The sequence below is a fragment of the Candidatus Dadabacteria bacterium genome (assembly GCA_009837205.1).
In the GTDB taxonomy this organism is placed as follows: domain Bacteria; phylum Desulfobacterota_D; class UBA1144; order Nemesobacterales; family Nemesobacteraceae; genus Nemesobacter.
Genome location: VXTZ01000026.1, coordinates 1 through 54,678, shown reverse-complemented (window position 1 = coordinate 54,678; position 54,678 = coordinate 1). Strand labels below are relative to the sequence as shown.

General features: G+C 50.7%; 61 protein-coding genes, 3 tRNA genes and 1 other RNA gene (1 of these 65 only partly in view). 30 read left to right on the top strand and 35 right to left on the bottom strand.

What is annotated here, in order from left to right; genetic code table 11:
• Nucleotides 1–167, bottom strand: partial view of a hypothetical protein gene (locus F4Z13_06265; GenBank protein ID MXZ48832.1) — the 5' portion only. Its footprint begins 154 nt before the window's first position; the window shows 167 of its 321 coding nt (coding positions 1–167); the start codon lies at nucleotides 165–167; its stop codon lies off the left edge, out of view.
• 219 nt (nucleotides 168–386) lie between these two features.
• Between F4Z13_06265 and F4Z13_06260 the strand changes: the two genes are divergently transcribed.
• On the top strand, nucleotides 387–1,445 hold the full coding sequence (locus tag F4Z13_06260) for a hypothetical protein (protein ID MXZ48831.1): 1,059 nt from the start codon (nucleotides 387–389) through the stop codon (nucleotides 1,443–1,445).
• Nucleotides 1,446–1,462: 17 nt separating this feature from the next.
• Complete coding sequence (locus F4Z13_06255) at nucleotides 1,463–2,044, top strand: DNA-3-methyladenine glycosylase I (GenBank protein ID MXZ48830.1); 582 nt, start codon at nucleotides 1,463–1,465, stop codon at nucleotides 2,042–2,044.
• Here F4Z13_06255 and F4Z13_06250 read toward each other — a convergent pair.
• A complete protein-coding gene (locus F4Z13_06250; GenBank protein ID MXZ48829.1) occupies nucleotides 2,024–2,644 on the bottom strand; it encodes an iron-containing redox enzyme family protein in 621 nt (206 codons plus the stop codon). The genes F4Z13_06255 and F4Z13_06250 overlap by 21 nt on opposite strands.
• A 129-nt stretch (nucleotides 2,645–2,773) precedes the next feature.
• Here F4Z13_06250 and F4Z13_06245 point away from each other — a divergent pair.
• Nucleotides 2,774–2,850 (top strand) — tRNA-Arg (locus F4Z13_06245).
• Between the two features lie 226 nt (nucleotides 2,851–3,076).
• Here the strand turns inward: F4Z13_06245 and F4Z13_06240 are convergent.
• The 7 genes from F4Z13_06240 to F4Z13_06210 all read right to left on the bottom strand — a co-directional run bounded on the left by F4Z13_06240 (nucleotide 3,077) and on the right by F4Z13_06210 (nucleotide 8,624).
• Nucleotides 3,077–3,268 carry a hypothetical protein gene (locus tag F4Z13_06240; protein ID MXZ48828.1) on the bottom strand — a complete coding sequence of 64 codons (192 nt, stop codon included), beginning with the start codon at nucleotides 3,266–3,268 and terminating at the stop codon, nucleotides 3,077–3,079.
• Nucleotides 3,268–4,386, bottom strand: coding sequence for a SidA/IucD/PvdA family monooxygenase (locus F4Z13_06235; GenBank protein ID MXZ48827.1), 1,119 nt, complete (start codon nucleotides 4,384–4,386; stop codon nucleotides 3,268–3,270). Before F4Z13_06235 ends, F4Z13_06240 begins: the two co-directional genes overlap by 1 nt.
• A 90-nt stretch (nucleotides 4,387–4,476) precedes the next feature.
• Complete coding sequence (locus F4Z13_06230; protein MXZ48826.1) at nucleotides 4,477–5,238, bottom strand: metal ABC transporter permease; 762 nt, start codon at nucleotides 5,236–5,238, stop codon at nucleotides 4,477–4,479.
• 7 nt (nucleotides 5,239–5,245) lie between these two features.
• Nucleotides 5,246–6,157 carry a zinc ABC transporter substrate-binding protein gene (locus F4Z13_06225; protein ID MXZ48825.1) on the bottom strand — a complete coding sequence of 304 codons (912 nt, stop codon included), beginning with the start codon at nucleotides 6,155–6,157 and terminating at the stop codon, nucleotides 5,246–5,248.
• Nucleotides 6,158–6,234: 77 nt separating this feature from the next.
• Nucleotides 6,235–6,519, bottom strand: a complete 285-nt coding sequence (locus F4Z13_06220) for a hypothetical protein (protein MXZ48824.1) — start codon at nucleotides 6,517–6,519, stop codon at nucleotides 6,235–6,237.
• A 209-nt stretch (nucleotides 6,520–6,728) separates the two neighbouring features.
• Nucleotides 6,729–8,261 carry a DNA replication initiation control protein YabA gene (locus tag F4Z13_06215; protein ID MXZ48823.1) on the bottom strand — a complete coding sequence of 511 codons (1,533 nt, stop codon included), beginning with the start codon at nucleotides 8,259–8,261 and terminating at the stop codon, nucleotides 6,729–6,731.
• A gap of 78 nt (nucleotides 8,262–8,339) precedes the next feature.
• Nucleotides 8,340–8,624: a hypothetical protein gene (locus tag F4Z13_06210; protein ID MXZ48822.1), complete on the bottom strand. Its 285-nt coding sequence runs from the start codon at nucleotides 8,622–8,624 to the stop codon at nucleotides 8,340–8,342.
• Nucleotides 8,625–8,853: 229 nt separating this feature from the next.
• On the opposite strand from F4Z13_06210, the gene trpS reads away from it, so the two are divergent.
• From trpS to F4Z13_06110, 20 genes are all read left to right on the top strand, one after another.
• Complete coding sequence (trpS, locus tag F4Z13_06205) at nucleotides 8,854–9,855, top strand: tryptophan--tRNA ligase (GenBank protein MXZ48821.1); 1,002 nt, start codon at nucleotides 8,854–8,856, stop codon at nucleotides 9,853–9,855.
• Between the two features lie 103 nt (nucleotides 9,856–9,958).
• Nucleotides 9,959–11,158, top strand: a complete 1,200-nt coding sequence (gene ribB, locus F4Z13_06200; protein MXZ48820.1) for a 3,4-dihydroxy-2-butanone-4-phosphate synthase — start codon at nucleotides 9,959–9,961, stop codon at nucleotides 11,156–11,158.
• Nucleotides 11,159–11,169: 11 nt separating this feature from the next.
• Nucleotides 11,170–11,637 carry a 6,7-dimethyl-8-ribityllumazine synthase gene (locus F4Z13_06195; GenBank protein MXZ48819.1) on the top strand — a complete coding sequence of 156 codons (468 nt, stop codon included), beginning with the start codon at nucleotides 11,170–11,172 and terminating at the stop codon, nucleotides 11,635–11,637.
• 9 nt (nucleotides 11,638–11,646) lie between these two features.
• Nucleotides 11,647–12,102, top strand: coding sequence for a transcription antitermination factor NusB (nusB, locus tag F4Z13_06190; GenBank protein MXZ48818.1), 456 nt, complete (start codon nucleotides 11,647–11,649; stop codon nucleotides 12,100–12,102).
• The gene (trpD, locus tag F4Z13_06185; protein ID MXZ48817.1) at nucleotides 12,092–13,126 is read left to right on the top strand and encodes an anthranilate phosphoribosyltransferase; all 1,035 of its coding nucleotides are present in this window, start codon (nucleotides 12,092–12,094) and stop codon (nucleotides 13,124–13,126) included. The genes nusB and trpD overlap by 11 nt, the downstream gene beginning before the upstream one ends.
• Entirely contained in the window at nucleotides 13,116–13,889 is a 774-nt protein-coding gene (gene trpC, locus F4Z13_06180) for an indole-3-glycerol phosphate synthase TrpC (GenBank protein MXZ48816.1), read from the top strand. Before trpD ends, trpC begins: the two co-directional genes overlap by 11 nt.
• Before the next feature lie 17 nt (nucleotides 13,890–13,906).
• Nucleotides 13,907–14,233, top strand: coding sequence for a hypothetical protein (locus F4Z13_06175; GenBank protein MXZ48815.1), 327 nt, complete (start codon nucleotides 13,907–13,909; stop codon nucleotides 14,231–14,233).
• Nucleotides 14,234–14,248: 15 nt separating this feature from the next.
• Complete coding sequence (locus F4Z13_06170) at nucleotides 14,249–14,761, top strand: thiol peroxidase (GenBank protein MXZ48814.1); 513 nt, start codon at nucleotides 14,249–14,251, stop codon at nucleotides 14,759–14,761.
• A gap of 13 nt (nucleotides 14,762–14,774) precedes the next feature.
• A complete protein-coding gene (locus F4Z13_06165) occupies nucleotides 14,775–15,239 on the top strand; it encodes a peroxiredoxin (GenBank protein MXZ48813.1) in 465 nt (154 codons plus the stop codon).
• Nucleotides 15,240–15,284: 45 nt separating this feature from the next.
• Nucleotides 15,285–15,542, top strand: coding sequence for a hypothetical protein (locus tag F4Z13_06160; protein ID MXZ48812.1), 258 nt, complete (start codon nucleotides 15,285–15,287; stop codon nucleotides 15,540–15,542).
• A gap of 27 nt (nucleotides 15,543–15,569) precedes the next feature.
• The gene (locus F4Z13_06155; protein ID MXZ48811.1) at nucleotides 15,570–15,893 is read left to right on the top strand and encodes a DUF59 domain-containing protein; all 324 of its coding nucleotides are present in this window, start codon (nucleotides 15,570–15,572) and stop codon (nucleotides 15,891–15,893) included.
• Between the two features lie 38 nt (nucleotides 15,894–15,931).
• On the top strand, nucleotides 15,932–16,390 hold the full coding sequence (locus F4Z13_06150) for a peroxiredoxin (protein ID MXZ48810.1): 459 nt from the start codon (nucleotides 15,932–15,934) through the stop codon (nucleotides 16,388–16,390).
• A 19-nt stretch (nucleotides 16,391–16,409) separates the two neighbouring features.
• Nucleotides 16,410–17,165, top strand: a complete 756-nt coding sequence (gene bioD / locus F4Z13_06145) for a dethiobiotin synthase (GenBank protein ID MXZ48809.1) — start codon at nucleotides 16,410–16,412, stop codon at nucleotides 17,163–17,165.
• Between the two features lie 166 nt (nucleotides 17,166–17,331).
• Nucleotides 17,332–17,934, top strand: coding sequence for a cytochrome c3 family protein (locus F4Z13_06140; protein ID MXZ48808.1), 603 nt, complete (start codon nucleotides 17,332–17,334; stop codon nucleotides 17,932–17,934).
• Nucleotides 17,935–17,948: 14 nt separating this feature from the next.
• Complete coding sequence (locus tag F4Z13_06135) at nucleotides 17,949–20,888, top strand: molybdopterin-dependent oxidoreductase (protein ID MXZ48807.1); 2,940 nt, start codon at nucleotides 17,949–17,951, stop codon at nucleotides 20,886–20,888.
• Entirely contained in the window at nucleotides 20,888–22,219 is a 1,332-nt protein-coding gene (locus tag F4Z13_06130) for a hydrogenase (protein MXZ48806.1), read from the top strand. Before F4Z13_06135 ends, F4Z13_06130 begins: the two co-directional genes overlap by 1 nt.
• Before the next feature lie 6 nt (nucleotides 22,220–22,225).
• Entirely contained in the window at nucleotides 22,226–22,732 is a 507-nt protein-coding gene (locus F4Z13_06125; protein MXZ48805.1) for a DUF3341 domain-containing protein, read from the top strand.
• On the top strand, nucleotides 22,722–23,303 hold the full coding sequence (locus F4Z13_06120) for a cytochrome c (GenBank protein MXZ48804.1): 582 nt from the start codon (nucleotides 22,722–22,724) through the stop codon (nucleotides 23,301–23,303). The genes F4Z13_06125 and F4Z13_06120 overlap by 11 nt, the downstream gene beginning before the upstream one ends.
• Before the next feature lie 4 nt (nucleotides 23,304–23,307).
• A complete protein-coding gene (locus F4Z13_06115; protein MXZ48803.1) occupies nucleotides 23,308–24,486 on the top strand; it encodes a hypothetical protein in 1,179 nt (392 codons plus the stop codon).
• A 283-nt stretch (nucleotides 24,487–24,769) separates the two neighbouring features.
• Nucleotides 24,770–25,120: a gliding motility protein GldC gene (locus F4Z13_06110; protein ID MXZ48802.1), complete on the top strand. Its 351-nt coding sequence runs from the start codon at nucleotides 24,770–24,772 to the stop codon at nucleotides 25,118–25,120.
• An 80-nt stretch (nucleotides 25,121–25,200) separates the two neighbouring features.
• On the opposite strand, the gene F4Z13_06105 is transcribed toward F4Z13_06110, so the two are convergent.
• The 5 genes from F4Z13_06105 to F4Z13_06085 form a co-directional block, all read right to left on the bottom strand.
• Complete coding sequence (locus F4Z13_06105) at nucleotides 25,201–25,596, bottom strand: hypothetical protein (protein MXZ48801.1); 396 nt, start codon at nucleotides 25,594–25,596, stop codon at nucleotides 25,201–25,203.
• On the bottom strand, nucleotides 25,589–25,972 hold the full coding sequence (locus F4Z13_06100) for a heavy-metal-associated domain-containing protein (GenBank protein ID MXZ48800.1): 384 nt from the start codon (nucleotides 25,970–25,972) through the stop codon (nucleotides 25,589–25,591). Before F4Z13_06100 ends, F4Z13_06105 begins: the two co-directional genes overlap by 8 nt.
• A gap of 10 nt (nucleotides 25,973–25,982) precedes the next feature.
• On the bottom strand, nucleotides 25,983–26,630 hold the full coding sequence (locus tag F4Z13_06095) for a hypothetical protein (GenBank protein MXZ48799.1): 648 nt from the start codon (nucleotides 26,628–26,630) through the stop codon (nucleotides 25,983–25,985).
• A 78-nt stretch (nucleotides 26,631–26,708) separates the two neighbouring features.
• Entirely contained in the window at nucleotides 26,709–27,050 is a 342-nt protein-coding gene (locus F4Z13_06090) for a hypothetical protein (protein ID MXZ48798.1), read from the bottom strand.
• A 121-nt stretch (nucleotides 27,051–27,171) separates the two neighbouring features.
• Nucleotides 27,172–28,104 (bottom strand): TIGR03560 family F420-dependent LLM class oxidoreductase, encoded by a 933-nt coding sequence (locus F4Z13_06085; protein MXZ48797.1) that lies wholly within the window; start codon nucleotides 28,102–28,104, stop codon nucleotides 27,172–27,174.
• A 260-nt stretch (nucleotides 28,105–28,364) separates the two neighbouring features.
• Here F4Z13_06085 and F4Z13_06080 point away from each other — a divergent pair, with 260 nt between their 5' ends.
• Both F4Z13_06080 and F4Z13_06075 read left to right on the top strand, forming a co-directional pair.
• On the top strand, nucleotides 28,365–28,979 hold the full coding sequence (locus tag F4Z13_06080; GenBank protein ID MXZ48796.1) for a peptidylprolyl isomerase A: 615 nt from the start codon (nucleotides 28,365–28,367) through the stop codon (nucleotides 28,977–28,979).
• A gap of 18 nt (nucleotides 28,980–28,997) precedes the next feature.
• Nucleotides 28,998–30,041, top strand: coding sequence for a phosphoribosylformylglycinamidine cyclo-ligase (locus F4Z13_06075; GenBank protein ID MXZ48795.1), 1,044 nt, complete (start codon nucleotides 28,998–29,000; stop codon nucleotides 30,039–30,041).
• 10 nt (nucleotides 30,042–30,051) lie between these two features.
• On the opposite strand, the gene F4Z13_06070 is transcribed toward F4Z13_06075, so the two are convergent.
• The 12 genes from F4Z13_06070 to F4Z13_06015 all read right to left on the bottom strand — a co-directional run bounded on the left by F4Z13_06070 (nucleotide 30,052) and on the right by F4Z13_06015 (nucleotide 37,741).
• Nucleotides 30,052–30,948: an energy transducer TonB gene (locus F4Z13_06070; protein ID MXZ48794.1), complete on the bottom strand. Its 897-nt coding sequence runs from the start codon at nucleotides 30,946–30,948 to the stop codon at nucleotides 30,052–30,054.
• Nucleotides 30,949–30,990: 42 nt separating this feature from the next.
• Nucleotides 30,991–32,019, bottom strand: coding sequence for an NAD-dependent isocitrate dehydrogenase (locus F4Z13_06065; GenBank protein ID MXZ48793.1), 1,029 nt, complete (start codon nucleotides 32,017–32,019; stop codon nucleotides 30,991–30,993).
• 125 nt (nucleotides 32,020–32,144) lie between these two features.
• Nucleotides 32,145–32,726: a DedA family protein gene (locus F4Z13_06060; GenBank protein MXZ48792.1), complete on the bottom strand. Its 582-nt coding sequence runs from the start codon at nucleotides 32,724–32,726 to the stop codon at nucleotides 32,145–32,147.
• The gene (surE, locus tag F4Z13_06055) at nucleotides 32,719–33,477 is read right to left on the bottom strand and encodes a 5'/3'-nucleotidase SurE (protein ID MXZ48791.1); all 759 of its coding nucleotides are present in this window, start codon (nucleotides 33,475–33,477) and stop codon (nucleotides 32,719–32,721) included. Before surE ends, F4Z13_06060 begins: the two co-directional genes overlap by 8 nt.
• Before the next feature lie 9 nt (nucleotides 33,478–33,486).
• Nucleotides 33,487–33,563: transfer RNA gene (locus tag F4Z13_06050), tRNA-Pro, on the bottom strand.
• 122 nt (nucleotides 33,564–33,685) lie between these two features.
• A tRNA-Pro gene (locus tag F4Z13_06045) sits at nucleotides 33,686–33,761 on the bottom strand.
• 50 nt (nucleotides 33,762–33,811) lie between these two features.
• The gene (locus F4Z13_06040; GenBank protein MXZ48790.1) at nucleotides 33,812–34,153 is read right to left on the bottom strand and encodes a MerR family transcriptional regulator; all 342 of its coding nucleotides are present in this window, start codon (nucleotides 34,151–34,153) and stop codon (nucleotides 33,812–33,814) included.
• Between the two features lie 65 nt (nucleotides 34,154–34,218).
• Nucleotides 34,219–34,821: a ribonuclease HII gene (locus F4Z13_06035; protein MXZ48789.1), complete on the bottom strand. Its 603-nt coding sequence runs from the start codon at nucleotides 34,819–34,821 to the stop codon at nucleotides 34,219–34,221.
• An 8-nt stretch (nucleotides 34,822–34,829) separates the two neighbouring features.
• Entirely contained in the window at nucleotides 34,830–35,705 is an 876-nt protein-coding gene (locus F4Z13_06030; protein MXZ48788.1) for a 4-hydroxy-tetrahydrodipicolinate synthase, read from the bottom strand.
• Between the two features lie 24 nt (nucleotides 35,706–35,729).
• Nucleotides 35,730–36,257, bottom strand: coding sequence for a zinc ribbon domain-containing protein (locus tag F4Z13_06025; protein ID MXZ48787.1), 528 nt, complete (start codon nucleotides 36,255–36,257; stop codon nucleotides 35,730–35,732).
• The gene (locus F4Z13_06020; GenBank protein MXZ48786.1) at nucleotides 36,250–37,281 is read right to left on the bottom strand and encodes an aspartate-semialdehyde dehydrogenase; all 1,032 of its coding nucleotides are present in this window, start codon (nucleotides 37,279–37,281) and stop codon (nucleotides 36,250–36,252) included. Before F4Z13_06020 ends, F4Z13_06025 begins: the two co-directional genes overlap by 8 nt.
• Nucleotides 37,282–37,288: 7 nt before the next feature.
• Nucleotides 37,289–37,741: an RpiB/LacA/LacB family sugar-phosphate isomerase gene (locus F4Z13_06015; protein ID MXZ48785.1), complete on the bottom strand. Its 453-nt coding sequence runs from the start codon at nucleotides 37,739–37,741 to the stop codon at nucleotides 37,289–37,291.
• A 281-nt stretch (nucleotides 37,742–38,022) separates the two neighbouring features.
• On the opposite strand from F4Z13_06015, the gene F4Z13_06010 reads away from it, so the two are divergent.
• From F4Z13_06010 to F4Z13_06000, 3 genes are all read left to right on the top strand, one after another.
• Complete coding sequence (locus tag F4Z13_06010) at nucleotides 38,023–39,927, top strand: ABC transporter substrate-binding protein (GenBank protein ID MXZ48784.1); 1,905 nt, start codon at nucleotides 38,023–38,025, stop codon at nucleotides 39,925–39,927.
• A 230-nt stretch (nucleotides 39,928–40,157) separates the two neighbouring features.
• Nucleotides 40,158–41,000 (top strand): electron transfer flavoprotein subunit beta/FixA family protein, encoded by an 843-nt coding sequence (locus F4Z13_06005; protein ID MXZ48783.1) that lies wholly within the window; start codon nucleotides 40,158–40,160, stop codon nucleotides 40,998–41,000.
• 55 nt (nucleotides 41,001–41,055) lie between these two features.
• Nucleotides 41,056–42,039 (top strand): electron transfer flavoprotein subunit alpha/FixB family protein, encoded by a 984-nt coding sequence (locus tag F4Z13_06000; GenBank protein MXZ48782.1) that lies wholly within the window; start codon nucleotides 41,056–41,058, stop codon nucleotides 42,037–42,039.
• Between the two features lie 9 nt (nucleotides 42,040–42,048).
• On the opposite strand, the gene F4Z13_05995 is transcribed toward F4Z13_06000, so the two are convergent.
• The 5 genes from F4Z13_05995 to F4Z13_05975 form a co-directional block, all read right to left on the bottom strand.
• On the bottom strand, nucleotides 42,049–42,861 hold the full coding sequence (locus F4Z13_05995; protein ID MXZ48781.1) for a glutamate racemase: 813 nt from the start codon (nucleotides 42,859–42,861) through the stop codon (nucleotides 42,049–42,051).
• A gap of 75 nt (nucleotides 42,862–42,936) precedes the next feature.
• Nucleotides 42,937–43,959 (bottom strand): acyl-CoA thioesterase, encoded by a 1,023-nt coding sequence (locus F4Z13_05990; protein ID MXZ48780.1) that lies wholly within the window; start codon nucleotides 43,957–43,959, stop codon nucleotides 42,937–42,939.
• Nucleotides 43,960–44,005: 46 nt separating this feature from the next.
• A complete protein-coding gene (gene clpA / locus F4Z13_05985) occupies nucleotides 44,006–46,261 on the bottom strand; it encodes an ATP-dependent Clp protease ATP-binding subunit ClpA (protein MXZ48779.1) in 2,256 nt (751 codons plus the stop codon).
• A gap of 1 nt (nucleotide 46,262) precedes the next feature.
• Complete coding sequence (locus tag F4Z13_05980; protein ID MXZ48778.1) at nucleotides 46,263–46,598, bottom strand: ATP-dependent Clp protease adaptor ClpS; 336 nt, start codon at nucleotides 46,596–46,598, stop codon at nucleotides 46,263–46,265.
• A 10-nt stretch (nucleotides 46,599–46,608) separates the two neighbouring features.
• Complete coding sequence (locus tag F4Z13_05975; GenBank protein ID MXZ48777.1) at nucleotides 46,609–47,802, bottom strand: N-acetyltransferase; 1,194 nt, start codon at nucleotides 47,800–47,802, stop codon at nucleotides 46,609–46,611.
• Nucleotides 47,803–47,872: 70 nt separating this feature from the next.
• Between F4Z13_05975 and F4Z13_05970 the strand changes: the two genes are divergently transcribed.
• Entirely contained in the window at nucleotides 47,873–49,759 is a 1,887-nt protein-coding gene (locus F4Z13_05970) for an ABC-F family ATP-binding cassette domain-containing protein (protein MXZ48776.1), read from the top strand.
• 78 nt (nucleotides 49,760–49,837) lie between these two features.
• On the top strand, nucleotides 49,838–51,493 hold the full coding sequence (locus F4Z13_05965) for a carbon starvation protein A (GenBank protein ID MXZ48775.1): 1,656 nt from the start codon (nucleotides 49,838–49,840) through the stop codon (nucleotides 51,491–51,493).
• A gap of 9 nt (nucleotides 51,494–51,502) precedes the next feature.
• On the opposite strand, the gene recR is transcribed toward F4Z13_05965, so the two are convergent.
• From recR to ffs, 4 genes are all read right to left on the bottom strand, one after another.
• Complete coding sequence (gene recR / locus F4Z13_05960; protein MXZ48774.1) at nucleotides 51,503–52,108, bottom strand: recombination protein RecR; 606 nt, start codon at nucleotides 52,106–52,108, stop codon at nucleotides 51,503–51,505.
• A 1-nt stretch (nucleotide 52,109) separates the two neighbouring features.
• Nucleotides 52,110–52,433, bottom strand: a complete 324-nt coding sequence (locus F4Z13_05955) for a YbaB/EbfC family nucleoid-associated protein (GenBank protein MXZ48773.1) — start codon at nucleotides 52,431–52,433, stop codon at nucleotides 52,110–52,112.
• An 11-nt stretch (nucleotides 52,434–52,444) separates the two neighbouring features.
• Nucleotides 52,445–54,136, bottom strand: a complete 1,692-nt coding sequence (gene dnaX, locus F4Z13_05950) for a DNA polymerase III subunit gamma/tau (protein ID MXZ48772.1) — start codon at nucleotides 54,134–54,136, stop codon at nucleotides 52,445–52,447.
• An 11-nt stretch (nucleotides 54,137–54,147) separates the two neighbouring features.
• An RNA gene (gene ffs, locus F4Z13_05945) (signal recognition particle sRNA small type) lies at nucleotides 54,148–54,245 on the bottom strand.
• Nucleotides 54,246–54,678: the final 433 nt, after the last annotated feature.

Below are 54,678 nucleotides of genomic sequence, written 5' to 3'. Positions count from 1 at the left end.
TTTTCATAGCCGCAATCTAATGTATTTGCCTCAGTAATGCTGAGAAAAAATCCTCTCATCTCCATCGGTTCCGTCTTATCATCATCTCCACAAGATGAAAGCAGGAGCAGTCCCGCAATGCAAAACACCGATGACAAAAACAAAACACCGAAACTTCTTGATCGCATGATGAAAAACCTCCTTGGAATGTATGGGATTCTGGTTAATCCGAATCGCATTATTCAGGGTATACTATCACATCATAACAGCGCGAGAGCGGAGAATATTAATCAGCTGAGTTTTTTCGATTTTCGCGAAATAATGAGAGGAAAGTTCTCTGCGCGCGTGGGTTTCTCGGCAGATGCGTAGTAAGGATTAAATTTGCTTTAGTTTTTCGTTGAAGGCGGATAAAAAGTGAATTCGGGAATTGTCTAGTGGTCCATACGGTTTCTAACACGGATACTGATCAGGCCTCATGTTGCCATGTCCCCCCTCCCGGCGAACCGCTTCGAGTCAGCCGAAACCTTAAGATCTCTCTCGCGTTGCTTCTGTGCTTGGTTGCCGTTTCCTTCCTGTCGCCTCTTTCGGCCCTTAATGCTTCTCTGCTGGGCTATCTCCGACTGCTCGCCATTCCGCTTGCTTTAGGCTTTCTTTTGGGAGGGGCAATAGATTACTTCGTTCCCCAAGGGTTTATATACAGATACCTTGGCAAAACGGGCAAGCCATCGCTTTTCTACGCGCTCGCGGGAGGTTTTGTAATGTCTTCCTGTTCCCACGGAATACTTGCAATAGCGATCCAGATCTACAAAAAAGGGGCGAGCATCCCGGCTGTGATAACATTTCTGCTCGCTTCTCCATGGGCGAATTTCCCCGTAACCATTCTTCTCATAAGCTTTTTCGGGTGGAAAGGTGTTCTGTTCATAGTCACGGCGGGATTTATCGCCATTATTACCGGCCTTATCTTCGAGGCACTTGAGCGGGGCGGCTACGTGGAGAAAAACGACTTCACTGGCTTGGGAGAAGGATACGAGTGGGAAAAGATAAAGAATTTTTCCCTGAGGGAAACTGTTCCGGGAGTTCTCAGGGGAAGTCTCAGTCTTTCCAACATGGTTCTCTGGTGGCTTATAATCGGGCTTATCGCGGCGGTCCTGATAGACGTATACGTCCCCGGGGAATTTTTCATGCGTTATCTGGGTCCGGACGCCGGGGGTCTTTTGCTCACCCTTGTGGGAGCTACCGTGATTGAGGTCTGCAGCGAGGGAAGTTCGGTTATTGCGTTTGAGATCTATGACAAGGTCCAGGCGTTTGGAAATCCCTTCGTTTTCCTGATGGCGGGGGTTGTGACCGACTATACGGAGATCGGACTTCTCTGGACTAACATAGGCAGAAAGACAGCTTTGCTCCTTCCAGTGGTGGCCGTCCCTCAGGTGCTTTTCTTTGGGTTTCTCTACAACATTTTCCTTTGAACCTAGGAGTAAATAGAATGCGAAGATGCCCTTGGTGCGAGCACACCGATCTTGAGAGAGCTTATCACGACAAGGAGTGGGGAGTTCCCGTTTTTTCCGACGAAAAGCAGTTTGAATTTCTGGTCCTCGAGTCCGCCCAAGCCGGGCTGAGCTGGCTTACGGTTCTTCGCAAAAGGGAGAACTACAGGCGCCTTTACGACGGGTTCGATCCGGAAAAAGTTGTCTGCTACGGAGAGAAAAAGATACAGGAGCTCATGTCGGACAGCGGAATAATACGCAACCGGAAGAAAATAGAGGCTTCTATAAATAACGCTGCCCGGTTCTTGGAAATACGGGATGAGTTCGGGAGCTTCTCCGATTATTTGTGGGGATTTACCGGCGGAGTTCCGGTTACGAACACCTGGGAGGAACTATCGGAAATACCGGCCTCTACGGAACTTTCAGTGACGGTCAGTCGCGACCTTAAGAAACGAGGCTTCCGCTTCATGGGTCCCACTATCGTCTACGCCCATCTTCAGGCGACGGGGGTGGTGAACGATCATCTGGTCTCGTGTTTTCGCTATGAAGAGATCCTAGGTCTAGGCAAGGGAATCAAATAGCCGCATCAGGTAATCTCCGCTTTCCCTGCTGAACTGGACAATTTTTTCGATCTTTTCCTTGCCGAGATCTTTTTCGATTCTTCTTACCGTTTTTTTTATCGCTAAGGAGTGCGCGGGATCTTCCTTGGCGTGAACCTCTATGAAAGTTGAGGGGTCGGGAACTGTTTCTACCTCAGGAAAAAGAAGTCCCGATACGTTTTCAAACAGATAGGAGTGTCCGAGTATCGCGAGAGGAAACTGCTCGGCGGCATTCTGCAGGAACTCGTCGTATTCCCGTACGATCTCAAGGCAGAAAGGGTTGATCTCCTTTTCCCCGAGATCCTTTAGGTCACGAAGGGCAATCTCGGCATGTCCGAGTTCTCCCTGTGCGCAGGAATGGAACCTTTTGCTTAGGTAGGGATCGGAGTCTTTAGTGTTTATGCTTGCCATGTTAACCGCTCTCTGACTCAGAAATTCGATTATATAAAAAGTGAACAGGAATCTTGCGTAGGTTTTCCGGGTTAGGTTCCCGGAAACAAGATTCTTTATCTCCTCTTTGTCTTTCACCCTGCGAAGATAGGTTTCGACTTCGATGTCAAGAAGCGATTCAAGCTTTTCCATTAGTTTTTCCCGAAATAAAATTCAGAACGACTATTATAATACAGAAATCCGTATTGTTAATCGTCCCTGCCGTTTTCCGGGTTGACTGCGCCACTTGGCTCAGGAACCATTAGGAAACGTCGCTTTTCTGCGCCCGTAGCCCAACTGGACAGAGCGCTTGACTACGGATCAAGAGGTTGGGGGTTCGAATCCCTCCGGGCGCGCCATTCTTCAATATTAGACGCATTTACGAACCTATCACGGTTTTTTCAAGGGGCGAGGTATAAAAAAGGGTTAATCCCTTTAGCTCTAGGTTCGAAGATACAAAGTTCACCAACCGGCGTCTTTGTTCAAGAGTTCCAAACTTAAAGGCGTCGTATGCGCCAGAAGCCACTTCTGTTGACACTGGCCTCCTGCCTCCACCGCCACGTGCTTTGGCTTATGACATAATTTTTATTGGCTAAGATAGTTCATAATATTAGATACGGTCCATGCGGATGCAGCTGACAATTGCAGGCAATCACCCAGTTCAAATGATCCGTAAGCAAAAACGGAAGCGAACCAAGACAAACTGGCAATTAACTGGCATAACCATTGTACGTTTATATTGGCCTTAACTTTTTTCTGAACTAACTCTTCTTGCATCAGCAAACACACTCCTCTCCGCAGCAGCTCAAATCATCTAGGTAGAGACCTTCATTACGATATGGCTCAAGCAGCGTTGTATCCATACCCAATCGTTTTCCAATTGCATTAGCGACAACACCAAACCTCTGCCGATACTTATAAATAAAACAAAAAATAAGATCATCATGACGAACTTGTGGACCAACGAGAAACAATCCAGGAGTTCTGGTTGATTCATCCTGCTCATTCAGCAAACAGTAATCTTTCTCCTTTTCCCAATCAAACAACTCTTTAATGACGACCAAACTACTTTTAAATCCTGTTGCCAAAATGGGTGGTGTGGCACTTTGATAAGGTAATGATTTGCCTCTGACATAAATCAAATACTTGTCCTGCTCCAACCTTATCTCCCTAACCATGGATTTACCAACAAGCTCAATCCTGTTATAAATTATTTCTTGCTTCAATCTCTCCAACGTAAAAGGTGATAAGTTTTCACTTGGGTCAGTTGTTTTTCTACTCCAACGCGCATCGCGATCTAATACACGAACCTTCTTGCCTAATCGACTTAAATGGATGGCTGCATCAATGCCACTCTCATAACCGCCGATAATATAAATTTCATCGCCTTCAACCTGTTCCCAGCTTTTCACCCGGCTGTTATGCAAACACAGTTCAGCACCTGAAATGGAATTTGTATTCGGGTATTGAAATTCTCCGGCCGCCCAAATCAAAAAGCGAGACTCTATCGGCTTTCCTTCAGTGATGTGAACCTTAAAAGAGCCTTCAGAATAAAGTACCTCCTCTACATTTGTATGTTCCATAACCGGCAAATCAAAATATTCTGATACAGTTCTTAAATACAGCGCATACTCTTTGCCGGTAGGGTGTTCCTTTTGAAGCATATATGCTGGCGAGGTTCCGGATATAACCGCATTAAGGTCAAGATGACCATAAAAATTAGTGGTAAATGAGGGGGTTAAGAGTTGCATTTCCTTCGGCCATTTGTCGAAGGTCGCGCCGACTTCTTCTCTCTCAAGAACAATCATTCGCTTTATACCCAGATCTTTAAGCATAGCGGCAACCCCTATCCCTGCCGGACCGGCTCCAACAATGACAACATCAAATTGTCTCATCTCTCTGATCTCCTAATGTTTCATATCGAAAGGATGACTTAACGATAACTGTTTCATTAAACATTCCTGATATAGAGCATTAAACTCTTGTTAAGTTCTCTGATCCCGGTTTGCCATCCTGACCCCTCGTATAGTCAGGGCCGTCGCGGTGTATGACAGGATAATAATCGGTCCGGCGGGCATATCGAACGCTACGGCGAAGGCGATGCCTGACAGAAGCGCCACCACCCCGCAGAGCCATGCGACAAGATGAGGCTGTCTTACGCGTACGGCGGCCAGAGCCGGCAGTATGAGGCTCGCAAAGACTACATAGACGCCGACCAGCTGAACCGACGAAGTGATGGCAAGGGCGAAGAGCAGGTAAAATCCAATGTTGTTCCGCACCTCGGGCCTGAAGAACCAGACCAGCAGTATCAACGCGTAAATGGGCGAGTGTTTCGCCACGTCTGTCCATGTCACAAACAGCATCTGTCCCGAAAGCAGGTGCTTTACCTCTTCTCCGCCGTGGGGGTGGTCGGCCAGCAGCAGAAGCGCCAGCGATGCGGCAAGTACGAAAGTGCACCCTATGACCGCTTCCTGTCGCTCGGGCATCGCCGTTTCCACCTTGCGGAAAAACAGCCCTGCCGCGACCGCGCAGCTAAGAGCCATGAACTGGATCAGCAACGGAGAAGGATCATGGATAAACATGTTGCCGACCACAAGCCCGAGTCCCGCAATCTGCGCCACCGCAAGATCAATGAAGATGATGCCGCGGCGCAGCACCTCGATGCCCAAGGGAGCGTGGGTAAGCGCAATCATGAGGCCCGCAGCCACTGCCGGCCCGATGATTTCCAGAAGTTCACCGCTTAACATTATATGTCTATTTTAACAAAGCTATAATCCTGTCAAACAGCGCGAACAGGTCGCCGCTCTGGCTGTCACCGCCAATGGTGTAAGGAAGCACGACTGCCCTTGTCCCGGTTTTCTCCGAGAACCATTCACTCGCGCCAGCCGGATCGTAAGGGGTACGGATAATCACATCCGCCGGGCTGTTTCTTAACTGCTGCAGCAGATTCTTCAGGTGAGAAGCTGTGGGGGGAATTCCGGGTTTCGGTTCAAGCGCCCCCACTCCTTTCATTCCGAGCCAGTCAATCAGATAACTAAACGATTTGTGATGAACCACCACCGGCTTCCCTTTAAGCTCGGCGGCCTCGGATTCCCACCGGGAGATGGCCTTTTGCATGCGTGATGAAAAATCCTGGAATCGGTTTTTGTAAAAAGAGGCGGTCCCAGGGTCGATTTCCGAAAGGCGATCGGCAAGCACTTCGCCTACAATTATCAGGTTGTACGGATTCAGGTGCAAGTGGGGATTGCCTTCCGGATGTATATCTCCCATGCTGCGGTCGACCACAACCGGTACTTCGAGCATGGTGACCAGATTTGCAGCCATAAGGTAACCGGCGGAGCCGGGCTGGAGATCAGAACTTGCCTTCTTGAGCAGAACCGGAAGCCAGCCTACCTCAAGACTTGCGCCCGAGCAGATCAGCAGATCGGCTTTGCGCACTTTGGATATCAGGCTTGGGCGTGCCCTTATGTAGTGTGGATTCTGTGTGGCCGAGGTGGCTGAAAACGCTTCCACCTTGTCACCGCCGATTTCTTGGGCCAGTGCCGCCCATTCCGGTTCGCAGGCAAATACTTTTACCTTCTGATAAGAAGCGGCGAAAGCGGGGATATGAGAAAACGGCAAGACGGCAAAAAACGCAGTTATTACCGCGAAACGCAATATATTCATTTTTTCCTCCTTAAAGTTTGAAAAGAAAATTCCGCTGCCCGCACGTATGCGCGGGGAATAAAAAGTCTGTTTACAGCTCAGGAGGAGATGGGAGGTCCGCGGGTAATTCCCGCTTCGCAAGTGTCCCGAACGAAGATAACGTCAGCGAGCGGCTGCGGGACGTGCTGTGCGCGGTGAAGAACACGGACTTCACTCGTGGCGCCGGGACTTGAGAAGTCCTGATACTTGGCGTTCAGGCAGATTTCGCAGGAAACTCTCTCATGCTCGTGTTCCCGGGAACCGCACTCGGCCGCATGGGCAAAGAAAAGCATCTGCGCTCCCAGAAAGGCGATTGTAAGCGATAAGGAAAATGTTCTGCTCATCTGTATGGGTAAATGAGAAATATTATCATTTAGCCTACCACACGAAAAAGTGCGATGTCAATGATGTATGTACTTGTGTATGTACTTCGGGCCGTCAGTTCCACCGATTCCCTGGGCCAGCTGCCAAAAAATATGCCGGGGCCGCGAAAAGCAGCCCCGGCATGAGGGTAGAGAGAAAAACCAGGTAGCGTTTCACGCTACGGTTGCTCTTAGTATTTATGCGCGGCGTGTGCGCCTATGCTCATTATGTACTGGAGCAGGATCTGGTTGTCGCTCAGGTCCTCACCCAGTTTCTCGTAGTTGTACTGAAGGCGTATGCGCGAGAATTCACTGTTTGACCAGTCTCCCATGACTGCTACCGCGTAGGGGTCATGATCTATCCCTGAATCCTTAGGAGAGTAGATCTGGGAATAGCGGGTTCCGATTCTCCATTTCGGCGAGAACTTGAAAACCCCCTGTGCATACCAGCCGTGGCTTCCTCCGTCGAGGTGCTCTTCGTGGACCTCGCCTCCTTCCTCAAGAGTGTAGATGCCTTCTTCTTCACGCCAGAAATACTCACCCTGGAGAAGCACCTCTTTTTGGCGGATGTTTCCAGTGGGGGCCCAAACGTAGCGAAAATCAACCGAGTAAAGCCTCGTGTCGCCCGTAAACATGCCGGCGCTGAAGAACTCCTCATGTCCATGTTCATCCGCGTGGTCATCATCGTGGTCATCCATGTGTTCACCCGCGTGGTCATCCATGTGGTCATCATCGTGGTCATTCATGTGGTCATCATCGTGATCATCCATGTGGTCGTCATCGTGATCATCCATGTGGTCATCCATATGGGCATGCTCGTCTTCGTGTCCATGTCCGTGTCCGCCGGCGCGACCGCTTGCCTCTCCGTCAAGGAAATAACCCCCGATTCTCCAGGATGAATTATTTCCTATGTCACCGCCTACCCGCAGGAAGGCACTGAATGAGTTTATGTCGCTACCCTCAGCTCCCGCAAACGGGAAATCGTCTCCGCGGAAAATACCGCCTCCCGCCTCAACATAGAAATCTGTTGGAAGCACGTATGAAATCTGCGCTCCGGTATCATTAAAGCCCTTGTCAAGGTACACCCTGTAAGGCAGGGAACGATCGGCGAAATCGTCAGCGTGGGCGTGATGCTCGTTCAGGTATCCAAAAGTCCAGAACGCGCGTCCCATCCTTATCGTCGCTCCCGTTGGAAGCCCGAGACCTGGAAGGGTTTCCACGTATGCCTCCTCAAGCTCTATCTCAACCCCGTCTCCATGGTCTGCAAGGGCCGTGGTTATGTGGCCGTAGAATTTATCGTCAACACTTGTCGAAAGATTAAGTTCGGTTTCTCCGAGGGAAATTCCTTCCGCTCCGCGTTCTCCTTCGTGTCCTAGGACAAACCCTGGAATCTCGCCCTCGTCAGAAGAGAATGCGGCGAAGCGTCCGCCCAGTACCGCTCCGATTGAAGGATTAAGGGTGCTGTTGTAAATGGCTCTGCCGGGGTAGACGCTGTCCCTGCTCTTTGAGTAAGTCGTTTTCGTTTTATCCACGGTTGCCGCAGTCTTCATCTCGGCAAGTTTTTCCTCCATCTTTAAAATCCGGTTCTCATATTCTGACCTCATTTCCTGTATTTCCTTCTTCAAAGCTTCTATCTCCTGATCAGAAGCGGCGAAGGCGGGGATATGAGAAAACGGCAAGACGGCAAAAAACGCAGTTATTACCGCGAAACGCAATATATTCATTTTTTCCTCCTTAAAGTTTGAAAAGAAAATTCCGCTGCCCGCACGTATGCGCGGGGAATAAAAAGTCTGTTTACAGAGTCAGGATGGGATGGGAGGTCCGCGGGTAATTCCCTCATCGTAATTGTCCCGAACGATGGTAGCGCTAGCGGGTGACTGAGAGACGTATTCCGCGTGGCGAAGAACACTGGGCCCGCTCGCGGCGTCGGGACTTGAGAAGTCCTGATACTTGGCGCTCAGGCATATCTCGCAGGCAATTCCCTCATGCTCGTGTTCCCAGGAACCGTACTCGGCCGCATGGGCAAAGGAGAGCATCTGCGCTCCCAGAAAGGCGATTGTAAGCGATAAGGAAAATGTTCTGCTCATCTGCATGGGTAAATGAGAAATATTATCATTTACCCTACCACACAAGAAAGTACCGTGTCAATGATGTGATCGAGGCCGGTGAGGTCTTCGGTTTCGGCGTGGTGGGATTTTATTTCCTGCAGGAATCTAACAAGAGCCTGGGCCGACGGCCCTTAATCCCATACCTCGTGTTGAGTATCTTCGCTGTTTGAGTAACATTACCGCCACGCATCGATTTTCGGAGGTTAAAGTGAGCTCAAGACCCATTCTGGTTACCGGAGACAGACCGACGGGAAAACTTCATCTGGGACACCTTGTGGGTTCGCTTCAAAACCGCATCAGGTTTCAGAGCGAATACGACTGTTTTTTTCTGGTTGCCAACCTCCACATGCTGACCACGCATTACGACAGGGCTGTTGAGGTTGAGGAAAACACGATCGAGATGGTATGCGACTGGCTTTCGGTGGGAATGGACCCGGAGAGCTCGGTTTTTTATGTCCAGTCCCAAGTGCCTCAGATAACCGAACTCTTTACCATACTCTCGATGCTTTGCCCTGTGCCGAGGCTCCAGAGAATCCCCACCCTTAAGGAGAAAATTCAGGATATGGGAGTGGGGGACAACTACTCTGCCGGGCTTCTCGGATACCCCGTGCTGATGGCGGCCGACATACTGATGTTCCGGGCGACTAAGGTCCCCGTGGGCGAGGATCAACTGAGTCACGTGGAACTCACCAGGGAGCTTGCCAGGAGGTTCAATTTTCTCTACGGCGATTACTTCGGAGAGCCTGAACCGCTCATTAGCGAAGCGTCTCGCCTCGTAGGCACCGACGGGAACAGGAAGATGAGCAAGAGCCTTAACAACTGCATATACCTCAGCGACAGTAAAAAGGAAGTTGAGCGCAAGGTAAGGAGCATGTATACCGACCCGAAGAGGATAAGGGCCGACATACCGGGCACCGTGGAAGGCAATCCGGTTTTTATCTACCACGATCTTTTCAACGACGATACCGAGGAGATAGAGGACCTCAAGGACCGCTACAAGACAGGAAACGTCGGGGATGTAGAGGTGAAGAAGAAACTCGCCCGCGCCATAAACCTTCTCCTTGAGCCCGTTAGGGAAAAAAGAGTGCAGTATGAAAAAAGGACGGACGAGGTAAGGGACATACTCCGCGAGGGAACCCTCAAGGCGAAACGGATAGCCGAAGAGAACATGGAGGAGATAAAGGAGAAGGTTGGTCTTTTCCGCACGTAAAGCTCCGCGTGTTTGTTGACAGAGACGCTGTCTATTCTATATCCTGCTTAAAGAAATTGTTTGTGTTTATGACGTTTTTCGCGACGGAAGAGTATGTGAGAAAATGAACTCCATCGAAGAAATTATTGATGACGTAAAACAGGGCAAACTCGTAATACTGGTCGATGACGAAGACAGGGAGAACGAGGGAGATTTCGTCATACCCGCCGAAAATGCTACCGCGGAAATGATCAATTTCATGGCTACTCACGGCCGTGGTCTTATCTGTCTCTCCCTTACTCAGGAAGACGCGGACCGTCTGGCTCTTCAGCCCATAAAGCCCGAGTACAACGAAGCTCCCGAACACACGGCTTTCACCGTCCCCATAGACGCGAAAAAGGGGGTTACGACCGGCATATCGACCCATGACAGGGCCTCAACGATAAGACAGGCCATATCCGAAGGCTCAAGACCTGAGGATTTCGTGCGTCCCGGGCATATTTTTCCACTCATAGCGAAAAAGGGCGGGGTGCTTGTCCGCGCCGGCCACACAGAAGGCTCAGTCGACATATCAAGGCTGGCGGGTTTCCATCCGGCGTCGGTTATCTGTGAGATAATGAAGGAAAACGGCGACATGGCGCGTCTTGAGGATCTGATGGCTTTCTCGAAAAAGCACTGCATAAAGATCGCCACTATAGCGGATCTGATAAGGTACAGAATAGGCAAGGAGAGCTTCGTGCGCAGGGTGGCAGAGGCGGAGGTGCCTACCGAGTACGGGGTTTTTCGTGCCATCGCTTTTGAAAATGAAATAGACGGTCTTCAGCACATGGCCTTTGTGAAGGGGGAACCAAGCTCCGAGGAGGACACGCTCGTTAGGGTGCACTCCGACTGCGCCATAAGCGATATTTTCGGTTCGCTTTACTGCCACAGCAGGGCAAAGCTTACCCAGTCCCTAAAGATGATAGAGGCAAACGGCTCCGGGGTTCTCGTCTACATAAACCAGGAGTCAAGCAACGGGGGATTTGCGAAAAAGATAAAGCGCTATTCAAACGGAAAAATAAAGGAGATACCCGCCCTTGTTTCGGAGAGACAAGAACTCAAGGCTGAACTCAGGCATTACGGAGTGGGGGCCCAGATACTCAGGGATCTTGGAGTGCGCGACATAAGGCTTCTCACTAACAATCCGATAAAGGTAAAGGGGCTTGAGGGATTCGGGCTCAGGATGGTCGGGAGCGTTCCCATAGATATTTCGGATTACACGGAAAAGGAAATTGCAATGGGAAAAAGTGCTGATTACAGTAATATTGTCTCAATATCAAAGTAAGAGGGGAGTAGATGCCTGAAACGATAGAAGGAAAACTGAGCGCCGGGAAATTCCGCTTCGCCATAGTGTCAAGCAGGGTAAACAGCTTTGTCACGAACCCCATGACGGAGGGAGCGATCGATACCCTTGTTCGCCACGGTGCGGGCCAGAGGTCAATAGACGTGATAAAGGTGCCCGGCTCTTTCGAGGTGCCTTTGGCGGTGAAAAAGGCGGCGCTGTCAGGAAAATACGATGCTGTTGTGGCGATTGGAGCCATAATAAGGGGGCAGACTTCCCATTTTGATTTTCTCGCTTCGCAGGTGACAAAGGACCTCGCAGCGGTGGCTCTTGAGACCGGAGTGCCCGTCTGCTGCGGCATAATAACCACTGAGACCACCGAGCAGGCCATTGAAAGGGCAGGGGTCAAGGCGGGAAACAGGGGAAGCGAGGCCGCTCTCAGCGCGCTTGAGATGGTTAACCTCGTAAAAGCGCTTTCCTAGATTTACCAGATGGGGAAGAGAAGGTTATCAAGAGAAACCGCCCTTCAGTTTCTCTATCAGGTTGATTCAGCCTCAGGGGACGGTTCCCCACGTTTATCCAACCCGCGTTCCGATTTTGAGTCTTTCTGTTTACTTCATCACGAAGCGGCGGACGGCGAAACGCTTGAATTTGCGTTTCTGCTCTGCCAGGGCGTTTTGGAAAATATCGACGCCATAGACAGCATCTTAAACAGATCTTCTGAACACTGGAGGGTGTCGAGAATGTCCATGATAGACAGGAACATTCTGCGCCTCTCGGTTTACGAGATCGTTTTCTTGAGCGATATACCCCTGCCTGTTACTATAAACGAGGCGATCGAAGTGGCCAAGGAGTTCGGGTCGGAGACCTCCGCCGCGTTTATAAACGGCATTCTCGATAAAATCGGAAAAGGCATGGAAAAAGGCGAGTTAAGCAATGATAACTGAGGTAATCTCAAAGCTTGTGGAAGGCGGGGATCTCTCGGAAAAAGAGGTGGCCGCGGTCTTTGACCTTATGATGGAGGGGGAACTTCCCGAAAGCCAGATGGCTGCCTTTCTTACGGCGCTTCGCATGAAGGGGGAAACCGTTTCCGAGATAACCGGCGTTGCGAAGGCCCTTTTGGGTAAGGCCGAAAAGATAGACTGCGACAGGGAAACCGCAGTGGATCTCTGCGGGACCGGTGGTGACGGAAGCGGGACATTTAACATATCCACAACCGCTGCCTTCATAGTCTCAGGAGCGGGAGTCACGGTTGCAAAGCACGGCAACAGGTCGGTTTCAAGCCCGGTCGGAAGCGCGGACGTTCTGGAAGCACTTGGGGTGAAAATAGGTATTTCTCCGTCTCTTGCGCAGAAATGTCTTTCGGAAACGGGCATAGCTTTTCTTTTCGCTCCCGTATATCACCCCGCCATGAGAAATGTAGCAAAGTGCAGAAAGGAACTCGGAATAAGGACTGTTTTTAACCTGATAGGTCCCGTGGTAAATCCCGCGGGAGTAAAAAATCAGGTTATGGGAGTCTACTCACCGCAGCTTCTCGTTCCCGTCGCCGAAGTGCTTAAAAACCTGGGTTCGCAAAAGGTCATGGTGGTTCATGGAGAAGGGTGCATGGACGAGATAACCGTTACGGGAAGCACCAAAGTGGCCGAACTTCGAGACGGCGAAATCGCCGAGTACGATCTGCACCCCGAAGATTTTGGTGTAAAAACCGGCTCGCAGGAAGAACTCAGGGGCGGCGCGAGCGCGGCCGAAAACGCGGAGATAACCCTTTCTGTACTGAGAGGAGGGGAGAACGGTGCGAAGACAGACGCGAGCCTACTTAACGCGATGGCGGCCATATACGTTTCGGGTAAGGCGGCGAGCCTTGCGGAAGCACTAGCTCTGGCCAAAGATTCTCTTTTAAGCGGGGCCGCGCTTGGAAAGCTTGAGATGCTGATCGAAATTACCAACCGGAACCAGCCGAATGATTCTTGACGATATAGTTGCGTATAAAAGGCAGGAACTGGATGAGGCGAAAAAAAAGCTTCCTCTTGAAGAACTCGTGTCCGCCGCCGCGGACCGTTCCCCGGCAATTGATTTTGCCGCTCTTCACGCAGAGACCCGGGGGGTGAAGATAATATCGGAAATAAAACGGGCTTCTCCTTCCAAGGGAGTCATAAGGGATGATTTCGATCATTTCTCTATTGCCCGGGAGTATGAAGCCTCGGGGGCTTTTGCGCTTTCAGTTCTTACCGACCGCAAGTTTTTCGGAGGCGATATCTCCTATCTCTCCGATATAAGAACTCACTCGGCGCTTCCGATTCTGAGAAAGGATTTCACCATAGACCCCTACCAGGTCTACGAGGCAAGGTGCCACGGGGCTGACCTCGTGCTTCTTATAGTCGCCGTCTTGGACCGCGGGCAAATAGAGGAATATCTTTCTCTCTCAGGTTCCCTAGGAATGAACTGCATCGTGGAGGTGCACGGCGAGGAGGAACTCGAGACCGCCCTGCTGGCGGGAAGCGAAATAATCGGCATAAATAACAGAGACCTTCGGACATTCGACGTTTCACTTGACGTGTCAAAGAGGCTTTCCGGCATGGTGCCTGAAGGAAAAATCATAATAAGCGAAAGCGGCATATCGTCGGTCAACGATATGGAAGGACTTATGGCCTGCGGTATAGACACTTTTCTTATAGGAGAAACATTTATGAAAGCCAAAAGCCCCGGGGAGGCTCTTCGCGGTTTTCTTTGCTGATGGAGTGCTTGTGGAGCATGCGTGGAGAAGGAAGAAAAAGACCTTGGCTGGCAGTTTTGCTTTCCCTTTTTTTCCCGGGACTGGGACAGCTCTATAACGGGCAGTTTGCTAAGGGCATCTCGATATTCGCCCTTATAATAATAGTGAATATCCTCTCGCGCGAACCGCTTGAGGTTTTCCTTGAGTTTGCGGATACTCAGACACTCGAAGATATTCCCCGTTCTACGCTTACTCTCGTTGCGGGGTACTCTCTTGCGACGCTTTTCATTGCGGGGATATCGATTTACGACGCGAACGTGACGGCCAAGAAAATAAATCTTGATATTGAAGAAAAACAGCTTTGAGGAGGAAAAAGCCAGATGGAAAGAGATGATGCGGTAAAGATGAAAGGCAATCCGATTACCCTTATCGGTCCTGAACTGAAAAAAGGCGATCAGGCTCCCGATTTCAGGTGCGTGGAAACCTTGGGAAGCGAGGTAAGCCTTGAGAATTTCGGCGATGACGTGAAGGTGTTCAACGTGGTGGTTTCGGTGGATACGCCGGTCTGCGATGTCCAGATCAGAAGGTTCAACGAGGAAGCGGCGGCGCTTTCTGATTCGGTCCAGATAATAACGGTGAGCATGGATCTTCCTTTCGCGCAGAGCCGCTACTGCGCGGCCGCCGGAGTGGAGAGGGTAAGGACGGCGTCAGATTACCAGTACGCCTCTTTCGGAGAGGCCTACGGGGTGCTCATAAAGGAGAACAGGCTTCTTGCCCGCGCGATTTTCGTTGTGGGTCGTGATAATGTTATTGAGCACGTTGAGTACGTTGGAGACATAGTGAACGAGCCAGATTACAATGCGGCGCTTGAGGTGATAAAATCAACAGGATAGAGGGGGAATTATTATGGGAAGAAATCTTGAGGTAGGGAGCCAGGCCCCTGATTTTGAAACCGAAACCTACGGAGCGGAGAAGGTAAGGTTGAGCGACTTTTATTCTAAAGGTACCGTGGTGCTTTACTTTTATCCTAGGGACAACAGTACGGGCTGTATTTGGGAGGCTTGTTCGCTTCGCAATGCGGAGCGGGAACTTGCATCTCTTGGAGTACAGGTCTTGGGGGTAAGCACAGACGGGGTAAAGTCCCATGAGAAGTTCAGAGACAAGTTTTCACTCAATTTCCCGTTGTTGAGCGACAAAAGAAGGAAGATAGTGGATCTGTACGGGGCAAGGTGGAGGCTCATCCCCTTCGTTGCTCGCAGGACCACCTTCCTTATAGAAAAAGGTGGCAGGATAGCGTATATTTGGCACAAAGTTAAACCCTCGTCCCATGCCGAAGAGATACTCATCAAGGTAAAAGAACTAGGTCTTTAAACGGTGAACAAAGCATATAATTTTCTATAGGAAATAGGGATTACCATGCAATTTCTTGGACTGGCGATCGCGTTTATAGCCGCTTTCTGGGTTTATACGGATGCGAAAAACAGGGGTAAGAGCACTGGGAAGGCGTTTTTATGGTTCCTCGGCGTGTTTTTCGTCCTCATATTGTTTCTGCCGCTGTGGCTTATCACGAGACCCAAGGTAAAGCTTTGTTCTTACTGTGGCGAATACTACGAATACCGAGAGTCTGATGGTTTCTGTCCCAGATGCGGTGTTGAGTTGCAGGCTGGGGAATGATATTTTTTAAGTAAAGGTCTTTTTTCGATGAGCGAGACGACTGAAAAATTCGAAGTGACCAAAGATGACGTGATGGAGGTCCTCGGCGACATATACGATCCCGAGATACCGATAGATATAGTCAATCTGGGGCTTGTTTACCGGGTTGCCATAGAAGATTCCCGGGTGAATATCGATATGACTATGACGTCTCCCGGATGTCCCGCCGCAACGCAGATAGTTGCCGAGGCCAAGTACCTTGTCGAGGAGCTTGACGGGGTCTCCGAGGTAAACATCGAGATCGTGTGGGATCCTCCCTGGGATCCAGGAAAGATGAGCGAAGCGGCAAAGGAAAGCTTGGGGATGTTCTGATTCCCCGTGCTTTTCCGCCGTGACCAAGGAGGTTGGAGATGGGAGAAAATCTTGAGGTAGGGAGCCAGGCCCCTGATTTTGAAGCCGAAACCTATGGGGCGGAGAAGGTAAGACTGAGCGACTTTTACTCTAAAGGGACCGTAGCTCTTTACTTCTATCCCAGAGACAACACTTCTGGCTGTACCAAGGAGGCCTGCTCGCTTCGCGATGCGGAGGAGGAACTTATGTCTCTTGGAGTGCAGGTCCTGGGGGTAAGCACAGACGGGGTTAAGTCCCATGAGAACTTCAGAAACAAGTTTTCACTCAATTTCCCGCTGCTGAGCGATAAAAGCAGGGAGATAGTGGATCTGTACGGGATAAAAAGCAAGTTCGATACCGCCCGCAGGGTTACTTTCCTTATAGAAAAAGGTGGCAGGATAGCCCATATCTGGAAAAAGGTAAAGACCTCGTCTCACGCTGAAGAGGTAACCGAGAAGGTAAGAGAACTGGGTTTGTAGTTTTCCTGCCGCGAATTTGATGAAGGATCTTCCCAAAGCCGTTTTCATAACCGGTACCGACACGGGAGTGGGGAAAACCGCGGTCACTGCGGCGCTTGCGGCTCTTCTCCGGGAAAAAGGTCTTGTGACCGGAGTAATAAAGCCGTTTCAGACTGGAACGGATCTCGAAGGCCTGAGCGACGCCGAGTTCATCTACGCATTTCTGGGAAAAGACTGCGTGCTCTCGGAGGTTTCTCCCTGCCGCCTGAAAGTTCCCCTTTCTCCCTATCGAGCTGCCTCGATTGAAGGGGCTGATATTCCTCTTGAGGACATAATAGAACATACGCGGGATTATATATCCCGAAACGACGTAACCCTCGTTGAAGGCGCAGGAGGTCTCTGCGTGCCCGTTACCGAGAGCTACATGATGGCCGACCTTGCCGTTGATCTTGGTGCCCCGATGGTTATAGTCGTGCGTCCGGGGCTCGGCACCCTTAACCATACCGCCCTTTCTCTTGAGTACGCGAGGCAAAGGGGCGCACGTGTGCTTGGGGTAGTGATAAACGGGTTTCCAGAACCTGCGGACGTGGCTTCAGCGACCAACCCAGCCGTCTTGAGGGATGTTTTCTCGGTGAACATACTCGGGGTCCTGCCCCATTTGCCGGGGCTTGACGTAGAAGGCGGCTCCTTTTCGGGACTCAAGGGTATTGGGGAGAACTGTTTTTCCCCGCTTTTCGGTGGAAAATTCTCAGCGGATGCCTTTTTGAGCGAGCTTTCGGAGAAAACACGGCGGTGATTTTCCCCGGGCTGTAACCAGTCTCCGCCGGCTTTTTTCTTTAGAGTTTCGCGGTTTTTCCAGAGCGGTTTCTGAGTTCTTGACAGATTTGAAGAACTTGCTAATAATACTACCCCATTATTAATCTGCTTCCTGATTAATAAACCCGTTTTTCAGCAAATTTAGGATGAAGAGAGATACACACAGATTCTTGCGTATCGCTATGACCGTTTTACTTGTGACGGCGGGTCTTTACCTTTATGCGGAAACTGCCGAGAGTAGCGACAAGGGCCCCGCGCAGCCGGTTCTTTTCAGCCACAAGATACACGCTGATGACAACCAGATACAGTGTCAGACCTGCCACAGCTACACGGAAGTTTCCCCCCATCCCGGTATCCCCTCGGTGCAGAAGTGCATGGGATGTCATTCTTATGTTGCCGGAAGGGACGTTGAGTACACAACGCAAGGGGGGCAGACGATCAACATAAGAGAGGAAATAAACAAGGTAAAGGGTTATTGGCGCAGGCAGGAACCGATACCGTGGGTAAAGGTTACCGGAATGTACGGCACGACCTCCGCGGGAATGCCGGAGTTTGTACGTTTTAACCATAAAAGGCATATAAAGCGCGGATTTGAGTGCAGCACCTGTCACGGGGAAGTTGAGAAGATGGACGTGGTGCACAAGGCAGAGGACCTGACGATGGGATTCTGCATATCGTGTCACGAAGAAAACGCCGACAACGAGGAACATAAGACCGAACTTAAGGATTGTCTGACCTGCCATTACTAGGCCGGAGGGGATATATGTCTCGGAAAGAAAATAAAGGAAAAAACGGCATGAAGAGAAGGGATTTCCTGAAAGTGATCGGGGTAGCCGGCGGTACGGCAGCTGTTGCCGGAAGTTGTTCGGAGCCGGTGGAGCAGATAATCCCTTACGTTATTCCTCCTGAAAATATTATTCCCGGAGTACCCAAGTTCTACGCGACGACCTGCAGGGAGTGCTCGTCGGGCTGCGGTCTCGTGGTGAAAAACCGCGAGGGACGGGCCATCAAGGTTGAAGGCAATCCCGAGAGCCCTATAAACAGGGGAAAGACGTGCGCCATGGGCCAGGCTTCCCTACAGGGTCTCTACAACCCCGACAGGGTCCGCTCCCCGCTTGTACGCAACACTGAAACCCAGAGACTCGAGGCCATAGGCTGGGAGAGGGGTGAAGGGATACTCACAGAAAAATTAAATTCTCTCGGCTCGGGGAAGATCGTCTATCTGAGCAACAACGTGTCGGGAACTTACTCGAAGTTCGTGGCGGAGTTCCTGAGGCCTCTTGGAGGAAAGCATTACGTTTACGAGACTTTCTCCCATGAACCCATCAGAAAGGCGAATTCAATTGTTTTCGGAAGAGACGAAATCCCCTCTTACAGGATAGACAAAGCGGACTACCTTCTCTCATTCGGGGCTGATTACCTTGAAACGTGGCTTTCTGCGGTTTCAAACTCCATAGGATATTCAAAGCTAAGAGATATAGATCACGGGAAAACCGGTCAGGTCGTTCATATAGAGCCGCGCTCCGGAATGACCGCTTCAAACGCCGATACGTGGGTTGCGGCGAAACCGGGCACGGAGCAGTACCTTGCTCTCGGGATTGCCAACGTTATGATCTCAAAGGGTCTTAACAAGTTTGCCCCGGGGCCGATAGCCAGAATGGTTTCGGGCTACACGCCCAAAAAAGTTGCAGCGCTCACCGACGTGTCCACGGACACCATAGAGAAAATCGCCCGGGACTTCGCGTCTTCAAAAAGCCTGGCAATAGGGGGCGGAGCAGCCAACACGGGATCAAACGCGACCGAAACCATGGTTGCCGTGAACATACTTAACTACCTTGCCGGAAACATCGGCAAGACGGTTGATTTCTCCGATTCTCTTTCAATCTCGGATGCAAACAGCTTCAGTGACATGAAGAAGCTGGTGGAGGAAATGAGGTCGGGCAAGGTGGAAGTTCTTATCGTTCATAACGTGAACCCGGTTTTCACGCTTCCGGGAGAACTGAAAGTTGCCGAGGCTCTTGAAAAAGTGCCGTTTGTCGTAAGCCTCTCTTCATTCCTTGACGAGACTTCCGAGAAGGCGCATCTCGTACTTCCCGAAAGTACTTCCTTTGAGAGCTGGGGAGACTACAGCCCGAAAAAGAGCGTGACCGGCATCACTCAGCCCGTCATGAGACCAGTTTTCAATACCAAATCCGCGGGCGATACGCTGATATCTGTTTCAAAGAATGTCGAGGCGCTTAAAAACACGTTCGCAGAGAAAAAATACTATGACTATCTAAGAAGCGCCTGGAAGAAAAGGGCCGAGGCTCTCTCTCCCGGAACAAGCTTCGAGAAATTCTGGAAAAAACTTCTTGTAAAAGGTTCGGTGACGACCACCCCCGCTCCTGTCAATGTCGCTCTTTCATCCGGGGTAAGTTCCGTTTCTTTCAGCGATCCGCAGTTCCGGGGAGAAGGAGATTTCCACTTGATTGCTTATCCGTCCCACAGGTTTCTTGACGGAAGAGGGGCGAACAAGCCTTGGCTTCAGGAACTTCCCGATGCCCTTACCACTTCGGTGTGGGATTCGTGGCTTGAGATAAATCCCGCCGTCGCGGCCAAAATGGGCCTTGAGGATGGCTCTTACGTGAAGGTTGATACCCCCGGGGGAAGTTTCGAGGTACAGGTTTTCGTCTATGAGGGAATAAGGCCGGATACAATTGCCATTCCAATTGGGCAGGGACACACTTCCTACGGAAGGTACGCGAAGGGAAGAGGGGTGAATCCCTTTGCTCTGCTGCCGGCGGCTACCGATGCGCTTTCAGGTGGACCCTCGCTGCTTTCAACCAAGGCGAACGTTTCATCCCTTAGGAAAAGAGACCTGCTTGTAAGGACACAGTACACAAAGAGCCAGGGAGACAGGCACGTCGCCAAGACCATCGCTCTTGACCAGATTGGCCATCATAACGGCGCCCATGGAGCGCACCACTCGGAGCACCCTGACTTCTACCCGGAAATAGAATACTCGAAATACAGATGGGGAATGGCCATAGACCTTAACAAGTGCACCGGCTGCGGGGCCTGCGTGACCGCGTGTTCCGCAGAGAACAACATTCCCTTTGTCGGGAAGAAGCAGATGGCGAAACGCCGCGAGATGAACTGGATTCGCATAGAGAGATTCTTTGAGAAAAACAGCGACGGAAGCCTTGACGTGAGATTTCTGCCCATGCTCTGCCAGCAGTGCGGAAACGCCCCTTGCGAGCCCGTGTGTCCGGTTTTCGCGACTTACCACAACCACGAGGGCCTAAACGGCATGATATACAACCGCTGCGTGGGCACCAGGTACTGCGCGAACAACTGCACCTACAAGGTAAGAAGGTTCAACTGGTATACCTACAAGTTCCCCGAGCCTCTTAACTGGCAGCTTAATCCCGACGTGACGGTAAGGTCGAAGGGAATCATGGAAAAATGCACTTTCTGCGTTCAGAGAATAAGTTACGGGAAGGACCTCGCCAAGGATGAAGGAAGGCTTCTTCGCGACAGAGAGGTTCTCACGGCCTGCGAGCAGGCTTGCCCGAGCGATGCGATAGTGTTCGGCAACCTGCTTGACGACAAGAGCAGGGCGTCGGTGCTGTCCGAGGACGATAGGGGCTACAAGGTTCTCGAAGTGGTAAACACCAAGCCCGCGATTACCTATCTTAAGAAAGTCAAACAGGAAAGAGTGTAATGAGCCAGACGCAGCAGACACCTTTAACTTACGCGAGAATAACTGAAGATGTAGTCAGGATGGTCGACAAGCCGTCTGCGAAATGGTGGGCGCTTTTTCTTCCCACGGTGGCGCTCGTGGGACTCGGCGTCACGTGCTTTTTCTATCAGGTGGCTACGGGACTTGGAGTTGCCGGCTATCGTCACCCGGTTTTCTGGGGAGTCTACATAACCGATTTTGTTTTCTGGGTTGGAATAGCGCACTCGGGAACCCTTATCTCGGCCATACTTTATCTGTTCCGCGCAAGGTTCAGGATGTCCATATACAGAATCGCCGAGGCCATGACGGTCTTCGCGGTTCTCACGGCGGGACTTTTCCCCATAATCCACCTCGGAAGACCATGGAACTTCCTGTGGCTCATACCATATCCGAATTCAAGGGAGCTGTGGATAAACTTCAAGTCCCCGCTTGTGTGGGACGTGTTCGCGGTGGGTACTTATCTTACGGTGAGTTCGGTGTTTTTCGTGGTCGGAATGATTCCCGATATAGCGGCGATAAGGGACAAGGTGAAGGAAGTTCCGAGAAAGATCATATACTCGATTCTCTCCTTCGGATGGAAGGGTTCAAACAAGGAGTGGCTTCACTACACGAGGGCGTATCTTTATTTCGCGGCTCTCGCCACGCCGCTTGTTCTCTCAGTTCACAGCGTCGTGTCCTGGGACTTCGCGATGGGTAACGTTCCCGGATGGCACACAACCATATTCCCCCCGTACTTCGTTGCGGGAGCCATTTTCTCGGGACTGGCGATGGTTATCACGCTTACCATCCCTATAAGGAAGATTTTCCACCTCGAGGACTACATAACGCTTGATAACTACGACGGCATGGCGAAGCTCATAATTCTGACCTCCTGCATAGTCACCTACGCGTACGCGGCGGAACTTTTCATGGCGTGGTACAGTGGAAGTCCTTATGAATGGGGACAGTTTGTGTACAGGATGACTGGAGAGTACGCGTTTTTCTACTGGACGATGGTGGTGTGCAACTGCGTTGTTCCGATAGCGTTTTGGTGGGAGAAGGTTAGAAAAAACATAAAGGCGCTTTTCGCCATTTCCATACTGATAAACGTAGGGATGTGGTTCGAGCGGTTCAATATCATCGTGATATCGCTTTCAAGAGATTTTGAGCCCGGCGCGTGGGGCATATACAAGATATCGTTTGTCGAGGCCGGCATAACGATCGGAAGTTTCGCGTGGTTCTTCATGTTCTTCTTACTGTTTGTGAAAACTCTTCCGGCAGTTTCCATAGCGGAGATGAAGGAGATACTTCCGGTGCCGAAGAAGGGAGGTTAGCAGGAAATGGATCAGGGCGTAATCGGAATTTACTCGTATCAGGATTCGGTTCTTGAAGCCATTGGCAAGCTCAAGGAAGCGGGTTACCGCAACATGAGGGTGTTCTCCCCGTTTCCGGACCATGAAATTGAGGCGGCGGTTGATCTGCCTGAGAGCCCCGTGCGGTTTTTTACCCTCTTCGGAGGTCTGCTGGGGGCGACCTGCGGAATCGGTTTTACGGTTCTTACTTCAAGCTCCTGGCCGATAGCGGTGAGCGCCAAGCCCATAGTTTCGATAATTCCCTACATGGTCATCGTTTTTGAGCTTACGGTGCTTTTCGGCGCGCTTTCAACCTTTTTGGGGCTGATAGTGAATTCCCTTATAAGACAGAGAACCCCGGTGAGGCTTTATGACGAGCGTTTTTCGGATGACAAGTTCGGGGTCGCCGTTATATGTGAGAAGGAAAATATAGGTGCGGTTGAAGCGATATTAAATTCTACGGGAGCTGAAGAAATCAAGTTTGATGAGGCATAAAAAGTTTTTTCGGACAGTTCTAGGGGGAGTTTGGGATATTAACTTCCTCGGGGGATTAAAAGTATGTACCGCCGTTGCTTTTGCGGTCGCGCTTTCCATTTCCTCTGCCCACTCGCTTCCGTGGTCGTGGGACATGTGGTCTCAGGACTCGATTCAGCCCTACGAAGAGCCCGTGCTTTTTCCGCGCAATTCGATTTCCACCGACGGGAAGCAAACAAAGCTTGAAGACAGGGGCAAGGTCGAGCAGATAAAAAAGGGACCGGTTCCCGGAAGCGGTGAGTCGGTAGCCAGGGGAGCGAAAGTTTACAAAGAGCAATGCGCCGTGTGTCACGGCCCCGGGGGATTGGGAGACGGAATCATAATAAAGAAAGGGCTCGGTTTTTACCCGGTTAACCTTACCACGCCGACCGTGGCGCAGAGAACCGACGGTTACATCTATGCCTATATACGTTACGGGGGCAAGGTGATGATGCCTTCTTACAGCGAGAACATATCGGAGCAGGACGCATGGCACGTGGTCAATTACTTGAGGAAGCTTCAGAACCCGGGCTCTGTCAAGGAGAGTCAGTAGAACGATGGATCAGTCCATAAGCCAAGAGATACTCGCTAAAAGAAACCAGATACCCGGCTGGGTATTCAAGGTTTTCCTCGCTCTGGCGGCTGTGGGTGTAGTGGCTTTTGTAATTAACGCCAGGGGGGAGAGGGCCGAGGAGGTCTGGCAGCTTTTCCTGGTGAATTTCCTTTTCTGGACGGGGGTTGCCCAGGGCGGGCTTGTGTTCTCCTGCATACTGAGGATAACCAACGCCAGGTGGGGCAGGGGGCTTCTTCGCATAAGCGAGGGTTTTGCGAGCTTCACTTTAGTCTCCTTAGTGCTCCTGCTGGTTCTTTTCATCGGACAGGAATTTGTCCTTCCTTATGCGCATCATCACTACCACAGTCCCAAGGACATATGGCTTAATATGAACTTCGTAATGGCGAGAAACGTGATAGGTTTCTCGATCCTTCTCGTTCTGAACTACTTCTACCTCAAAACCTCAATTGAACAGGACCTAAACGGCAAGGAGAGGATCGTCAGGTTAAAGAAGTTGGCTCCTGCCGTAATCGGGGTCTACGCTCTTGTTTTTTCCCTTTTCGCCTGGGATTTCATGATGTCGCTTGATCCTCACTGGTTCAGCACGCTTTTCGGACCCTACTATTTTATTGGGAGCCTCATAGCGGCCATAGGAGCGACGATAATACTTTCGGTCCCCCTCAAGCGTTACCTGGGACTTGACGACTACCTTTCCGTTAATCATTACTGGGACATGGGAAAGATACTCCAAGGCTTTTCTCTTTTCTGGGTTTACCTCATGTTCTCCCAGCTTCTTACGATCTGGTACGCGAACATGCCCGAAGAGACCGGGTTTGTGATAAAAAGGGTGGTGGATGAGCCTTTCCGCTCGCTTGCGTGGGCTATCCTCACCTGCTGCTTCATATTTCCTTTTGTTTCCCTGTTGCCCCGCACGCACAAGATAGTTACGCCCATAGTCGTCTTTATCGCTACGGTTTCTTTCTCGGGTCTCTGGATGGACAAATTCCTGCTGGTTATCCCTTCGCTTACCAACGAGTTGGTTTTCAGTATCAATCACTTCCTGATCACTCTCGGTTTTCTTGCGGGATTTGTGGCGACTTTTCTTCTGTTTATAAACAGGTTCCCGGTAATACCTTTCGGTGACCCGTACTTTGACGGCAAGTCAAAAGGAGGAGGACATTAAGATGAGACTTACTCCTGAGCAGCTTGACAAAATAGTTCTGCTTTTCACTGTGAAAGTGGCTATTGGTATCGCGGCTTTTATAGGTATAGTGGCCACCGTAGCACTTTTCGGCACCAAGATAGCCCCATTGATGGGCAAACTTCCCTGGTAATTCCTTCTTTCCTTTCATTGCGCGTTAAATGGGCGATGCAGAATATGCCTTAAGACGCTTTGCTTGAAACCGGATATAATTTCCGTGCGGGATTTCCCCGTTTTTCATAAAAAATCTTCTAAGGAGTTTTCCATGTCCAAAGACGCCGAAATCAAGCTTAAGGTAGTGTTAGGGGACGACAATGTTCCCGAGGGGCTTTTCTGGGAGGCTTCCCAATCTGAGGAACCGGGAGAGAAGCGCTGCGAGGCGGCTTTTCTCTCCATGTGGGATGCCGAGAAGAAGGAATCTCTTGTAATAGATCTTTGGACAAAGAAAATGGAAGTGGGGGAGATGAACTATCATTTTTACTATACGATGATGAAAATGGCCGACACATATGAAAGGGCTACCTCCGAGAAGCAGATATCGAACAGAATGAGAGAATTCGCGGGCGAGTTTGCCGAGATGGTCCTTGAGTCTTTCGGAGGTCAGAAAGATTCCTGACCAACACCCTTTGGTACCCTGCAGGCTAGGGGAACGCCGGGTTTCCCCGGCATTTCCCTAATCTGACTATCCGAAAGAAATCAGTAAAAGACTCTCACGGCGAGAAAAGCGAAGAAAAAGCCCACGCACCATAGAAGCACGGATAACAGGTATATCCAGTTGCTTGTCTTTCGTAATCTGGCACATGCCATTGCCTTCGCCGGGTCAATCGGGCAGGGAGCGTTTCTGGAATTCCAGAGCGCGAATCCGGCGATTAGAAGCATTGCGCCTGAGATTCCGAACGTCCAGACTTTGTATTCTGACAACGCAATCAGCCAGGGTGCGGTTCCTACGATTCCCGCCAGAACGGCGCCGGCGCCGATCGTCACTAATAATGCGGGAAGGGCGCAGCACACCAGTGTTCCAGCGGACGTAAGCAGACTGAGCGAGGGGAGAAGCGTTTGCTTCACTCCATACCCGGAATTTGTGTTATCCATGTTCGCACCCCCTCTGAATGGCACTCACGTTGTACCCGGAGTCCGTGATAAGCTTCGTAAGCGTTGCATCGTCAACGGTCAATCCGGGTTTCATGGCAACCACTACGGAGCCTTTGCCAAGATCAACCTTGATCCCGGCAACATCGCCGCGTTTTAGGAAGACTTTTTCCAGGGAACGGGCGCAGAAATCGCATACAAGTCCGCTGACCTTGATATTGACGGTGTCTTCACAGGCGGCGTTTCCCATGTCGTTTGAAACGGCAGAGGGCTCCACCACCTGACCTTCATGGTTATGTTCGTGTTCTCCATGTTGCGCAAGGCTTGGGAACGCGAAAAAAAGTGTCATAAGAAAAATCGCTGTGATTGATATTTTCATAGTTTTCTCCTTAAAATCTTATTATTAAATTGAACAAAATCCCACCTTTGTCGCTGATTCCGACTTCAGCGAGATACTCGTTCTTAAAAAACCGTACAAAAGGTGTAAACGAGATGTTATCTCTCTCTCCCGTGATGTGGTCAACTTGTAGCATGAGCCAAGTGTGGATATCGCCGTAGTCCCCGAGATAAGGAGCGATTCCCACCCGCGCTTTCTGCCTGAAGAACTTCGCTATGTCTTCGGCGTAGTAGACGCGGTTCTCATAACTCGTAAAGTACCGTCGAGTTTCCCAGTCAAGGGCGATATCGGCAAAGACGGCAGGCTGGGGTTCGCCGTCGGGCACTCCAAGATCACCGTAGGCCATGCCAAGACCGCTTTTAAGATAAAAGTTTGCCTGTGAGTCCGACGCATTATGGCGCTTTACCAGATAGTTAAACTGTGCACCGTGGAACTGCCACTCCTCCTCGCGCCAGTATTCGGTCCTGTATCCTATTGAATACTTAGCCGTCGGCGAATAATGAACGTGAAGAGAATGCGCGTTCTTGTCGTTTTTCTGCATAACCGTCCAGCCGCCCGGATATGAGACCGGACGAGACAGTGACTGAGGGGCGTATCCCATCAGGATCACGCAACATAAAGTGAAAACTGTTAATTTCATGTTTCCTCCTGAGTATCAATTATGGCTTGGCGACGCCGAAGCGAAGCCGCTTATAGCGCGCAGGTGTGCGCAATTTTCTCAGGAGATGTGTTTTGGAGGTCGGAAAAGGGTTTCGATCTGGCGGGAGGACAGGAGCTGACCGGCAAGAATTCCAACGGCAGTTTCCCCATGATGATTCTTTAACTCTTCAACCGGCAGCGCGTTTATCTGGACGCAGTGCTGGCAATCACAGCCATCGCACTGGTCGGAGCTTCGATCTTCCGAATCTTTTGTTTCATGGCAAGGCATGTCCATGTCGGCGTCCATCTGCATTTCGGCGGAAGCCTCGTCCATGTTCATTGGACATGTGGAGAGGGCGTTCGCAATGCCGCCGGTAAGAAACAATGCGATGCATGTTGCCAGTAGAAATGCTGTCTTCATAGTGCTCACGTCCTAATTATAAACTATTCACTTTTCTTTCAAACTTCAATGGCAGAAGTTCGAAAGAAACAGATTACGCAGGAGTGTTTGCAAATTAATGAAGAACTGCAATAAATTGTCTTTATCTGAATTCGGGTATTACTTCCTTTGCGAAAAGCTCTATGGTCTTGGGATTCATCACGTCAGAGAAGAAAATCGTGTATTTGGATATTCCCTTCTCCAGATCCGCGTTGATCTTCCCTACACAGTCTTCGGGAGTTCCCACGATCCCGAGTTTTTCTATGTCTCCGAAGAACCCGTAGCGTCTCTGGGCCTTTTCGAGTTTTTCGGGGAGATCTTTTCTGTCCTCAACCAGAACGCAGACGGTCTGCTGAGATATCGTTATATCTTCTATCTCTCTCCCGATTTCCTCGCAGTGCCTGCGGAGTATTGAGTACTTGCGGTCGAATTCAATTGCGCTTGTCGCGGGACAGTTCCATTCATCGGCGAGTTCTGCCACTGCTCTTAAGAGAAATCTTTCTCCGGAACCTCCGATGCATACTGGAATGCTGGGACGCTGAACGGGCTTGGGGTTGCAAAACGCGTTTTCCACTTTGTAATGTTTGCCGACAAAAGAGGCGGTTTCATCCGCCCACATCAGTTTGAGTATCGTGACCGCTTCTCTCAGCATCTCTATCCTTTCTTTCGTTGAGGGGAAGGGATATCCGTAAGCGCGAAATTCCTCTTCAAACCACCCGGCTCCTATTGCGAATTCCAAGCGTCCGTTGCTTATCACGTCAAGCGTTGAAGCCATCTTGGCGAGCAGGGGAGGGTACCTGAATGGGTTGCAGAGCACCATCGTTCCGAGCTTAACGTTCTCCGTTACTGTCGAGAGTGCGGACATTAGAGTCCAGGGTTCATAGATGTCGATACCGATTATTCCCTGACCTAGAACGTGATCGTAGAACCAAACGGAATCATATCCGGTCGAGTCGCATAACTGCGCCGCAGCCTTTATGTCTTCAAAATCTATTTTTTGCTGTCTCAGCATTACTCCGAATTCGGGTCTGCCCATTGTCTGTCTCCGTTTTTTGGTGTTCGCGCAGGGTTGTAAAGCGCACGGGTAATTATCCCTTTAGCTGAGGATGCTGTAAACATGGTAGCGCCCCTTCGCTTGCTTGGGCAGGGAAATAAAAGTTCACTGTTTCACTTCTTTGTGCTATCATTACGGGCGACGGGAAGAAGAAAGCCCACAGTGTCTGAGGAACTTTTTACCGCCTGTTTTAAATAGAACGAATTCCATTTCTTCTTAAATCTACGATCCAGAGGTTTCCAATGAAAAACGCAGTTGTTTTCGCTCTATGCTTTATTTTCGCTTTGATTGCTTTTCCCGGAGATGGGTACTCTAATTCTGATTCTAGTAAGAACAAAAAAACGTCCGCTGAATCGAGCGGCAAGAAAGAAAGGAGAAAACCAATGGTTCTTATTTCGACTTCACTAGGTGACATAAAACTTGAGCTTTATGAAGAAGAGGCGCCGATTACCGTGGCGAATTTTCTTTCCTATGTGGAAGAGGGTTTTTACGACAACACCATATTTCACAGGGTGATAAATAATTTCATGGTACAGGGTGGCGGTATCACCGCGGACATGAAACAGAAGCCGACTAAAGCCCCGATAAAAAACGAGGCTGAAAACGGCCTTAAAAATGAACGCGGCACCATAGCAATGGCCAGGACCGCCGATGTTAATTCCGCTACGTCGCAGTTTTTTATAAATCACAGGGACAATCCTTTCCTTGATCATGGTGTCCGTGATTTCGGTTATGCGGTGTTTGGAAAAGTGGCTGAGGGAATCGAAGTTGTTGATAAAATAGCCGTTGTTCAGACCAGACCGGGAGATGTTCCCGTCGAGACGGTGTCTATTTTGTCCATGAAGGTCGTCAATTAACAGACGGTCTCTTTTTTCGTGTCGGAAGAGATTACTTACAAAAGCGCCGGAGTTGACGTGGAGGAAGGCGAGAGGTTCGTGCGGCTTATAAAACCTCTGGTCGAGTCGACCTACGGCGAAAGCAAAGTAAGCCCGCTCGGGGGTTTTGCAGGTGCTTTTCCGCTTGATGCGGATGCTTTCCGCGAGCCCCTGCTTGTATCGGCCACAGACGGCGTCGGCACGAAGCTCAAAACGGCCTTTTCCGCACGCAGATTTGATACGATAGGCATAGATCTGGTTGCCATGAGCGTTAACGACGTGATTACGTACGGCGCGAAACCTCTGTTCTTCCTTGACTACTTGGCTACCTCGAAGCTCGATTCAGAGCAGGCGGCCGAGGTGGTAAAAGGTATCTGCGAGGGATGTATCCAAGCTGGATGCGTGCTTATCGGGGGCGAGACGGCTGAGATGCCTGGATTTTACGCCGAAGGGGAGTTTGATCTTGCGGGTTTCTGTGTCGGAGTGGTGGAAAAAGATCTTTATATTGACGGTGCCGGGGTAGGGCCGGGCGACGCGGTCATCGGTCTTGCTTCAAGCGGTCTTCATTCAAACGGCTACTCACTTGCGAGAAAATTGCTTTTCGATATCGGAGACTACTCGATTGATTCGAAACCCCCAAGCCTCTCAAAAACCATTGGAGAGGAACTTCTCACACCCACGGTCATATACTCAAGGACTGTTCTCGGACTCTGCGGAGAATTCGACGTAAGGGCTCTTGCCCACGTGACGGGCGGCGGGATTCCTGGAAACCTCTCAAGAGTCATTCCTGACGGACTTTTTGCAGCAATTGAAGGCCAAAACTGGCCTGAACCTCCTGTTTTTGACCTGATAATGAAAACCGGGAACATAACCCGCGACGAGATGTACTCGACGTTTAACTGCGGAGTAGGAATGATAGCGGTACTGCCGCGGGAGCAGGCTGAAGAAGCCTTGTCCTTCGCACGGGATCTACCGGAAACGGCTTATCTTGTCGGCGAGATAAAAGAAGCTGACTCCCCTGGTCCCAGAGTCCGCATTCTCTGAGAGTGCGGGTTCAGTTGTAGTACCTTCTTACCCAGGTGGGAAGCTTGTAATCGAAGGTGGCGGGTATTTTGAGTCTTTCTTCCTCCCAGCTCTCGGGGAAGGGGTTGTAGGGGGAAGCCACCCTTATTGTGCGCAACACTTCCCTGTCCAAATTCTCGAAACCGGAGGGCTGGATTATCCTCACGTTTTCAAGATATCCGTCTTTTCTGAGAGTGAAAACGATCCGTACGTTTCCCTGCTCCCTTCTTACCTGCGATTCCTTGGGGTATTTCCAGACTTGGTAAATTCTCTCTTTCAGTTTCGTGAAATAGGAGATGTACTTGTATTCCGTCGTGTTTAGATCAACGGTGATTTCCTTCTCGACGTCTTTGGTGCCAAGAAGTTGCTCCTCTGTATTGTAGTCGAACGGAACGTCCACTATGCTGGGATTTACCATCTGGGAAGCGGAAGCGCTCGGGTCGCTTCTGGGCAGTTGATTGGGACTGGCCTTTCTTTTTTCTGGTTTGTCTTTTTCCCCTTCGGGTATGATGGCGACCCGGTCTTTTTCGGGAGAGAACCTCTCCGTGCTCTTTTTCTGTTCTCCGGGTTGAATCGCTCCCGCGGGTTTTCTTTGCGCCGTGCTTTTCTTTGTCGGCTGCGGGGCGGACCTTGAGAGTTTTGTCGTGTCATCTATCGTAGTTTCTTTTTCCGCCCTGTGAGACTTATCGGCGAGCCTTGACGGTTTGTCGGGAGGTTCAGTCTCTTTAACTGGTATCTCGATAAGTTCTATGTACGTTCTCTCAAGCGAGTCCTTAAGACTTTCGGGGTCTGGAAGTATCTCTGAGAAAAGAAACTGAATCAGTATGAAATTCAGCACGGTTGAGATCAGAAGAAAAACCGGAAAAGGGACTTTTCTGTTTCTGTTCATCGGGGTTTACCAGCATTTTGCCGCGCGGGAGGCGGGGACTGTTTATATCTTCAGTATATTCTGTATAAGAACCCTGGCAAAGTCGGCCGTCTTGAGGTTGCCTCCCAGATCCCGGGTCTTGTCGCCGTTTGAAAGGGCTATGTTGTAAGCCGTCTTTATCTTGTCGGCCGCTTCTCTCATGTCCTCTCTTCCTTCTGAATCGGCCAGATACCTGAGCATCATTACCGCTGACATTATTAGAGCGAGCGGATTTGCTATTTCGAGTCCTGCTATATCCGGTGCAGACCCGTGTACCGCTTCAAAGACCGAGTATTCATCTCCTATGTTGGCACCGGGAACAACGCCGAGTCCTCCGACAAGGCCGGCGCAGAGGTCGCTCATCACGTCGCCGTAGAGGTTTTCAAGCAACAGGGTGTCAAACATGCCCGGATCCTGAACCAGTCTCATGCACCCCGCATCTATGATGTACTCTTCATACCCTATGTCCGGGTACTGCTCGCTTACCTCCCTTGCCTTGCTGATAAAGAGACCGTCTGTGATCTTCATTATATTGGCCTTGTGAAACACGGTCACCTTTTTTCTGTCTCTTTTTCTCGCATATTCGAAACCCCATCTGGCGATTCGCTCGCACGCTCTCTCGGTCGCGACCTTCATGCTCATCACGACTCCAGGGGAAACCGTGTTTTCAACGCCGCTGTAAAGACCTTCGGTGTTCTCGCGCACGATGACTATGTTAACGTCAGAGAATCTGGTCTTCACGCCCTCAATGCTTCGTACCGGCCTTACGGCCGCGTACAGGTCAAGTTTTTTTCTCAGTTCCACGTTTACCGATGAGAACCCCTCTCCTATCGGGGTCGTGCATGGGCCCTTGAGCGCGACTTTATGTTCCCTTATGGCGTCCAGAGTGACTCCCGGCAGAGCTTCCCGGTATTTTTCTATAGCCGATACGCCGGCCCCTCTTATGACCCATTCGATCTTGGCTCCGGAAGCGGCGATTACGTCCTTTGTCGCTTCGGCGATTTCCGGACCGATACCGTCTCCCGGGATTAAAACGACTTTTCTAGCGCTCATAATCTGTACGTGTGATACGGTTTGAAACCAGGTTTCTATGGAACATATATGTTCTTATGCGGCAAGTTACGTGCCAACAAATCACTTTCCGTGTCCGCATGTCCGCGAAGCTTTTGCCAGGCACTTCAGCCCAGTTTCTTTAGAAGCAATACCCCAACCAGAAGCAGTATGAAAAATATAACCGTAAATATGTTGAAATATTTATCGATAAGCAATTTTACTTTTTCTCCGAAAACCGAAAGAAGGAAGGCGATTATTGCGAATCTGGCTGTTCTTCCCACGGCACAGGCGGCTATGAAGGCGAGGAAGTCGACCTTGAAGACTCCCGCCGTCACGGTGAACGCCTTAAAGGGTATGGGGGTGAAGGCTGCGGCCAGAACGGCTTCAAATACATTTTCCGAGTATTTGTTACTTACCGCAGCTAGCGTCTCTGCAGTTATGATGTGCGATGTGAAAAAGTCCCCGACAAGCTCCCATACCCAGTATCCTATGAGATACCCGGCCGCCGCTCCCAGTATGGAGAAAACGGAGCAGTAAAGAGCGAAGCGGTATGACTTTCTGGGATTTCCGAGACAAAGAGCCATGAGAAGTGGATCTGGGGGTATGGGGAAAAAAGACGCTTCCGCGAAGGAAACCAGAGAAAGGGCAAAGGGACCATGCTTTCTGTCCGCCCAGCCCAGAACCCAGTCGTAGAGGCTTTTAAGCATGGTTCTCTAGTTTTTCCCTGAGCTCTTCGAGGTACTCGTAATCCGTCATATCAAGCTTTATCGGGGTTATCGAGACGTAGCCTTCAAGGATGGATACTATGTCTGAGTTTTCAATTCTAAGGGAATCAAGCTCGTTTCCGCCTATCCAGTAATACTTCTTCCCCCGGGGATCGGTTTTTTCCACTATTGGCGCCTGATAAACCCTTTTGCCCTGGCGCGTAACCCGTATTCCCTTTACTTCTTCGAGGGGAAGGTTAGGCACGTTTACGTTTAGCAGGGTGTTTTCGGGGAGACCTGCTTTAAGGACGAATTCCGCGGCCACTCTTGAATAGTGGGCTGCGGTTCGGAACAGAAAGTCTTTTTTCGCCGCGAGCGATACCGCTATTGCGGGGATTTTCATAAGAGTTGCCTCTATCGCGGCGCTTACGGTTCCCGAATAGGTTATGTCATCTCCCATATTGGCGGCCATGTTTATTCCAGAGACTAAGAGATCAGGTTTCTTCTCGCCCAGAATTCCGTTCACGGCGAGATTCACGCAGTCCGTTGGAGTTCCGTCCACGGAGAATACCCTCTCTGAAATTTCCTCGATTCTAAGAGGTCTCATGAGGTTAAGCGAATGACTCGAGGCGCTCTGATCGCGGTCAGGAGCCACGGTGTAGACTTCTCCCAAGTGAGAGAGGGCCTCTCCCAGAGCTTTCAGGCCTTCTGAATTTACCCCGTCATCGTTTGAGAGCAGTATTTTAGGTTTCATGTCTGGGAATGGTCGGGGTGACCGGATTCGAACCGGTGACCCCCGGCTCCCGAAGCCGGTGCGCTACCAAGCTGCGCTACACCCCGAACAAAAAGTTCCGGCTAGATTTTAACCCATCAGGGATTTCTCGCAACAGCCAATCCCGGCACACTGAGAAAGTCATATGGACAACTGAATTTGGCTTGAAAACTGACTTGCGGGTTTGATTTGGTCGGGGTGACCGGACTTGAACCGGTGACCCCCGGTCCCCCAGACCGGTGCGCTACCAACTGCGCCACACCCCGTATTTAACAAGAAACCGGATCAGAGGCGAACAGGACGCGAAGTGGCCCGTTCAGAGATCCCGCCTCAGGGATTTTAACTCATTTAGAATTTCGCGCAACAGTACTTTGTCCGAATAGATGGGGGATATATTTCCGCTTCCGCTTTTCTCATCCCTGAGTCTTTTCTGAACCCCCGCTATGGTGAATTTCTGATCGTGGAGCAGGTGCTTTATCTTGTGGAAGAGATAAATCGTGTCCTTGTCGTAAAGTCTCTGGGACTTCCTCCTGATAGGCCTTACTTCTTTGAACTCGGTTTCCCAGTATCTGAGAACATAGGGTTTCACTCCTATGATCTCGCTTACTTCTCCTATCTTGAAATAAAGCTTGTCCGGCAGAGACAGATCTGAAAGCATCCCAGACATACTTATATTATCATTTCAATAGCGGGAAAAAGTCAAGATATAATTATGTCAATCAGTTATAAGACACCTTTAAAGGATTTTCTATGTATCGGGCAGGGCCCCAGATTTCGCAGAGCGCCGAGGTGTTCTTTTGTGGGATAACCCTTATGACGGGAAAAGCCGTATCCGGGGTATTCTGTTTCAATCTCGGTCATGATGCGGTCTCTTGTCACTTTTGCGACAATTGAAGCGGCCGCTATTGAGGCGCACTTTGAGTCACCCTTTATTATCGCCTTTTGCCGGATGGGAAGAGAAGTCTTCGAGTTGCCGTCTATGAGAAGACAGTCCGGTTTTCTCCCTAGGGCCAGAACAGCTTTTTCCATTGCCAGAAGCGCCGCCCGCAGGATGTTTATGCGATCGATCTCCTCGGCCGCGGTCATGCCGACCGAGTAGGCGAGAGCCTTTTCCCGGATTTGCTCAAAAAGCTCATTGCGCCTTTTTTCAGAAAGTGCCTTGGAATCCCTGAGTCCGTGAATAGGCCGGTTCTCATCAAGTATTACGGCGCCTGCCACGACCGGCCCCGCCAGACATCCTCTTCCGGCTTCGTCGACGCCGGCCACGATTCTCCCGGATCCCGAGACTCTATCTTCAGTGTGTAAAAGGCAGTCGGATTCAGACAATTTCCGTTTTACGTGAGCCCGTAGCTCTCAAGTTCTCTTTTCAGTCTCTCGAGGTTTTCTCCCGAAAGCTCATAAAGCGGGGCTCTTATCCCGGGGCTTATTTTCCCCATCACGGCAAGAGCGGCCTTTACGGGTATCGGGTTTGATTCCACGAAGAGAACTCTGCTAAGCGGGAGAAGGCGGTAGTGAATCTCTTTGGCCCTCTCAGGTTCCCCCCTTGCAAAGGAGTTGTACATTTCCGATACGTCCGCGGGAGCTATGTTCGCTGTCACGCTTATGAAGCCCTTCCCCCCGACCGTTAGAAGGGGATAGTTAACCACATCGTCTCCCGAGAGGAGAATCAGATCCTCTCCGCAGAGAAAAATGATTCTGCTTGCCTGCTCAAGCGAGCCCGAGGCTTCTTTGATGCCGATTATGCTCTCGCAGTCGCAAAAAAGTCTCTCCACGGTTTCCGGCTCTATGTTTACGACCGTGCGCCCCGGCACGTTGTAGAGTATCAGGGGAATCGAAGTCTTGTCTGCAATTGTGCGGAAATGCCTATAGATTCCTTCCTGAGTCGGCTTGTTGTAGTAAGGAGTTACCACCAGAGCCGCGTCCGCACCGGCCTTCTCCGCGAATTTCGTGAGTCGCAGGGCTTCCTCGGTGCTGTTTGACCCGGTGCCCGCGACCACGGGAATCCTCTCCTTTACCGTATCCACGGTGAATTTTATTACTTCTTCATGCTCAGCGTGAGAGAGGGTTGGGGATTCTCCTGTGGTTCCGACCGGAACTATGCCGTGGGTTCCGCTCTCTATATGGAACTCTATTAACTCTTCTAGATTTCCGTAGTCAACGGCGCCGTCTTCAAACGGCGTCACTATCGCTACTATAGAACCGTGTATCAATTTTCTCTCCGTCCCAAGAGGCTGCTATACCCTAACTTTTTTGCCGCAGGAAGAACAGAAGACGCTCGCGGCGGGAATTCTCGCTCCGCAGTGCATGCAGAAGAAAGTCTCTCCGGTTCCCGCGGAGAGTTCAATGGCTTGGGCCATCACCTCTTCGAATTTCCCCGAAAGCTCTTCAAACTCTTTTCTGTACTGCTGGTGAAACATAATCGAGTCTTCCGCGTCGACTGTCTTTATTTCAAGCTTGAGCCCCTTGCTTCTGGTGGAACCGAACTTGTGATGCGTTATGGTGTCAAGCTCTATGTCCCTTAGAACGTTCACTTTGGAGCTGTTTTTAAGTAACAGGATCCTTTTTTTCGTAAGTATCAGTATGCTTCTGAAAAAAGTGTTTCTGTCTACCCATGCCCTCGGTTTGTAAGTGCAGCTGAGGGTCTGAACCGTGAGCAGCACGGAATCGTCTTCCCCGAGCAGCTCCTTCAGTTCATCGGAGTCGATCCTTGGCGGCGCAAGGAAAAAATCCGAAAGCTTTTTCAAAACACCTCTCTCAGACATGGTTTCTAACCAGAAGCTCAGCTATCTGCACTGCGTTAAGAGCCGCGCCTTTCCTTAACTGGTCTCCGCTCACCCACAGGGAAAGACCGTTCTTGACCGTGTAGTCCTCCCTGATTCTTCCGACAAAGCAGTCATCTTTCCCGGAACTTTCAACCGGCATCGGGTAGTCGGAATTCTCCGGGTCGTCAACGAGCGAAACCCCGGGGAAATCCCTGATCGCCTCCCTTGCCTCCTCGACAGTCACTTTTCTTTCCGTTTCCAGATTAAGTGAAACCGAGTGGGACCGAAAAACCGGAACCCTCACGGTCGTCGCCGTGAGGACTATGGAATCATCCCCCAGTATCTTGCGCGTTTCGTTGTGAAGCTTCATTTCTTCCTTCGTGTAGCCGCTCTCTGTAAAGGAATCTACGTGAGGAATCACGTTAAAGGCTATCTGATGGGGAAACGTGTTTATTTCGCGCGGGGGCTCTTCGCTCTCAGACCAGCTTCGCACTTGGCTTTCAAGCTCAGCTATCCCACCGGCTCCCGCTCCCGAGACCGCCTGAAAGCTCGTCGCAACCACCCTTTTTATTCTTGATACTTCATGAATGGGCTTGAGCGCCATAATAGCTACCGCAGTCGTGCAGTTTGGGTTGGCAACTATCCCTTTTTTTTCGTGAAGTGCGGCCGCTTGGGCGTTTATCTCGGGTACTACCAAGGGAATTTCGGGGTCCATCCGAAACGCCGAACTGTTGTCAATAACCACCGCTCCGCTTGCAACGGCGCGGTCCGCGTATTTTTTGCTTCTTTCGGAGCCGGCGGAGAAAAGAGCTATGTCTATGCCACGAAAGGAGTCCTCACCCAGCACCGAGACGATTATCTCCCTTCCGCAGAAACTATATTTTCTCCCGCTGGAGCGCTCGGAAGCGAGAAGGCGCAGTTCTCCCACGGGGAAATTCCTTTCCTCGAGTATCTGCATCATCTCCTGTCCCACGGCGCCCGTGGCTCCCGCTATCGCCACGTTGTATTTTTCTTTTCTTTCCATTTTCCTGTCAGTCTGTCCGGCTGCGATACTTTGATTCGATTCCGGCTACTTTTTCTATGTTTTCCTTCTCAGAGGGGTCCGGTTCGCTCTGGAACCACGCGTCGAGGATTTCCTTCGCTACGTCGGGGGATATCAGACGCAGGCTCATGGCAAGTATGTTCGCGTCGTTCCACATGCGCGCGCCCGCGGCCGTCTTTGAATCCGTGCACAGGGCTGCCCGTATTCCGGGAACCTTGTTCGCGGCAATGCTTACCCCCGTTCCCGTCGAGCAGAACAGTATTCCCTGGTCGCACTCTTTTTCAGAGACCTTCTCGGCCACCTGCTCTGCGACTTCCGCCCATTCCACGTTTTCATCCGCAAGCGGTCCGAAGAGCTCAACGTCCATGTCTCTTTTGCGAAGCTCTTCTATTACCTCGTCGGTAAGAGCGTTTTTTTCATCACTTCCAACAGCGATCTTCATCTTCGGGATCTCCTTTCTCAGATCGAAAACCATGCCGATTCATTTTTATATAAGTCTATACCATAATATGGCGGCGACATCACGGGTCAAACGACCTGCTGGGGTTATCGCCTTAAAGAAGTGTCTTCCGTCTGCAGAATGTTTGATAGGATTAATATAACGCTTAGCTTCTGGTTGGTACTGACAGTGAAGCTCAATTTCGAAATACTCTAGAATGTGTGATATTGTAAAATGATCTGTCGTTAAGACAAGATAAGCAACTTGAAAATGGAGTGAAAGATATGTCTCAACAACGAAAGTTAAAAACTTACATTTTTCCCGGCAGTTCTTGGCGTAGCAAGCTTGTTGGAGGCCGTGTACTCCACAGAGGAAGACAATTACTGCGGTCATGCGCTCAGACCGGTGTTCTTTTTGCCGCTTTAGCCGTTTTCGCAACGCTGGCCTTGCTTGCCTGCTTGCACGACAGCGACCGCCCGGGCAGCATTGCCGACCAGCTCAGAAGAAATGCCGAGGCGTTTGAGTACACGATTGGCAAGACCGGTGGGGTGCTGACGGTCGCGACCACCTCCAAGCCGCTTACCCTGAACTTGGCTATTGCGAACGATACCGGGTCGACAGGAGTTCTGGGGTATCTCTTCGAGGGCCTGACCGAGACCTCGTGGCTCACTGACGAAGTCAAACCGTTGCTGGCCGAGTCTTGGACCCATTCGGATGACGGTCTGACCTGGACTTTTTCCCTGCGCAAGGACGTGACTTGGCACGACGGAACACCTTTTACGGCGCATGACGTGGAGTTCACCTTCAACCGCATCGTATACAACGAGGACATAAAATCCAGCGCCGGGGCAACGTTCAACTTCCGGTTTCTGGACGAGGCTACAGGAACTTGGACGCAGGAGAGGATGACCGTTACGGCGCTTGACGACTATACGGTACAGTGCGTCTTGCCGGTGCCGTTTGCACCGTTCCTGCGCTCCATGGGTACCGCTATCTATCCCAAGCATATTCTGGAGCCGTACGTGGACGACGGCACTTTCAACGAGGTATGGGGTATAGACACGGAGCCGGCCGAAGTCATCGGCACCGGTCCCTTTACCATCGAACGCTATGTCCCCGGGGAACGCTTGGTCCTGAGCCGCAACCCGAACTACTGGTTAAAGGATGAAACGGGCAACAGTCTGCCGTACCTGGACAAAATCGTTCACCTTATCGTCCCGTCCCTAGAGACCGAACTCGCTAGGTTCAAGGAAGGGGACTCAGACATTCATGGTGTGCTGGGCGAGGAATTCGCGGAACTCGAACCGCTGCAGGCGGAGGGGAATTTCACTATCCACAGGAGAGGTCCCAACTTCGGGTCGACATTTCTGGCTTTTAACATGAACCCCGACCAAAACCCGGATACAATGGAACCCTATGTAGCGGCCACCAAGCTTAAGTGGTTCCGGAATACGCAGTTCCGCCAGGCTGTCGCACACATCGTTGACAAAGACGCGATCATACGCGACGTACAGCATGGACTCGGCTACCCGAAGTGGTCCTCCATCAGTCCGGCCGCAGGTGACTTTCACAATCCCAACGTGCGACGGTACGAGTACGACATCGCCGAAGCCAACCGCATCCTAGATAATCTCGGCTGGGTTGATACCGACGGGGACGGGATTCGTGAAGACGAAGCAGGTAATACGATTGCGTTTTCTCTGGTAACCCAAACCCAGGCCAACGTACGTGAAAGGATTGGAAAGATCATCCAACAGAATCTTGAGGAGGTCGGTATCAAGGCGGATTTCAGACTGATCGAGTTCGGCGAACTCGTTTCCCAGTTGACACGCTCTTATGACTGGGAAGCTATAGTCATTGGCTTAAGCGGGGGGCCGGACCCTCATGGCGGCATTAATGTCTGGCATAGCAGTGAGAATCTGCACCTTTGGTATCCGAATCAGATGCAGCCGGCAACGGACTGGGAAGCCGAAATAGATAGTCTTTACATAAGGGCGAGCCAGGAACTGAATCGTAACGAACGCATAGCGCTATACCACCGTGCTCAGGAAATCGTTGCCGAGAACGTGCCGCTCATCTACACAACGCATTCGGAACGGCTGACCGCAGTCCGAAACATCTTCGGCAACACGACGCCCACGTTGTACGGGCTTTGGGATATCCGCTACCTCTATCGAACTGATCTATAGCAGTGCTCCTGAGCCTCGGAACAACGATTGATGATTCCGGGCGCCTGCGGTGCGGGTGGGGAAATGGGGTTTTTCTCCGAGGATAACTCTCTGCAGGGGGCTTTCTGTTCTTGACAGCAATTCCCTAGTATTTATAATGATACGCTTAACAAGGAGTGGGTTCTTTAGCTGCTTTTTCTTTATAAGATTTACATCTCGATTAAATCAGTCCAGCATGGAGGTAGTATCAGGTGAAGATAGTGGTTTTTATAACACAGACGCAGGACACCGAAGCAAGGATAAAGGTCGGTTCCTCCGGCGATTCCATAGACACAGAAGGCATGAAGTGGATCATGAATCCATACGATGAGTTCGCCGTTGAGGAGGCCATCAGGACCAAGGAAGCATACGGGGGAGAAGTTGTTCTGATCACAGCGGGCCCGCAACGCGCTTCACAGGCGTTGCTTCAGGGGCTTGCGATGGGCGCCGATTCCGCGGTCCATATCTCGGATGAAGCTCTCGGGGAGACCGTTGACTCCCTTGTCATTTCAAAACTAGTCGCGTCGGAACTTGGGAATATCGAGGGGGTGGACCTGATTTTCACGGGGATGAAGATCATTGACGAGGAATCCGTGCAGGTGGGCATACAAATAGCCGAAGAACTGGGGATTGCGCACCTTGCGCTTGTAAGCAAAGTAATTGACGTAAAGCCGGATGAGAAAAAACTTGTCTGCCAGAAAGAGATCGATGGCGGAAGCGTTTCCGTCGAGGTATCTCTCCCGGTCCTTATAACTTGTCCCGACGCTATGAACGAGCCCCGCTACGCGTCCGTTCCCAACATAATGAAGGCGAAGAGAAAACCGATGAAAATCGTTTCCCTAGACGATGTGGATTTCGGTTCTCTCGGCATCAGCAGGGATGCCGTGGGCAAGTCCGGGGCGAAGATAAAAACAGTGAGTCTTGAGGTTCCCGAGGTGGAGAGAAAGCTGAGAATCATAAAGGGAAGTGACGAGGCTACGGTCAAGGGAGACGAGATTGCCGAGTCCGCAAAGGAACTCGTTAAGCTTTTAAGAGATGACGCGAAGGTCATATAATCCGGAATATTCGGGATTGCTTTATCAGAAAGTATCGCTAGGAGGCTTGAATTAAATGAGTAGTGAAATCTGGGTTGTTGCTGATATAAAGGCTGACGGACAGATAAGAAAGGTGACGTTTGAGGTTCTTTCCGAGGCCAGAAGAAAACTTGCAGGTTCTGTCTGCGCAGTGCTGCTCGGAAGCGGCGTTTCGGACAGGGCTTCTGAGCTTGCAAGCTACGGAGCGGAGAAAGTCTACGTGGTGGATAACCCCAACCTCAAGGATTTTAATCCTGACGGTTACGTGAAAGCCCTTTGCGAACTTATAAAGAAACACTCTCCGGCGGTTGTGCTCTCAGGCAACACGGCTTTCGCCGAGGATTACATGCCCAGAGTCGCTTCTGGCGTGGGTTCGGGGCTTGCCATGGACTGCGTAGATATAGGCATGACCGACGACGGAAGGCTTAAGATAAAAAGGTATTCACACTCAAGCAGGGCGATATCCACACAGGAATTCAACGGCGACGGAAGCGCGATGATCGCCACCGTAAGGCCCAATTCCTTTAAGGAGGAAGAGTCGGCCGGTGCAGTGCAGGTAGTGAACGAAGATGCAGGGGTTACGGATGCCGACATAAAGATCAAAGTCATTGAAATGAAAACCAAGGAATCTGACCGGCCCGAGCTTACCGAGGCCGAGAGGGTGGTTTCCGGCGGCAGAGGACTTGGAAGCGAGGAGAATTTCAATCACATATACGATCTCGCGGATCTGCTTGGCGCGGCCGCTGGGGCGACAAGAGCCGCAGTCGACGCGGGTTACTGTCCATATGACATGCAGGTCGGTCAGACCGGAAAGGCGGTGTCTCCAGTGCTTTACGTCGCGGTTGCCATATCCGGTTCGGTACAGCATTTCTCCGGCATGGGTTCATCAAAAGTGATAGTTTCCATAAACAAGGATCCGGAAGCCCCGATTTTCGCGAAATCCGATTATGGAATCTGCGGAGACCTTTTCCAAGTTCTTCCCCCGCTTACTGAGGAACTCAAAAAAGCCTTGTCCGAGTAGCGGAACCCGTCACACTATATCGACGACTTCCGTTTTTTCCATGGGTCTGCCGAGGAACCTGGATGCGATTGAGGTAAAGGTTTCCGAATCGTCGGTAAGGTAAAACGACATCTCCCGCGCCTTGCCGTCTTCTCTAAGCAACTCCTGAGATCTTAGTATGTTTTCGGTCTGCTTTGCGGTTTCTTCAGCTGAGTCGACAAGACTTATCCCTTCTCCCATAACCCCGGCGATCGTGTTTTTAAGAATAGGGTAGTGTGTGCAGCCTAGTATCAGCACATCTATTCCGGATTCCCTAAGATCTCCAAGATACTTCTCGGCTATAAGGACGGCGGTTTCATCATTTTCCCATCCTTCCTCTGCAAGCGGGACGAAAAGCGGGCAGGGTTTTGAGTGTATCTCTATTGAAGAGGAGCAGATTTCCCGCAGTTTTTTCTCATAGGAGCCGCTTTTTATGGTCGCCTGGGTTCCTATTACCCCTATTTTTCCGTTAACAGTGAGTTCCGAGGCCCTTTTCGCTCCCGGTTCCACCACTCCCACAACGGGAATTTCGAGATTTTCTTTCAGCATTTCTATCGCGTAGGCAGACGCGGTGTTACACGCCACGACCAGGAGCTTTATGTTCTTTGATAGAAGGAAATTAGTGGTGCTCTCAACGTATTTTCTTACGGTTCTTTGGGATTTCGTTCCATAAGGGACTCTGGCCGTGTCGCCGAGATATACGATATTCTCCTCGCAAAGAAGGTTCATTATCTCCTTTGAGACCGTAAGTCCTCCTATTCCCGAGTCAAAAATCCCTATTGGCCAGTTTTTTCTCTCTTCCATAATCCTGCCGCCGTGGCTGTGTGCTTACTCCGGGGATGGGAAAAAACGGATTTTAAATTCCGCCGGAGAAGACAATTAACTTTTCTTCTCTGATCTTGAGCTTACTTTTTTGTATTCGTTTAGGTAATCATCGGCAAGACTTTTGGCTCTCTCCACCCTCGCTTTTCTCTTTACCTTCCTTTTTTCCGCTTCTTTCCAGAGGCGGATTTCGTAGGGAGTTTCAGGGGTGAACTCGGGGACCGGGACGGGGTTTCCGGCTTCGTCGACTTTCACGTAGGTGAGAAACGCCGTGCACGCGTGGGATGACTCTCCGGTCTGGGTATCATACGAATCAACCTTGATCGCCAATTCAAGCGACCTTGTCCCCACATGGGTGATACCCGCCTTGAATTCAATCAAATTCCCTACATTAAGCGGCGAGTAGAAGAAAAGGTCGTCAAGAGATCCCGTAACCAGAACACCTTTGGTAAACCTTTTCGCCAAAATGGCGGCGCTCTCATCAATGTACTTCATGAGCTTTCCTACGGACATGAATTTCCCGTAGAAGGCGTCTTCCGGGAGCACCATTTTGGTGGTATTGAAAATAAGCCTCGAACTTTCCGTCTCATCCGCTACGTTGGAGAGATTTCTTTTCCTTCTTTTTATCTCCGGAAGTCTTCGCACCTTTCTTTCCTCGGCCAAGGTTATGATCTCCCGCTCAACCGTGCTGGACGCGCTTAGTTTTGCTTCTATTTTTCTCGGTCCTACATTTTCGTCCACGGCGACGAAGGCCATATAGGAGAGGGTTATAAGCTTTTTCTCTTCGGTTTCCCCGTTTTCTGAGTGCACGCGTACCGCGACTTCAATGGACGAGTTTCCCGCGTACTCAACCCAGCTTTCAAGAACTACTATCTCCCCGATCTTTACTGGGTTAAGAAAATCTATGCTGTCTGTGGCTCCCAGGACCGCAGGCCCGTTTGCGAACTTAAAAGACGTGATGCTGGCAGTGAGCATAATCCAGTCCATGAGTATTCCGCCGTGCAGGGTCCCGTGATTGTTGGAGTGTTCGGGAAGCACGTACTGGACCATTTTGTTAGCAGTTTCGCCTATGGAGATCATGGGTTTTCTGGCCGCTCTCCGCCGCGGCGTGCGCTCCGGAAGCGGTTCAGTCAGTTTCCGCTCGAAGAACTATCTGTTCATCTTCAAGGGAGACAATCGCCTTGCCGCCGCCTGAGAGTTCGCCGAAGAGAATTTCCTTTGAAAGCTTCTCCGCCACCTCGGAGTTTATTACTCTCTGCACGGGTCTTGCGCCGAGCTGGGGATCATAGCCCTTGCGTGCGAGAAAAAGCCTCGCTTCCGGCGTGAGGCTGATCGTTACTTTTTTCGGGACGAGCCTCTGCTGAAGCTCTCCGATCATCTTGTCGACTATTCTCTCCACTATTTTTATATCAAGAGGGTTAAACCTGATGATTTCATTCAGCCTGTTTCTGAATTCCGGAGAGAAGTACTTGTCTATGGCTTCCGGGCTTTTATCCTCAAACTCTTTTTTCGCGAACCCGACGTTCCTGTTCATGCTTTCCCTCGAACCGGTGTTCGTCGTCAGAATCAGAATTACCTGGCGGAAGTCCACCTTCCTTCCGTTTGAATCCGTGAGCGTCGCGTGGTCCATCACCTGAAGCAGTATGTTGTATATGTCCTCGTGCGCCTTCTCGATCTCATCGAGTAGAAGGACGCAGTGAGGAGATTTGTATATGGCTTCGGTAAGCTGTCCTCCCTGGTCATAGCCGACATATCCCGGCGGCGAGCCTATGAGGCGGGAGACGGTGTGTTTTTCCATGTATTCGCTCATGTCGAAGCGTATGAATTCAACCCCAAGGATCTCTGCGAGCTTTTTCGCAAGCTCCGTTTTACCAACTCCCGTAGGTCCTGAGAACATGAAAGAGCCCACGGGCTTTTCCGGCTCGCTTATGCCGGCTCGCGACATCTGTATGGCGTTTACCAGTTTGTCTATGGCTTCGTCCTGGGCGTAGATGAATTCTTTTAGATTGTCCCCGAGGTCGTGGAGGAGGTTTCGGTCCTCGACTTTTACCGACTTGGTGGGGATTTTCGCGATCTTTGCGACCAGCTTTTCCATGTCGGACACTTTTACCTGTCTCGTTATCTCGGGGTCGGGGTTGCGGAGCTTCACGGCGGCTCCGGCTTCGTCCATGATGTCGATAGCCTTGTCCGGAAGCTTTCTGTCCATTATGTACCTGTCTGAGAGTTCTATGCACGCTCTTATCGCTCCCCGGGAGTATTTCACGTTATGGTATTTTTCGTAATGGCGCTTAAGTCCGAACAGAATTTTTCCGCAATCCTCAACCGACGGCTCATCCACGGTTACCCTCTGAAATCTTCTTGAAAGCGCGTGGTCTTTCTCGAAGATGATCCTGTATTCCTTAAGCGTCGTCGTTCCTATGCATTTTATGTCTCCTCCGGCAAGGGCGGGCTTTAGCATGTTAGACGCGTCAAGGCTTCCGCCGGAAACTGCTCCGGCTCCTATGACCGTGTGGATCTCGTCTATGAAAAGCACGTTGTCCGGGTCCCTCTTGGTTTCGTCTATGACGGCGTTAAGCCTTTCCTCGAAGTCTCCCCTGTATTTCGTTCCGGCCGTGAGGGTTCCTATGTTTAGAAGATGTATCTTGAGGTTTTTCATCGCTTCGGGGACTTCCCCGGAAACCACGCGGTGAGCCACTCCTTCAACGATCGCCGTTTTCCCCACCCCCGCGTCCCCGACAAGCACGGGGTTGTTCTTTTTTCTCTTGCCGAGAATGTGGATTATCCTCTGGACCTCTTTCTCTCTTCCTATGAGGGGGTCGATGCTTCCATTCCGGGCTTTTTCGATCAGGTCCGTGCAGTAAAGCTCAAGGGGGTTTTTGGTCTCGGCCTTTTTTGTTTCCTTCTGTTGCTCCTTGGTGGTTGCCGGTTTTTCCTGCTGTTCTTCGTCCTCCTCGCCTTTTCCGTGGGATACCTGCTTTATAACGGCAAACCGGGTAAGTCCCTGGCGGTTCAGGAAGTACACGGCGTGCGATTCGGGAACCCTGAACATGGCGACCAGTATGTTAGCCCCGGATATTTCTTTTTTTTCCGCGCTTTCGGCGTGCATTGAAGCCACCCTGAAGATGTACTTGCTTCCTTCGGAGTAGGTCGGTTCGGGGAGATGGGGGGAGTCGATCGAGGATATGTTTTTAGTGAGGTGCTCCTCAAGATCGTTTGCGAGAAGCCCGGTGTCAACGTCGCATTCTATCAGCACTTCCGCGGCGATTTTGTCCCTTGTGAGTTCAAGGAGTATATGCTCCGGTGTGATAAACTCGTGCTTGCGGTCTTTTGCCTGCTGGTAGGCTCGGTAGAGGGTTTTTTCGAGTTCTTCTGATGCCACCATGTCAACTTCCCGCCTTTTGGATTTCAAGTATGCATTTTAGCGGATGTTCGTATTTCTCCGCCAGGTCTTTTACCTGTCTTATCTTCGTGGTAGCTATGTCGTAGGTATAGCAGTCGACGACGCTTTTTCCCTTGGTGTGAGCTTCGAGCATTATGGTTCTGCTGTCGTTTTCATTTTTGAAGAACACTTTCATTAGAACCCAGACTACAAAGTCCCTCGGGGTGTAGTCGTCGTTCAGCAGGACTATCATATACATATCCGGCCTTTTTACCCGGATATCCTCCCTGACGACCTGCTGGGGGTCCCTAGTATGAGTCGGATTCTCGCGCTCAGACATGTGCAATATTTTATACGATTTTTTCCGGTTTGCCACCGCGGGCCCGCTTAAGCGGGGAGTGTTTGTTGTACTCAGAGATAAGCGATCGCATGTAGGGTCTTTCTTCCCGAAGGAAGTTGTCTATGGATCTCTGCGCCCCGGGGTTGAAAAACAGATGGGAACTGTAAACCGGTACCGCTTCAAAACCGCGGAGGAACTTGTGTTCGCCCTGCGCGCCAGCCTCGAAGACATTTATTCCGTTATCTATGGCAAACTCTATCGGTCTGTAGTAACAGCACTCGAAATGAAGGTACGGAATCTCTATGTTGCATCCCCAGTACCTGCCGTAGAGCTTGTCGCCTTTTCTGAAATTTATGGTGCCGCCGACCGGATGGCCATCTATCTGCGCGATCACAAGTACAGTTTTTTCCCTGTACGTCTCGAACACCGAGTCGAAAAACTCCCTGTTAAGATAGGCGCTTCCCCATTTCCTCGAGTTGGTGTTCACATAGAATTCCCAGATAGAGTCTATGTGCTCGCGTTGTATATGCTCTTTCTCAAGCACCGAGATCTCAACGCCCAGATCGCCGAGGCGGCGTTTTTCCTTCTTTATCTGTTTTCTTCTTCCAGAGCGAAGGTCTCCGAGAAAGTCATCGAAACAGAGATAACCCGAATTATGCCAGTGGTACTGGTGAGTGAGTCTTGAGAGAAATCCGCAGTCAGAGAGCAGTTCCTGCTCTTCTTCTGTTACGAACAGAAAATGTATTGAAGAGAGGCTTTTAAGAGAACATACTTCAACCAGTTTCTTTATGAGTGCCTGCGCGCATGTTTCATAATCGTAGTCTTTGTGAACGATTATCCTCGGGCCGGTTGTCGGGGTAAACGGTACTCCTGCGACCGCCTTGGGGTAGTATCTTAACCCCGCGTCCTGATAGGCCCGCGCCCATTGCCAGTCGAATATGTACTCGCCGTAGGAATCGGTTTTCAGGTAGAACGTAACCGCTCCGACAAGCTTTTTTCCCTCGCGTAGCAGAAGGTGGCGCGGCTCCCATCCGGTGCCCGGACCCACGCATCCGGATTTCTCTAGAGCGAAGAGAAAATCAAACTCGAAAAAAGGGTTGTTATCGGGCTGGATGGAGTCGTATTTTCTTTTTTCGACTTCCGTTATCGAATGGCATATCTGGAATGCGGTTGATTTTTTGGATAGCTTTTTTCGTATCTTCATTATCCGCAACCGGTGAGCAAAGAGGGTATCGCCGAGAAATAGTATCAGGTTTCTTTTTGTTTTTGTCGAGATGATAGGCTTGTCAGGCATATGTCATTCCTTCGCTGGTAAGGAACTTTTCCGAAACCTTGAGTGGAGCATAAAAAAGGGAAGAAAATACGGTCTTGTAGGTCCGAACGGCTCGGGTAAAACTACGCTGCTTGAGATCGTAATGGAACTCATGGAGCCGGAAAAAGGGCAGGCATCCGTCCCCTCCGCGCTGACCGTGGGCTACCTGCCGCAGATAATGGATCTGGGAACAGGTGATCTTACGGTGCTCTCAGCAGCCCGCACGAGCGATCGCGACGAAGGCGAGGAAGGTTCCGAAAAACCCGTACACGAAGCCGAGAAAATCCTGTTCGGACTGGGTTTTACGGGGGAACAACTCTCCCAGAAGGTTTCTTCCCTTTCGGGTGGCTGGAAGATGCGGGTCGAGCTTGCGAGAATACTTCTTCTGGAACCCGAGGTTCTTCTTCTCGATGAGCCGACCAACCATCTTGACATAAAAAGCATAGAGTGGCTTGAAGGGTACCTTGGAAACTACCGCGGAACCGTGGTTCTGGTATCTCACGACAAATACCTCCTTGACCGCATGGTTGACACGATCGCGGAGCTTGAAGGCGGGGGGATAAGGGAGTTTCGAGGCGACTACTCTGCTTACCTTGAGAGAAAAGAGCAGCTTGCCGCGGTCGCCGAGGCGACTGCTAAAAACCAGGAGAGAAAACTGCGGGCGCAGCGTCGTTTCATAGAGCGGTTCAGGTACAAGGCTTCAAAGGCAAGACAGGTGCAGAGCAGGATAAAAATGCTTGAGAAAATGGAACCCGAAGCCCCGTCCCCGGAGACCCACAGAACCCTTGAGTTTGATTTTCCTGCCCCCGAACGCGCGGGACGCGTGGTTTACGAGATAAGCGATTTCTCAAAGGAGTATGAGGTTTCCGGCGGTACAAGGAATGTCGTTTTTCAAAACTCCCCCGCGCTTCGTGTGGAGAGAGGAGACAGGGTAGCCGTTACCGGGAAAAACGGCGAGGGGAAAACCACTCTCTGCAAGATGGTTGCCGGCGTGGAGGGTTTCTCTGGCCAGAGCCGCCTCGGCCACAACGTAACCCTGGGTTACTACGCCCAGAACCAGGACGAGATGCTTAATCCGCAGAACACGGTCTACGAGGAATTCATCGGAGCTTATCCTCTTTTTTTCCAGACCGAGGCGAGAACGCTTCTGGGCTCGTTTCTTTTCGGTGCTTCCGATATAACCAAGAAAGTATCAGTTCTCTCGGGTGGCGAGAAAAGCCGCCTGTCACTTCTAAAGATTCTGGTTTCCCGTTCCAATTTTCTGGTCCTCGACGAGCCTACGAACCACCTTGACATGGCTTCTAGGGAGGTACTTCGTCGTGCCCTCGAGGAGTATTCCGGCACCTTTTTGCTGATAAGCCACGACAGGTATTTCATTGACAGCCTAGTAAACAGGGTGTGGTACGTGGAAGGAGGAGGGGTTGAGACCTTTATAGGCAATTACTCGGAGTTTCTCGAGAAAAAATCCCGCGACTCAGATGATGAACAGATGCCCGCCGAGATGGAAAACGACGAACCCAGGAAAAAAACCACAAAAGCCCTCGAGGCCGAGCGGCGCAATCGGCTTTACAGGGAACTTCGCGAAAAAGGCATAGAGAACATGGAGAATTGGATGCTCCTTTCGAAAAAGCAGATGTCAAATGCCCTTTCGGATCTTGAGAGCAGGATATCAGAATGCGAAACTGAAAAAGAGGAGATGGAGAGATTGCTTGCGAACCCCGAGACTTTTCCCCAAAGCACTAACTGGGAAGAAAAAACAAGGCAGCTAGGTGAACTCGAGGCGAAGCTCTCTGCCCTTTACGGCAGGTGGGATGAGGTAAGTGAGCACATGCGAAAGAATTTTAATTAAATGCAGTTAAGTTTTTGTACCGCGGTTTTTTCTTTATAATGATAAAACCCGCGATTTTCTGATTTAAGAGAACTTTGGATGAACGCAGCCGTAATAGCGATAGTCGCAATAGCCCTTTACCTGATCGGGTACAGGTATTACTCGAAGTTCATCTCAGAAAAAGTCTACGGAGTAAGAGAAGGGGAGCCTACCCCTGCCCACCAGTTACGGGACGGCGTGGATTACGTGCCCGCCGGCAGACACATTCTTTTCGGCCATCATTTTGCATCCATAGCGGGAGCCGCTCCTATAATAGGACCGGCCATAGCCGTGTTCTGGGGGTGGGTTCCGGCGATTATCTGGGTTGTGTTCGGAACGATTTTCATCGGGGCCGTTCATGATTTCGGCGCTCTGGTTATCTCGGCGAGAAACAGGGGAAGATCCGTCGGGGACCTAGCCGGCATATTCATAAGTCCGAGGGGAAGAACCCTTTTTCTTCTCATGGTCTGCTTTCTGGTCTTTTTCGTGATAGCAGTTTTCGCCTACGCAATCGCGGTTCTTTTCGTAAGCTTTCCCGCAAGCGTGCTTCCCGTGAACTTCCAGATACTGGTGGCACTTGTTATAGGATTTCTCTTCTACAAAAGAGGGGTTCCCATCCTGTGGCCATCGATAATCGCGCTTGCGCTTCTTTATTTCATGGTCTGGGCGGGGACCAAAGTTCCCCTGACTATCCCCGAGGTTATGGGAAGCCAGGTGGTGACTTGGGTAATCATTCTCATGATTTATTCCTTCGTGGCTTCGGTTCTTCCCGTGTGGATGCTTCTTCAGCCCAGGGACTACATAAACGGAATCCATCTTTTCGTAGGTCTCGCGATACTGATAACGGGGATAATGGTGGCGCATCCCGAGATGCAGGCCCCGGCTATTAATTTCGCCGCCGACGGACTTCCCCTGCTTCCGTTTCTTTTCATAACCATTGCGTGCGGAGCGGTAAGCGGATTCCACGGTCTTGTCGCGAGCGGAACTACCTCGAAGCAGCTTGACAGGATGAAGGATTCAAGATTCGTGGGTTACGGGGGTATGCTGGGGGAGGGCACGTTAGCCATGATAGCGACTCTAGCGGTCGCGGCGGGAATAGAGCGCAGTGAATGGCTTGAGCACTATCATTCGTGGGAATCGGCATCAAGCGGCGGCATAGCGAATTTCGTCATGGGAACTTCGAGCTTTCTTACCCCAATCCATATCCCCGAGGTGCTGGGAACTACCCTTATAAGCGTGATAGTGATAAGTTTTGCGGCCACTTCCCTTGATACCGGAGCCAGGATACAGAGGATCGTTATAGGCGAACTTGGGGAGGCCTACGGAATAAAGGCTCTTAAAAACAGGTATATCGGGGCGTTTTTCGCCATCGTGCCTCCGCTTGCTCTCGCACTTTTCGCGCAGGTTCCCGGCAAGGGGCCAGGCTCGGGCGGGTTTTTGCTCTGGCCTCTTTTCGGCGCTACAAACCAATTGATAGCCGGAATCACGCTGCTTCTGATTACCCTTTACCTAAGAAGATCGAAAAAACCGTTTATCTACACGCTTGTGCCGATGGTTTTTCTGGTGGCCATGACTACTGCCTCCATATTTTTCAACCTTAAGTATTTTCTGGATAACACGCTTCTTTTCAGCCTCTCGGCGATAATGCTCGTTCTTGCCGTCTGGCTGGTTTTTGAGGCTGCGATCGTGTCGAGGAGAACTCCCGGCGACGGCTGAGGCCTTACGTTACATTTCCTTTCTGTCCCGAAGCGCCTTGCCGAGCGTGAGTTCGTCTATGAACTCTATGTCTCCACCGACGGGTATTCCGTAGGCTATTCTCGAGGTTTTGATCCCGAGGGGCTTTATTGTTCTTGAGAGGTAAACCGCGGTGGCTTCGCCTTCGACGTTTGTGCCGGTCGCGACTATTATCTCTCTTATATTTTCATGCCTCGCTCTTGTTATGAGTTCTTTTATCCGGAGGTCTTCTGGGCCCACGCCTTCAAGGGGGGAGATTACCCCGTGGAGGACGTGGTATTTTCCCCGGAACTCCCCGCTTCTCTCTATGGCCAGCAGGTCAAGCGGTTCTTCGACGACGCAGAGGACCTGCGGATCTCTTGAAGGATCCGAACAGATCGCGCACGGATCCTTTTCCGTGAAGTTAAAGCACGTGCTGCATGTGCTTACGTCGGATTTGGTTCTGATTATTGCGCTTGAGAGGCTGCGCGCGTAGGCTTCCGATGATCGGAATATGTGAAATGCAAGGCGTGTCGCGTTTTTCTCGCCGATTCCCGGAAGCTTGGAAAGTTCTTCTATTAGTCTTGAGATCGGCTCGGGAAGGCCGGTTCTTGGCATCTCAGATAAGCCCCGGCGGAAGCCCCATGCCGGCGGTGAAGCGCGAGACTTCGTCTTTCATAAGCTCCTGTCCTTTATAAAGGGCCTCATTCACGGCGGCGGTCACAAGGTCCTGGAGCATCTCAATGTCGGTTTCGCTTATTATTTCGGGCTCTATGACTATTGATGATATCTCTCCTTTGGCCTTTGCCGTAACCGTGACCATTCCGCCTCCGGAAGAAGCTTCCACGGTTTTTTCCCCGGCCTCGTTCTGAAGGCGCTCCATCTGCTCCTTCATCTTCCCCATCTGCTTCATAATGTTTTTCATGTTTCCGCCTAATTTCATTTTTTTCACCCCTAGCTTAAATTTTTTCTTTTTATCACGCTGGCGTCAAACTGTCGGATTGCGTAGTTAACTATCTCGTCCTCCGCGGGATCAGGCTTTCTCGAGGCTCCGCCGGTCCCGTTAATTTCCTCGTCGTTTATGGTATCGATATCGAGCCTTATTCTCTCAACGCCGAGCATTTCCTTTAGTATCTTTCTCAGCTCTCTCGATTTTTTAAGCTCTTTTTCATGATTTATGCCGTTTTTAAGAAATTTCACGCTCACCCGGTTTCCCTTTACTTCAAGCAGGTGGGCCTGGGCAAGCTTTTTCGCTAAGAACTTGTCTTTGCCGTGCACAAAGTCGACGATCTCCTGTTTTACGGGATCGTCGCCCGAGGTTTGCTCCCCGGCCGCAGACGCAGGTGTTTGCTTTGCCGGTTTTTCGTTTTCCCCCGTGCCTTTTTCTTCAACGTGCCTGCTCTCTTTCTCCGCGGGTTTGTCTTCCTGTTTCTCGGGACGGCGCTCCGCGGTTCTAGTCTGTCCTCCCGGGGAGCTAGGTGTTTTTCCCGTGCCGGAAGCCTGCGGAGACAGTCTCTCAAGCCTTTTCAGAATGTTGTCTATCTTCTCTACTTTTCCGACAGTGCTCATCTTTACAAGCGCAAGCTCAAGCACGATTTCCGGGTAAAAGGAGCTGCGTATTCTCTCTCCCCCGTCGATTATTACGTTAAAAAGAAGCTCCACGGTTTCCGTGGATTCGTCTTTTACCAGTTCTGAAAGCTCGTCCTTTTCATCCGGGGACAGGTCGGAGGTAAAATCCTTGCCGCAGATCTTAAGGTAGAGCAGGTTCCTGAACATGTAAATGATGTCCTGGGCCATTCTCCTGGGGCTTATCCCTTTTGACGCGGCGTTTCGCACGAGCTCCACGCATTTTGCCGGTTCCTTCGCGAAAACGGCTCTCAGGATGCTTTTAAGCGATTCGTTATCCGGTATGCCGAGCAGGCTTATTACGTCCTTGTGGGTTATCCTGTCTTCAAAGGACACGGTCAGCTGGTCAAGCAGGCTCAGTGAATCTCTCATGCTTCCCTCAGATTCCCTTGCGATCAGGTAGAGGGTTTCCGTATCGATTTTTATCCCCTCCGCCTTTGTTATTTTCTCGAGAGACTCCTTTATTTTCTCGACAGGTATTTTCTTGAAATCGTATCTCTGGCAGCGGGACATGATGGTCGGGGGAACCTTGTGGGCTTCCGTAGTCGCCAGTATGAAAATCGCGTGCTCCGGGGGCTCTTCCATTATCTTAAGGAGGGCGTTAAAGGCCGACTGGGAGAGCATGTGCACTTCGTCGATTATGTAGACTTTTTTTCTCGCGGAAGCGGGGGAGTATTTGACGCTCTCTATGATCTCGCGAACATCGGCCACGCCCGTGTGCGAAGCGGCGTCGATCTCCTGCACGTCAAGCGATTTTCCCTCCGATATCCCCTCGCAGATTGAGCACTGCTCGGTTGAGCAAGGGAATTTCCCCCCGTCTTTTCTCTCGCAGTTTATGGCCTTGGCGACGATTCTCGCCGTGGATGTCTTTCCCGTGCCTCTCGGGCCGGCGAAAAGCAGTGCGTGGGCTATCTTCCCGGATTCGATTGAGTTTCTGAGGGTGACGGCGGGGAATTCCTGACCTATCAGGTCTTCGAAAGTCTGGGGGCGCCACTTGCGGGCGAGTACTCTATATGCCATTTTATTAAAACCAGCGACCAGGTATCCGTAACGCACGGAGGTTTTTGCTACCGTTGCTCCCTTCCGGGCCTGGCGGAGTTCGCAAGCCCCAGTCGTACGGGCCCGGCCACTGGATTGCATTCTCCAAACATATGAACCGTCGCGACTCGGTAGGTAATCAATCTACACAAAAACGGATTTTTTAGAAATGCGCGGTCGGGAATTTCGTTTTATATCAGGGGAAAACGGCACAATGTTACGGTTGGCGGATTTCCCTCGAATGTCTTTTTACTTGGATTGTTTATTCCTCTGCAAGGCTTCACTTGCATTGAACAAAAGATAAATAAGATTTTAATAAACCATCTGTATATAAAATCGTGGGATACACTGCTGTCCCAACGTTTTGAGCTGAGTGTATTGTAACCACTTGATTATAGCGACAAAACAGCCATTAATAGATGCGTCCGACTTGAAGTTCAAAATCTGTTTTCCCATGATACATGTATCCATCAGCATAACAGGAGGCAGATGTCATGTACACGGGGAAACTGGTTTTCTCTCAG

What these genes read in the sequence shown, in the direction of transcription:
- F4Z13_06155 (MXZ48811.1), top strand. Translation starts at nt 15,570, where the DNA reads ATGAGCGAGACGACTGAAAAATTCGAAGTGACCAAAGATGACGTGATG.
- F4Z13_06090 (MXZ48798.1), bottom strand. Translation starts at nt 27,050, where the DNA reads ATGAAGACAGCATTTCTACTGGCAACATGCATCGCATTGTTTCTTACC.
- surE (MXZ48791.1), bottom strand. Translation starts at nt 33,477, where the DNA reads ATGAAACCTAAAATACTGCTCTCAAACGATGACGGGGTAAATTCAGAA.
- F4Z13_06220 (MXZ48824.1), bottom strand. Translation starts at nt 6,519, where the DNA reads ATGAGCAGAACATTTTCCTTATCGCTTACAATCGCCTTTCTGGGAGCG.
- F4Z13_06215 (MXZ48823.1), bottom strand. Translation starts at nt 8,261, where the DNA reads ATGAATATATTGCGTTTCGCGGTAATAACTGCGTTTTTTGCCGTCTTG.
- trpC (MXZ48816.1), top strand. Translation starts at nt 13,116, where the DNA reads ATGATTCTTGACGATATAGTTGCGTATAAAAGGCAGGAACTGGATGAG.
- F4Z13_06230 (MXZ48826.1), bottom strand. Translation starts at nt 5,238, where the DNA reads ATGTTAAGCGGTGAACTTCTGGAAATCATCGGGCCGGCAGTGGCTGCG.
- F4Z13_06255 (MXZ48830.1), top strand. Translation starts at nt 1,463, where the DNA reads ATGCGAAGATGCCCTTGGTGCGAGCACACCGATCTTGAGAGAGCTTAT.
- dnaX (MXZ48772.1), bottom strand. Translation starts at nt 54,136, where the DNA reads ATGGCATATAGAGTACTCGCCCGCAAGTGGCGCCCCCAGACTTTCGAA.
- F4Z13_06160 (MXZ48812.1), top strand. Translation starts at nt 15,285, where the DNA reads ATGCAATTTCTTGGACTGGCGATCGCGTTTATAGCCGCTTTCTGGGTT.
- F4Z13_06095 (MXZ48799.1), bottom strand. Translation starts at nt 26,630, where the DNA reads ATGAAATTAACAGTTTTCACTTTATGTTGCGTGATCCTGATGGGATAC.
- F4Z13_06240 (MXZ48828.1), bottom strand. Translation starts at nt 3,268, where the DNA reads ATGCAAGAAGAGTTAGTTCAGAAAAAAGTTAAGGCCAATATAAACGTA.
- F4Z13_06165 (MXZ48813.1), top strand. Translation starts at nt 14,775, where the DNA reads ATGGGAAGAAATCTTGAGGTAGGGAGCCAGGCCCCTGATTTTGAAACC.
- F4Z13_06000 (MXZ48782.1), top strand. Translation starts at nt 41,056, where the DNA reads ATGAGTAGTGAAATCTGGGTTGTTGCTGATATAAAGGCTGACGGACAG.
- F4Z13_06225 (MXZ48825.1), bottom strand. Translation starts at nt 6,157, where the DNA reads ATGAATATATTGCGTTTCGCGGTAATAACTGCGTTTTTTGCCGTCTTG.
- F4Z13_05995 (MXZ48781.1), bottom strand. Translation starts at nt 42,861, where the DNA reads ATGGAAGAGAGAAAAAACTGGCCAATAGGGATTTTTGACTCGGGAATA.
- F4Z13_06235 (MXZ48827.1), bottom strand. Translation starts at nt 4,386, where the DNA reads ATGAGACAATTTGATGTTGTCATTGTTGGAGCCGGTCCGGCAGGGATA.
- F4Z13_06040 (MXZ48790.1), bottom strand. Translation starts at nt 34,153, where the DNA reads ATGCTTTCAGATCTGTCTCTGCCGGACAAGCTTTATTTCAAGATAGGA.
- F4Z13_06140 (MXZ48808.1), top strand. Translation starts at nt 17,332, where the DNA reads ATGAAGAGAGATACACACAGATTCTTGCGTATCGCTATGACCGTTTTA.
- F4Z13_06105 (MXZ48801.1), bottom strand. Translation starts at nt 25,596, where the DNA reads ATGGATAACACAAATTCCGGGTATGGAGTGAAGCAAACGCTTCTCCCC.
- F4Z13_06175 (MXZ48815.1), top strand. Translation starts at nt 13,907, where the DNA reads ATGCGTGGAGAAGGAAGAAAAAGACCTTGGCTGGCAGTTTTGCTTTCC.
- F4Z13_06125 (MXZ48805.1), top strand. Translation starts at nt 22,226, where the DNA reads ATGGATCAGGGCGTAATCGGAATTTACTCGTATCAGGATTCGGTTCTT.
- F4Z13_05980 (MXZ48778.1), bottom strand. Translation starts at nt 46,598, where the DNA reads ATGTCTGAGCGCGAGAATCCGACTCATACTAGGGACCCCCAGCAGGTC.
- bioD (MXZ48809.1), top strand. Translation starts at nt 16,410, where the DNA reads ATGAAGGATCTTCCCAAAGCCGTTTTCATAACCGGTACCGACACGGGA.
- F4Z13_06120 (MXZ48804.1), top strand. Translation starts at nt 22,722, where the DNA reads ATGAGGCATAAAAAGTTTTTTCGGACAGTTCTAGGGGGAGTTTGGGAT.
- F4Z13_06085 (MXZ48797.1), bottom strand. Translation starts at nt 28,104, where the DNA reads ATGGGCAGACCCGAATTCGGAGTAATGCTGAGACAGCAAAAAATAGAT.
- F4Z13_05975 (MXZ48777.1), bottom strand. Translation starts at nt 47,802, where the DNA reads ATGAAGATACGAAAAAAGCTATCCAAAAAATCAACCGCATTCCAGATA.
- F4Z13_05965 (MXZ48775.1), top strand. Translation starts at nt 49,838, where the DNA reads ATGAACGCAGCCGTAATAGCGATAGTCGCAATAGCCCTTTACCTGATC.
- F4Z13_05955 (MXZ48773.1), bottom strand. Translation starts at nt 52,433, where the DNA reads ATGAAATTAGGCGGAAACATGAAAAACATTATGAAGCAGATGGGGAAG.
- F4Z13_06010 (MXZ48784.1), top strand. Translation starts at nt 38,023, where the DNA reads ATGTCTCAACAACGAAAGTTAAAAACTTACATTTTTCCCGGCAGTTCT.
- nusB (MXZ48818.1), top strand. Translation starts at nt 11,647, where the DNA reads ATGGGGAAGAGAAGGTTATCAAGAGAAACCGCCCTTCAGTTTCTCTAT.
- F4Z13_05970 (MXZ48776.1), top strand. Translation starts at nt 47,873, where the DNA reads ATGATAGGCTTGTCAGGCATATGTCATTCCTTCGCTGGTAAGGAACTT.
- F4Z13_06060 (MXZ48792.1), bottom strand. Translation starts at nt 32,726, where the DNA reads ATGCTTAAAAGCCTCTACGACTGGGTTCTGGGCTGGGCGGACAGAAAG.
- F4Z13_06135 (MXZ48807.1), top strand. Translation starts at nt 17,949, where the DNA reads ATGTCTCGGAAAGAAAATAAAGGAAAAAACGGCATGAAGAGAAGGGAT.
- trpD (MXZ48817.1), top strand. Translation starts at nt 12,092, where the DNA reads ATGATAACTGAGGTAATCTCAAAGCTTGTGGAAGGCGGGGATCTCTCG.
- F4Z13_06025 (MXZ48787.1), bottom strand. Translation starts at nt 36,257, where the DNA reads ATGTCTGAGAGAGGTGTTTTGAAAAAGCTTTCGGATTTTTTCCTTGCG.
- F4Z13_06210 (MXZ48822.1), bottom strand. Translation starts at nt 8,624, where the DNA reads ATGAGCAGAACATTTTCCTTATCGCTTACAATCGCCTTTCTGGGAGCG.
- F4Z13_06110 (MXZ48802.1), top strand. Translation starts at nt 24,770, where the DNA reads ATGTCCAAAGACGCCGAAATCAAGCTTAAGGTAGTGTTAGGGGACGAC.
- F4Z13_06130 (MXZ48806.1), top strand. Translation starts at nt 20,888, where the DNA reads ATGAGCCAGACGCAGCAGACACCTTTAACTTACGCGAGAATAACTGAA.
- recR (MXZ48774.1), bottom strand. Translation starts at nt 52,108, where the DNA reads ATGCCAAGAACCGGCCTTCCCGAGCCGATCTCAAGACTAATAGAAGAA.
- F4Z13_06065 (MXZ48793.1), bottom strand. Translation starts at nt 32,019, where the DNA reads ATGAGCGCTAGAAAAGTCGTTTTAATCCCGGGAGACGGTATCGGTCCG.
- F4Z13_06070 (MXZ48794.1), bottom strand. Translation starts at nt 30,948, where the DNA reads ATGAACAGAAACAGAAAAGTCCCTTTTCCGGTTTTTCTTCTGATCTCA.
- F4Z13_06170 (MXZ48814.1), top strand. Translation starts at nt 14,249, where the DNA reads ATGGAAAGAGATGATGCGGTAAAGATGAAAGGCAATCCGATTACCCTT.
- F4Z13_06080 (MXZ48796.1), top strand. Translation starts at nt 28,365, where the DNA reads ATGAAAAACGCAGTTGTTTTCGCTCTATGCTTTATTTTCGCTTTGATT.
- F4Z13_06195 (MXZ48819.1), top strand. Translation starts at nt 11,170, where the DNA reads ATGCCTGAAACGATAGAAGGAAAACTGAGCGCCGGGAAATTCCGCTTC.
- F4Z13_06015 (MXZ48785.1), bottom strand. Translation starts at nt 37,741, where the DNA reads ATGAAGATCGCTGTTGGAAGTGATGAAAAAAACGCTCTTACCGACGAG.
- F4Z13_06100 (MXZ48800.1), bottom strand. Translation starts at nt 25,972, where the DNA reads ATGAAAATATCAATCACAGCGATTTTTCTTATGACACTTTTTTTCGCG.
- clpA (MXZ48779.1), bottom strand. Translation starts at nt 46,261, where the DNA reads ATGGTGGCATCAGAAGAACTCGAAAAAACCCTCTACCGAGCCTACCAG.
- F4Z13_06150 (MXZ48810.1), top strand. Translation starts at nt 15,932, where the DNA reads ATGGGAGAAAATCTTGAGGTAGGGAGCCAGGCCCCTGATTTTGAAGCC.
- F4Z13_06250 (MXZ48829.1), bottom strand. Translation starts at nt 2,644, where the DNA reads ATGGAAAAGCTTGAATCGCTTCTTGACATCGAAGTCGAAACCTATCTT.
- F4Z13_06020 (MXZ48786.1), bottom strand. Translation starts at nt 37,281, where the DNA reads ATGGAAAGAAAAGAAAAATACAACGTGGCGATAGCGGGAGCCACGGGC.
- F4Z13_06115 (MXZ48803.1), top strand. Translation starts at nt 23,308, where the DNA reads ATGGATCAGTCCATAAGCCAAGAGATACTCGCTAAAAGAAACCAGATA.
- ribB (MXZ48820.1), top strand. Translation starts at nt 9,959, where the DNA reads ATGAACTCCATCGAAGAAATTATTGATGACGTAAAACAGGGCAAACTC.
- F4Z13_05990 (MXZ48780.1), bottom strand. Translation starts at nt 43,959, where the DNA reads ATGATCTCCATAGGCGAAACTGCTAACAAAATGGTCCAGTACGTGCTT.